The sequence below is a fragment of the uncultured Psychroserpens sp. genome (genome assembly GCF_947492715.1).
Classification (GTDB): Bacteria; Bacteroidota; Bacteroidia; order Flavobacteriales; family Flavobacteriaceae; genus Psychroserpens.
In genome coordinates this window covers 288,358-337,081 of record NZ_CANLNS010000004.1, presented here as the reverse complement: position 1 = coordinate 337,081, position 48,724 = coordinate 288,358, and the positions used below count along the sequence as shown (strand labels likewise).

Annotated in this window: 39 protein-coding genes and 2 tRNA genes (1 of these 41 cut by a window edge); 26 read left to right on the top strand and 15 right to left on the bottom strand. The window is 34.5% G+C overall.

The genetic code is table 11. The annotated features are described in order from the left end of the window. The 6 genes from Q0787_RS12505 to Q0787_RS12480 form a co-directional block, all read left to right on the top strand. Positions 1-4,746 (top strand): LamG-like jellyroll fold domain-containing protein (locus Q0787_RS12505; RefSeq protein ID WP_298903081.1); only part of this gene is annotated, 4,746 nt, incomplete at its 5' end. A 131-nt stretch (positions 4,747-4,877) separates the two neighbouring features. Then, complete coding sequence (locus Q0787_RS12500) at positions 4,878-5,693, top strand: T9SS type A sorting domain-containing protein (RefSeq protein WP_298903080.1); 816 nt, start codon at positions 4,878-4,880, stop codon at positions 5,691-5,693. 70 nt (positions 5,694-5,763) lie between these two features. Then, complete coding sequence (locus Q0787_RS12495) at positions 5,764-6,930, top strand: PLP-dependent aspartate aminotransferase family protein (RefSeq protein ID WP_298903079.1); 1,167 nt, start codon at positions 5,764-5,766, stop codon at positions 6,928-6,930. Then, the gene (rlmF, locus tag Q0787_RS12490; protein ID WP_298903078.1) at positions 6,923-7,813 is read left to right on the top strand and encodes a 23S rRNA (adenine(1618)-N(6))-methyltransferase RlmF; all 891 of its coding nucleotides are present in this window, start codon (positions 6,923-6,925) and stop codon (positions 7,811-7,813) included. Before Q0787_RS12495 ends, rlmF begins: the two co-directional genes overlap by 8 nt. 43 nt (positions 7,814-7,856) lie before the next feature. Further along, positions 7,857-8,573 carry a bacillithiol biosynthesis deacetylase BshB1 gene (gene bshB1, locus Q0787_RS12485; RefSeq protein WP_298903076.1) on the top strand — a complete coding sequence of 239 codons (717 nt, stop codon included), beginning with the start codon at positions 7,857-7,859 and terminating at the stop codon, positions 8,571-8,573. Positions 8,574-8,704: 131 nt separating this feature from the next. Then, positions 8,705-8,780 (top strand) — tRNA-His (locus Q0787_RS12480). 54 nt (positions 8,781-8,834) lie between these two features. Here the strand turns inward: Q0787_RS12480 and Q0787_RS12475 are convergent. The 5 genes from Q0787_RS12475 to Q0787_RS12455 all read right to left on the bottom strand — a co-directional run bounded on the left by Q0787_RS12475 (position 8,835) and on the right by Q0787_RS12455 (position 14,041). Further along, complete coding sequence (locus Q0787_RS12475) at positions 8,835-9,965, bottom strand: sterol desaturase family protein (protein WP_298903075.1); 1,131 nt, start codon at positions 9,963-9,965, stop codon at positions 8,835-8,837. 163 nt (positions 9,966-10,128) lie between these two features. Continuing rightward, complete coding sequence (locus Q0787_RS12470; RefSeq protein ID WP_298903074.1) at positions 10,129-11,703, bottom strand: M28 family peptidase; 1,575 nt, start codon at positions 11,701-11,703, stop codon at positions 10,129-10,131. Positions 11,704-11,798: 95 nt separating this feature from the next. Further along, positions 11,799-12,836 (bottom strand): M28 family metallopeptidase, encoded by a 1,038-nt coding sequence (locus Q0787_RS12465; protein ID WP_298903073.1) that lies wholly within the window; start codon positions 12,834-12,836, stop codon positions 11,799-11,801. Positions 12,837-12,915: 79 nt separating this feature from the next. Next, positions 12,916-13,257 (bottom strand): FUSC family protein, encoded by a 342-nt coding sequence (locus tag Q0787_RS12460; RefSeq protein ID WP_298903071.1) that lies wholly within the window; start codon positions 13,255-13,257, stop codon positions 12,916-12,918. 4 nt (positions 13,258-13,261) lie between these two features. Then, on the bottom strand, positions 13,262-14,041 hold the full coding sequence (locus Q0787_RS12455) for a DUF3108 domain-containing protein (protein WP_298903070.1): 780 nt from the start codon (positions 14,039-14,041) through the stop codon (positions 13,262-13,264). A 186-nt stretch (positions 14,042-14,227) separates the two neighbouring features. On the opposite strand from Q0787_RS12455, the gene Q0787_RS12450 reads away from it, so the two are divergent. The 14 genes from Q0787_RS12450 (at position 14,228) to Q0787_RS12385 (ending at position 31,040) form a co-directional block, all read left to right on the top strand. Further along, complete coding sequence (locus Q0787_RS12450) at positions 14,228-15,085, top strand: universal stress protein (RefSeq protein WP_298903068.1); 858 nt, start codon at positions 14,228-14,230, stop codon at positions 15,083-15,085. 92 nt (positions 15,086-15,177) lie between these two features. Continuing rightward, a complete protein-coding gene (locus Q0787_RS12445) occupies positions 15,178-15,495 on the top strand; it encodes a DUF6660 family protein (RefSeq protein ID WP_298903066.1) in 318 nt (105 codons plus the stop codon). Between the two features lie 49 nt (positions 15,496-15,544). Beyond that, complete coding sequence (locus tag Q0787_RS12440; RefSeq protein ID WP_298903065.1) at positions 15,545-17,731, top strand: TonB-dependent receptor; 2,187 nt, start codon at positions 15,545-15,547, stop codon at positions 17,729-17,731. 2 nt (positions 17,732-17,733) lie between these two features. Further along, positions 17,734-18,147 (top strand): Fur family transcriptional regulator, encoded by a 414-nt coding sequence (locus Q0787_RS12435; protein ID WP_298903063.1) that lies wholly within the window; start codon positions 17,734-17,736, stop codon positions 18,145-18,147. A gap of 60 nt (positions 18,148-18,207) precedes the next feature. Further along, entirely contained in the window at positions 18,208-20,160 is a 1,953-nt protein-coding gene (locus tag Q0787_RS12430; protein WP_298903062.1) for a heavy metal translocating P-type ATPase, read from the top strand. Positions 20,161-20,225: 65 nt separating this feature from the next. Continuing rightward, complete coding sequence (locus tag Q0787_RS12425; protein ID WP_298903060.1) at positions 20,226-20,639, top strand: hypothetical protein; 414 nt, start codon at positions 20,226-20,228, stop codon at positions 20,637-20,639. Positions 20,640-20,747: 108 nt separating this feature from the next. After that, positions 20,748-24,455 carry an efflux RND transporter permease subunit gene (locus Q0787_RS12420; protein WP_298903059.1) on the top strand — a complete coding sequence of 1,236 codons (3,708 nt, stop codon included), beginning with the start codon at positions 20,748-20,750 and terminating at the stop codon, positions 24,453-24,455. Further along, a complete protein-coding gene (locus Q0787_RS12415; protein ID WP_298903058.1) occupies positions 24,452-25,690 on the top strand; it encodes a TolC family protein in 1,239 nt (412 codons plus the stop codon). Before Q0787_RS12420 ends, Q0787_RS12415 begins: the two co-directional genes overlap by 4 nt. Continuing rightward, positions 25,690-26,427: a heavy-metal-associated domain-containing protein gene (locus tag Q0787_RS12410; protein WP_298903057.1), complete on the top strand. Its 738-nt coding sequence runs from the start codon at positions 25,690-25,692 to the stop codon at positions 26,425-26,427. Before Q0787_RS12415 ends, Q0787_RS12410 begins: the two co-directional genes overlap by 1 nt. 2 nt (positions 26,428-26,429) lie before the next feature. Continuing rightward, a complete protein-coding gene (locus tag Q0787_RS12405) occupies positions 26,430-27,014 on the top strand; it encodes a DUF2911 domain-containing protein (RefSeq protein WP_298903055.1) in 585 nt (194 codons plus the stop codon). 1 nt (position 27,015) lies between these two features. After that, positions 27,016-27,726 carry a PepSY domain-containing protein gene (locus tag Q0787_RS12400; protein WP_298903054.1) on the top strand — a complete coding sequence of 237 codons (711 nt, stop codon included), beginning with the start codon at positions 27,016-27,018 and terminating at the stop codon, positions 27,724-27,726. Positions 27,727-27,732: 6 nt separating this feature from the next. Next, a complete protein-coding gene (locus Q0787_RS12395) occupies positions 27,733-29,505 on the top strand; it encodes an efflux RND transporter periplasmic adaptor subunit (RefSeq protein WP_298903053.1) in 1,773 nt (590 codons plus the stop codon). 40 nt (positions 29,506-29,545) lie between these two features. Further along, positions 29,546-30,520, top strand: a complete 975-nt coding sequence (locus Q0787_RS12390) for a hypothetical protein (RefSeq protein WP_298903052.1) — start codon at positions 29,546-29,548, stop codon at positions 30,518-30,520. 79 nt (positions 30,521-30,599) lie between these two features. After that, entirely contained in the window at positions 30,600-31,040 is a 441-nt protein-coding gene (locus Q0787_RS12385; RefSeq protein WP_298903050.1) for a heavy-metal-associated domain-containing protein, read from the top strand. A 96-nt stretch (positions 31,041-31,136) separates the two neighbouring features. Here the strand turns inward: Q0787_RS12385 and Q0787_RS12380 are convergent. Further along, positions 31,137-31,221, bottom strand: a tRNA-Ser gene (locus Q0787_RS12380). 178 nt (positions 31,222-31,399) lie between these two features. Between Q0787_RS12380 and Q0787_RS12375 the strand changes: the two genes are divergently transcribed. The 4 genes from Q0787_RS12375 (at position 31,400) to Q0787_RS12360 (ending at position 35,424) form a co-directional block, all read left to right on the top strand. Beyond that, complete coding sequence (locus Q0787_RS12375) at positions 31,400-32,029, top strand: NAD(P)H-dependent oxidoreductase (protein ID WP_298903048.1); 630 nt, start codon at positions 31,400-31,402, stop codon at positions 32,027-32,029. Between the two features lie 84 nt (positions 32,030-32,113). Beyond that, positions 32,114-32,533: a thioredoxin family protein gene (locus tag Q0787_RS12370; RefSeq protein ID WP_298903047.1), complete on the top strand. Its 420-nt coding sequence runs from the start codon at positions 32,114-32,116 to the stop codon at positions 32,531-32,533. Positions 32,534-32,540: 7 nt separating this feature from the next. After that, entirely contained in the window at positions 32,541-33,740 is a 1,200-nt protein-coding gene (locus Q0787_RS12365) for a DegT/DnrJ/EryC1/StrS aminotransferase family protein (RefSeq protein ID WP_298903045.1), read from the top strand. A 121-nt stretch (positions 33,741-33,861) separates the two neighbouring features. Further along, complete coding sequence (locus Q0787_RS12360) at positions 33,862-35,424, top strand: family 16 glycosylhydrolase (protein WP_298903044.1); 1,563 nt, start codon at positions 33,862-33,864, stop codon at positions 35,422-35,424. Here the strand turns inward: Q0787_RS12360 and ribB are convergent. From ribB to Q0787_RS12340, 4 genes are read right to left on the bottom strand one after another with little or no spacing between them, the layout of a single operon-like run. Further along, positions 35,421-36,575, bottom strand: a complete 1,155-nt coding sequence (gene ribB, locus Q0787_RS12355; protein ID WP_298903042.1) for a 3,4-dihydroxy-2-butanone-4-phosphate synthase — start codon at positions 36,573-36,575, stop codon at positions 35,421-35,423. The genes Q0787_RS12360 and ribB overlap by 4 nt on opposite strands. 41 nt (positions 36,576-36,616) lie before the next feature. After that, positions 36,617-38,971, bottom strand: coding sequence for an LptF/LptG family permease (locus tag Q0787_RS12350; RefSeq protein ID WP_298903040.1), 2,355 nt, complete (start codon positions 38,969-38,971; stop codon positions 36,617-36,619). A 15-nt stretch (positions 38,972-38,986) separates the two neighbouring features. Then, positions 38,987-39,628 carry an outer membrane lipoprotein carrier protein LolA gene (locus tag Q0787_RS12345; RefSeq protein ID WP_298903038.1) on the bottom strand — a complete coding sequence of 214 codons (642 nt, stop codon included), beginning with the start codon at positions 39,626-39,628 and terminating at the stop codon, positions 38,987-38,989. A 40-nt stretch (positions 39,629-39,668) separates the two neighbouring features. Then, positions 39,669-42,071 carry a DNA translocase FtsK gene (locus Q0787_RS12340; RefSeq protein WP_298903037.1) on the bottom strand — a complete coding sequence of 801 codons (2,403 nt, stop codon included), beginning with the start codon at positions 42,069-42,071 and terminating at the stop codon, positions 39,669-39,671. 119 nt (positions 42,072-42,190) lie between these two features. Here Q0787_RS12340 and Q0787_RS12335 point away from each other — a divergent pair, with 119 nt between their 5' ends. Beyond that, entirely contained in the window at positions 42,191-42,643 is a 453-nt protein-coding gene (locus Q0787_RS12335) for a hypothetical protein (RefSeq protein WP_298903036.1), read from the top strand. Here the strand turns inward: Q0787_RS12335 and Q0787_RS12330 are convergent. From Q0787_RS12330 to pheT, 4 genes are all read right to left on the bottom strand, one after another. Beyond that, positions 42,640-43,008, bottom strand: a complete 369-nt coding sequence (locus tag Q0787_RS12330) for a diacylglycerol kinase (protein ID WP_298903034.1) — start codon at positions 43,006-43,008, stop codon at positions 42,640-42,642. The genes Q0787_RS12335 and Q0787_RS12330 overlap by 4 nt on opposite strands. After that, positions 43,008-43,508, bottom strand: a complete 501-nt coding sequence (gene tpx / locus Q0787_RS12325; RefSeq protein ID WP_298903032.1) for a thiol peroxidase — start codon at positions 43,506-43,508, stop codon at positions 43,008-43,010. Before tpx ends, Q0787_RS12330 begins: the two co-directional genes overlap by 1 nt. A gap of 110 nt (positions 43,509-43,618) precedes the next feature. After that, on the bottom strand, positions 43,619-44,431 hold the full coding sequence (locus tag Q0787_RS12320; protein ID WP_298903031.1) for a phosphatase PAP2 family protein: 813 nt from the start codon (positions 44,429-44,431) through the stop codon (positions 43,619-43,621). 45 nt (positions 44,432-44,476) lie between these two features. Beyond that, positions 44,477-46,903, bottom strand: coding sequence for a phenylalanine--tRNA ligase subunit beta (pheT, locus tag Q0787_RS12315; protein ID WP_298903030.1), 2,427 nt, complete (start codon positions 46,901-46,903; stop codon positions 44,477-44,479). Between the two features lie 201 nt (positions 46,904-47,104). Between pheT and Q0787_RS12310 the strand changes: the two genes are divergently transcribed. Next, a complete protein-coding gene (locus Q0787_RS12310; protein ID WP_298903029.1) occupies positions 47,105-48,319 on the top strand; it encodes a peroxiredoxin in 1,215 nt (404 codons plus the stop codon). A 17-nt stretch (positions 48,320-48,336) separates the two neighbouring features. Here the strand turns inward: Q0787_RS12310 and Q0787_RS12305 are convergent, their stop codons facing one another. Then, positions 48,337-48,724 carry the 3' portion of a peroxiredoxin gene (locus Q0787_RS12305; protein ID WP_298903027.1) on the bottom strand. The gene runs 194 nt beyond the window's last position, so only the last 388 of its 582 coding nucleotides appear in the window; its start codon lies off the right edge, out of view — the gene reads right to left on this strand; its stop codon occupies positions 48,337-48,339.

Genomic DNA, 48,724 nt, shown 5'->3' with positions numbered 1-48,724 from the left:
GTGACAAGTTTAACAGCACCAACAGCTACAGATAACTGTGGAGGCACAGTAACTGTAAGTCATAATGCAACACTTCCAATTTCAGGCGAAGGGACAACAACGATAGTAACTTGGACTTATGACGATGGCAATGGAAACACAAGCACGCAAGATCAGAATGTGATTATCGATGATACAACTGGACCAGTTGCTCCTAGTTTACCAACGATTACTGGTGAATGTAGTGCGACCGTTTCGGTACCAACAACAACAGATGGTTGTTCGGGAACTATTACAGGAACCACAGGCAATCCTTTAGTATATAACACTCAAGGATCTTTTGCAATCACATGGAATTTTGATGATGGCAATGGTAATGCAATTGATGTGGTTCAAAATGTAGTCATCAATGATACTACAGATCCAGTGCCTGTTTGTCAGGATTTAACTGTTCAATTAGATAATACGACTGGAACCGCTACGATTACAGGAGCACAAATTGATGATGGGTCAACAGATAACTGTGGTACAGTTAATTTCACATTATCTCAAAGTGTATTTGATTGTACAGATATAGGAACTAATGTCATTGTACTTACTGTTGATGACGGAAATGGGAATTCTGCTATTTGTACATCTACAGTGACTGTGGTTAGTCCAACAATAACAGGAGGGACTGTATTAGGTTACTTAAATAATACAGAAACTATAGCTGACGCCGATAATTTGGTAGAAGTAACGGCATGTCCAGATGAACCACAAAATGCAACGTTTAATTTGTCAGGTCACACAGGAAATGTGGCGTATTGGCAAGCATCAACTAATGGTGGTCTTATTTGGACTAACATCGCAAATACAACAACATCTTATTATTTCGCTGATATTTTAGAAACAACATTGATAAGAGCTGTTGTACAGATAGGATCTTGTCAGGCGACATCTTCTATAGTTAGAGTCGTTGTGATACCACCAGACATTCCGCCAACAATTGTTGGTCCAGATACATTTGATACATGTTTAGGAGCAGATATTACGGTTGTAGCCCAAAGCTCATTTGCTACTAATCCAGAATTAAATGATGGTGGTGAATTTAACCAAGCTAATTTACCAGGTTGGTTAGTTGATGGAAATGACGGTGTCTCTGGGTGGAGTGCTTCAGGCAGTAATACATCACCGACCCCTTGGAGAGGTATTAGTAATGGTAATGCGAATAATTCTAGTAATATTACTGAAGGCGTAAGGTATAAAAATCAAGGAGGAGGTAAGTTTGCCATAACTTATGGTGATTTTAACGGAGCCGATCCGTCACCACCTGTAACAACACTTGAGACTGCCGTATTTAATACGTTAGGTTTGTCTTCTGCTAGTATTGATTTTCAATCGGCATATTACCTACAGTCTGGTGCCATTGGAATGGTTGAGTTATCAGTTGATGGAGGCGCAACATATCCAATAAGTTTAATGAGCTTTAGTGGACCTGGTGATTCAGGTGGATTTGTGAATTTAGGAGGAGGAGCTAATAATGTACCAACGATTGACCTTCAAGATGCAGGCAATGCTGTGTCTTTTGATTTAACAAACTATATAGGACTAACTAACCTTAGAGTAAAGTTCACATTCACATCAACAGTTGGTAGTTCATGGGCTATTGACGGCATTACGATTCCTCAAGCTCCAGTTGATGAAGTTATTGAATGGGAAGATGGTACAGGAACTGTAGTAACAACAGGAGCAACAACAACGATTACACCTGTAACACCTGGAATTCAGACTTATGGTGTAACTTCTCTAATAAATGGATGTAGGGCCATAGGTTCAGAAGGAACCGAATTTATTGATGTTAATGCATCTCTGGCTTATGCTGGGGAGGATATTACCCAGATTATAGGAGAGTGTGGAGAGGACATCAACTTAAACGCCTATAATAATAACTTGACAGCAGCTCAAAATGTTTCCAATGGTGTGTCTAATCCAGCCGTGTTTACAACAGGAACTTATCCTGGAACAGGAGAAGCTGGCGTATGGTCTGCAACACAAACATCAGGTTGTGGTGGGAACTATACTTTCTCAGATGTTGGTAGTCCAACTTCTAAATTTTCGGCAGACCCAGGAACATATCAATTAACATGGACCGTTCCTACTATTGGCTGTTCAGATAGTATCGAAGTAATTATTCAGAGTTGCCCAACGATAGATTTCGACGGAACTAATGATTATATTACGTTCAAGGATAATTATAATCTAACAAATCAGTTTAGTATTGAAACTTGGATTAAGCCTGAATCTGTTACAGGAACACAAACGTTGTTTTCTAAACGTGATGCCAATAACTTATCTACGGGATATGATTTAAGGTTAGTAGGAACGACAGTACAGTTTAATTGGAATGGTGCTGGTTCAATTCAATCTTCTTATCCAATATCAACAAATAGATGGTATCATATAGCGGTTACTAATAATAGTGGTAGTTATAGATTATATATTGATGGTGTCGAAGTAAGTACACCAGTGGCAGGTTCTGCCCCTTCAACAAATACAATGAATAGTTTAGCAGGCGCAATGGATCAAGCTAATAACGCTCCAAATCGACCAGTGAATTATTTTAATGGATGGATGGATGAGCTCCGTATTTGGAATACAGCGTTGACAACAGCTCAAATTCGTCAGATGATGAATCAGGAGATTCAAGATAATACTGCAGTAAGAGGGACAGTAGTTCCTTTAGATATTGCTGGTTTATCTTGGGCAGATTTAGACGGATATTATAGAATGGATGTGAATTGTGGTACTCTAGTGGCTAATAAAGGGATTAGAGGGCTATTAAGAAATATGACTTCTGCACAACAAGAAACCGCTCCTTTACCATATACGTCTAGAGTAGATGGTCAAAATTGGGCTACAGATAATACATGGACAAACTTTAATGTTTGGGATGCACCTAACAGTTTAGGTATTGATAATGCCACACCAATTGATTGGAATATTGTTGAAATATCTCATGATATCAATTCTGGAAATAAAGATATTACTGTTTTAGGGTTGATTTCAGATACACCAAATAAAGTTCTTGATATTAAGGATCCTGGGTCAGCTCAGGATGAAACAAACGACGGACAGTCATTGCGAGTTACACATTACCTGAAGTTAGATGGAGATATTGACCTATTTGGTGAGTCTCAATTACTACAAGATGAAGGCAGTATTTTGGATGTTACTAGTGCTGGTAAGTTAGAACGAGATCAACAGGGTACAGCCAATCTATATAATTATAATTATTGGAGTTCTCCTGTAAGTACATTAAGCATTGCATCAAACAATAATCCATTTAATGTAAATGGTATTTTAAGGGATGGATCGAATTCAAATAGTCCTCAAACCTTACAATGGACTGGAGCTCATGACGCCAATGGAGCAACAACGCCTATTACCTTGAGTAGTTACTGGTTATTTGCTTATGAAAATTATCCTTTCGATAGTTATGCATCATGGAGAGGTTTAAGTGAGACCGACAATATTGCTACAGGTTTAAGTTTTACAATGAAAGGAAGTGGTGTAGGAAATCCTGTAAGCGCTGTTCAAAATTATGTGTTTATAGGAAAACCAAATAATGGAACAATTACAACACCAATAACTATTGGTAATCAAGCCTTAATTGGAAACCCGTACCCATCAGCAATAGATGCCAATGCTTTTATTCTTGATAATATTCCGGGAGGAAACCCAGGTACATCTCAAAGTACAGATGGAACTTTGTATTTCTGGGAGCACTACACATCAAACTTTACGCATATTTTAGAAGACTATGAAGGTGGTTATGCCACATATAATTTAACTGGTGGAAATCCAGCAGTATCGCCTCCATTAGTAAGCGGGAATGGAACACCAACCAAATTACCTGGACGATACGTACCAGTATCACAAGGGTTCTTTGTTACAGCGAGTAATGTTGGTGGTAATATTCAATTTAAAAATAGTCAGCGTACGTTTGTAAGAGAAACATCGGCAAGCTCAACGTTTATAAGATCCAGTAATCCAAATTTGTATTCAACAGATGAAGATCCTAATACAGATATTAAACGTGTACGTCTAGAATTTAAAACAACTGAAGGTGCCAAACGACCATTATTACTTGGTTTTGTTCCAAATAATCTAGCTACAGATGGTATAGATTATGCCTATGATGCAGAAAATTCTGATTCGGTATTTCCTAATGATATGTTCTTTAGAATTCAGGAAGGAGATTTTACAACTCAAGGTGTTGGTGATTTTGATGATACCAAGGAATATCCTTTGGTGGTCTATGTTGATACTCCTGGATTATATGAAATATCCCTTATAGGTTTAGAAAACTTCGAAGACGCTATTAACGTCTATATCTATGATGCTCTCTTAGATGACTATGCTGATATAAGCAGTACTGCTTTTCAAATTGCGCTAGATGCAAATACCTATGAGAATCGATTTTATGTAACATTTTCTTCGGAAACAGCCTTATCTATTCCAGAGGAAGACTTAAACAAACATCTCATTGCATTCTTTAATACTACTCAAGAAATTTATGTGAATATGGCTAACATTTCAGATGTTAAGACTATAAAACTTATAAACTTATTAGGCCAGGAAGTTCAAAATTGGGATAACACATCGACATTCGTGATTGATGGAGCCATTAGAATTCCGGTGAAGAATATAGCTGAAGGTTCATATATCATCAAAGTAAACACTAATGATGGTATTTATAACACTAAAGTTATTATTAAAGAATGATATAAATTCTTACAAATATAAATCTATTAAATGCATTTCATCGAATATTTATGCATTTAATGGATTTTTTTATATTTAATTACTACATTGGCGCTTAACTAAAACTAAATTTTCATTAAAGCCCTAATGTAATGAAAACGATTGCCTACATCTGTTTAGCAGTGCTGTTATGCACTACTTTAGAACCAGTACATGCTACTGCAAATCATAATGCACCCACTGTAAATTCTGAAATTCAACGTGTTCGAATTGATATTACAACACCACTAGGTTATACCCGACACTTACTTTTAGGGTTTACCCCTGATAATGCGGCGACAGATGGTTTTGATTTTGGCTATGATGCCCAAAACATAGACAATTATAATAACGATTGCAATTGGCTTATCAACGATAATCGTTACGTTATTCAAGGCGTTGGCTCGTTTCATGAAAGTAAAACATATCCCTTAGGTTTATTTTTGACAGATTCTGGCGATGTTGAATTTTCTCTGTTAGGATTAGAAAATTTTGATGATACTATAAATGTTTACATTTATGATGCTATGGATGATTCGGTGACTTCAATTTCCGATAGTAATTTGGTAGAAACCATTGCGCAAGGAAATCACTTAAATCGTTTTTTTATTGCATTTACAAATGATGTCAACTTAATGAGTTTTGCTAATAGTCAGTTATCGGTAAATGACTTCAATCAACAAACTACTGAAATTAGCTACATTTCATCTACTAAAGAGTTACGAATAAAAACCACTAATGCTTTAGAAATTCAAGACATCAGACTGTTTAGTATTTTAGGAAAAAAAGTGAAACATTGGAAAAACTTGAAATCGGATTCATCTGGAATGCTTAAGATCCCAGTATCTAATATTTCCGAAGGCACTTATCTTGTAAGCGTTAAAACGAAGGCTGGATTGTCTAATAAACGTCTTATTATCTCCCATTGATTAAAACTATAATGCATCCATAATTCTTTGGTCTTCTTTTTGTAAATTTAGTGTTCACAAATTAAAAGCTATGTCAAAGAAAAAACTAGGGATACATACCATTTGTACACATGTTGGCGAAATTAAAGATGAGCAATTTAAAGGTGCTATCTCTCCAATTTATATGTCTACATCTTATGAGTTTGATAATGTGGACATAAAGCGTTATCCACGTTATTTTAATACACCAAATCAAGAACATTTATCAAAAAAGATTGCAGCTTTGGAGCGCGCAGAATCTGCCATGATTTTTGGAAGCGGAATGGCAGCTATTAGTCATATGTTTTTAGCATTTCTTCAAAAAGGCGATCATCTTGTTGTGCAAAACACCCTGTATGGCGGGACGAGTAATTTTATTCGTGAAGAGTTTCATAAATATGGTATAGAATATACATTTACTAATAGTCATAAAGAAGCCGATTTTATTGCTGCGATAAGGCCTAATACAAAGGTGATTCATATTGAAACACCATCAAATCCTTTATTAACAATTACAGATATTAAAGCCATTGCCAGTTTGGCAAAATCAAAAGGGATTATTACTACTATTGATAATACCTTTGCGAGCCCTGTAAATCAAAACCCGTTAGACTTAGGGATTGATATAGTAATGCACTCGGCAACCAAATATTTAGGTGGTCATAGTGATATTCTGGCTGGAGCAGTAGCAGGTTCTAAAGACCATATTGATCGGATCTGGAATGTCTCTAAAAACTTGGGAGGAAGCCTAAGTGATATGACAGTTTGGCTCTTAGAACGAAGCATGAAAACATTAGCACTTCGGGTGAAGTCACAAACAAAGAATGCCAAGAAATTGGCTAAATTTTTAAATAAGCATTCAGATGTTACCAAGGTTTACTATCCTGGTTTAAAAAGCCACCCAGAACATGAACTTGCCAAATCGCAGATGCATGATTTTGGAGCAATGATTTCTTTTGAATTAGCCAATGGTATAGATGCTATGGCATTTCAAAAACAACTGCATTTAATTAAATCATCTATGAGTTTAGCAGGAGTAGAGAGCACCATGTTATTACCATCAGAAACGTCTCATGCTTTACTAACGCAAGAACAACGTGATGCTGTAGGTATAAGTGATCGACTCATACGTTTTTCGGTAGGTATAGAAAATTATAAGGACCTTAAAAAAGATATCGAACAAGCTATTACTAAAACTAAAGTCGCCGCATTTGCATAAACATAATAAACATTCAAAAGGCTATGATTTTGAAGTCTTAGTAGCTAATTCTCCAGAATTAGAAACATTTGTATTCACAAATTCGCATGGGAAATCAACCATAGATTTTGCTAATCCTAAGGCCGTTAAATCTTTAAATACAGCATTATTAACATTGTATTACGCCGTGTCGTATTGGGAATTTCCCGATGATCATTTATGTCCGCCAATTCCTGGACGCGTAGAGTATATTCATCTTTTAAATGATCTCTTGGTAGCCTCTGGGTTACGTGAGGATGTCACTGTTTTAGATATAGGAACAGGAGCAACATGTATATATCCACTCTTAGGACAAGCCGAGTACGGATGGCGTTTTATTGCTACGGAAATAGATAAAGGAGCTTATAAAAATGCTCAAAAAATTATAAATAAGAATGGGTTGGATGAGGTTATTACATTGCGATTTCAGAATAATCCACAGTGGATTTTAAATGACGAGATTTTACCTTCTGAACGCGTTGCCGCTAGTATGTGTAATCCGCCGTTTTATAAAAATGAAACAGAAGCATTAGAAGAAACCAAACGGAAATTGAAAGGTCTTGGGAAAAATACCGATACTATAGTTAGAAACTTTAGCGGAACAGCTCAAGAATTATGGTATCCAGGTGGAGAGAAGGCATTTTTACATAATTATTTGTACCAAAGTTCTCAATTAAAAAAGAATTGCTTTTGGTATACGAGTTTAGTGTCTAAAAAAGACCATGTTAAATCCATGGAGACATCGCTTAAAAAATTAGGAGCTACAAAAATTAAAAAATTAGAACTGTCACTTGGAAATAAAATAAGTAGAGTCATGGCGTGGACATTTTTATCGGATAAAGAACAACGCGATTGGAACTCATAAATTATGACAGAATTTGTAATTTGCATATTATTAAATTAAATAGATGAAATTAGATATATTGGCATTTGGCGCTCATCCTGATGATGTAGAATTGGGTTGTGGTGGAACAGTTGCGAAAGAAGTTGCTAACGGCAAAAAGGTTGGAATTATTGATTTAACACGTGGTGAGTTAGGAACGCGAGGTACGGCAGAAACTCGAGATCAAGAAGCAAGTGATGCTGCACATATTTTAGGTGTCACCGTTAGAGAAAATTTGGGTTTTGCTGATGGTTTTTTTATAAACGACAAAGAGCATCAATTGGAGGTTATTAAAATGCTTCGGAAATACCAGCCAGATATAGTATTATGTAATGCCTTTGACGACAGACACATTGATCATGGTAGAGGAAGTAAGTTGGTAAGTGATGCTTGTTTTTTAAGTGGTTTAATTAAAATAGAAACAACACTTGATGGTGTGAATCAAGATAAATGGCGGCCTAAACAGGTGTATCATTACATTCAATGGAAGAATTTAGAACCCGATTTGGCCGTAGATATATCTGGACATATTGATGTAAAAATGGCTTCTGTCTTAGCTTATAAAACACAGTTTTATGACCCAAAGAGCGATGAACCACAAACACCTATTTCGAGTAAAAACTTCACAGATAGCATTAAATATAGAGCTAGAGACCTTGGGAGACTCATTGGAACAGATTATGCCGAAGGATTTAATGTAGAAAGACATATTGCTGTAGATAGTTTGTTTGATTTGAAGTAATAATTTAAAAAAAGTCTTTGTAGAAACTACGAAATAATTTACATTTGCAGTCCAATTTAAATGGTGGCTCGGTTTCAGCTAATTTGAGCATTCCTTTTGGGAACTTTTAAAAGTTTAAATAAAATAAAAATGGTGGTTGTAGCTCAGCTGGTTAGAGCGTCGGTTTGTGGTACCGAAAGTCGCCGGTTCGAACCCGGTCTTCCACCCAAAATTACAAAGCCTTTCACTTGTGAAAGGCTTTTTTTGTAGTATTATTTTTCATTAGCGCTCACTGGCATCTTCTAAATCTTCTTGTGGGTTTTTTACAAAAGGATATATAAATTGTTTGCCGTAACCTTTTGGGTAGTGAACATCGCCTAAGCCTGTGCTTTCTGGCCAATCTTTACCTTTATCATAATAAGTGCCGAAAATCATATCTATAAACGGAAAATGAATTGCGAAATTTTTATCATACGCTTTGGGATCGTCAGAGTGATGCCAATGATGAAATTGTGGTGTTACAAATATATATTTTAAGAATCCAAAGTTAATTCTTGTATTGGCATGAGCTAAAACAGCTTGAAAGGAGACAATAACGATATATGTAAAAAAGACAGAACTATCGAAGCCACATACATATATTGGAATGAATGACATTGCTCTAACCACTACTAAATCGAAAAAATGAGTTCTAGAACCAGCGAGCCAATCTAAGTTTTTGGTAGAATGGTGTACCGCATGAAAGCGCCAGAGATAAGGTATTTTATGAAAGAAATAATGTGCTGTATATTGGAATAGATCTGACACCAATAACGCTACAAATAATTGTGGTAAAAAAGGTATGGATTGAATGGTGTTTTGAAAACCTTCCAAACCAATATTCTTAAACATTGTTGTTGCTGGATATTGTACAATGACACCAATAATTTGTATGAATAAATGACTTACGATAAAATAGACAAGATCAGTTCTCCACTCGCTATGAAATTTGGACTGTTCTGTACGTTTTGGTAAAAAGAGTTCTATGGGAACAAATACAATGGCAGAAACTAAGACGTCAATAAGTAACCAATCTAGACCTATGGTGAACGTTTTGTCTTGAATACCTGTGCCTTCTGGTAATGCCGATCCTAGTAAAATTGTAGCGGCAATGATAATTGTGGAAATAAAACCGTAACGTTTTTTCTTGCTTAAAATGAAACTCGTAAAGGCAAAAATGAATGAAAGTATTAGAACTACAAGAATAGACCATTTCACAATTTGTGGGTTGTAAATGTCTCTAAAATCTTTGGTAGTAAATACATCTGGAAAATAGGCACAAATAACAAAGCCTAAGGACACAATGGCCAAAAAAATAGAAAGATATCCGCTAATTTTCCCTTCACCAATTTTAAGTCTTTTGTTCTCACTCATAATATGTGTATTATATAAAGAAAGGTTCAAGATAATTAAAAATTTGTCTTGAACCTTTCGATTGCGTTAGCGATTGAGGTATTTGTTGAAGCTCCTCGCAGAGAGCGACTACCGAAAGCGCGACCCTAAGACGTTATAACGAAGTAGGGTAACGCCCACCTCGTTATTTGGTTTCGGCTTTATCGACTATAAGTCGGCCTTCGCGATTAGCAACCTCCCAAGCTGTATAAAATACTAATCGTGTTCTATTTTCTAGTAAGTCATATTCAATTTTGTCTGCTGTGTCTGATGGTCTATGATAGTCATCGTGAGTTCCATTAAAATAGAAAATAACTGGAATATTATTTTTTGCAAAGTTGTAATGATCACTTCTGTAATAAAAACGATTTGGATCATTATCATCGTTGTAGGTGTAATCTAACTCTATGTTTGTGTATTTTTTATTGGCCTCTTCTGATAGGTTATGCAGTTCGGTACTTAATTTATCACTTCCAATGAGATAAACATAGTTTCTGTCGCCTTTACGTTTTGGATCTACACGACCAATCATGTCAATATTTAAATCGGCTACCGTATTTTCTAATGGAAAAATAGGATCGTTATCTGTATAATGTCTAGACCCTAGAAGCCCTTTTTCTTCTCCAGTAACATGCAAAAATAGAATTGAACGTTTTGGTCCATTACCATCGTTGGCCGCTTTTTTAAATGCTTCGGCAATTTCTAAAAGTGCTATTGTTCCAGAGCCGTCATCATCTGCGCCATTATAGACTTGCCCATCTTTTACACCTTCATGATCTAAATGTGCGGAAATTACTAAAATTTCATCAGGTTTTTCTGTACCCTTAATAAGTGCTACAACATTTTCTGATGATACTTTATCTGACTGGCTCTTAATGTCTAGTTTTACAGAAGTTGGCGCTTTTTTAGATGTTTTATCTTCATTGATTTTTGGAAATAATTTAAAAGCCAGATTTTGGTTTATCATTATAAATGGGGCAGAAGGTGCATTCGATTTTAATGATATTCTACCAGCTTCACCAGACTGTGCAACGGCACGATAATAATTGTTGTACCTCTCGAAAAGTGCTGCATCTAAGTAAAATATAGCTTTAGCACCTTTTTCTCTTGCTGTACTACGTTTTGAAGATATTGAAGACCTACCAGAACTCCATTTTGTTTCTTCGGCTGTTCCTGTAGTCACGTAGTTTCCATTGGCATCCTTGGGTTCGCCAGATTTTGCCAATACAATTTTACCTTTTACATCAACACCTGTGTAGTCTGAGTAGTTTTCTGAGTCGATACCATATCCAACATATACTATGTTTGAAGCATCGATAGTTTGTGATTCAGAGGCACTAGTGACTATAAAATCTGTAAACTGCTCGAAGCTAGTTCCATTGACTTTTAATGCGGCTTCAGGTGATTTTCGTCTTTGAAGCGGAACCTCTTGGAAGTAGTCGTCTCCAGATAATGGAGAAGAAATTCCCATTTTCATATATTGTTCTTTGAGGTAGTTTACGGCTTTTTTCTGACCTGGTTCTCCAGTCTCGCGACCTTCAAATTCATCGGAAGCGTAAGTATAAAGCATTTCTTTTAATTCATCTGAAGTAATGCTGTTTCCGTATTCTGTTGGGTCAACAGGAGCCTTAGCATTTGCTTGCTTTGTTGCGTTTTGATTTGAACTACCGCAGCCTACAAGGAGTAAGGCGATAGCTAAAGTTTTTAGTGACGTCTTCATTATTTAAGTGTTACTTAGTTTTGTAGCACTAATATTACGAAATTTCTAGGTGACTTCTAGTATGGTAGCGTGGTCTTTAAATAAAATTTAACAGCTTAGATTACATCTTTGTCTACAACAATTCTGTTTTCAGAATTTGCTAAGTACCAGGCTGTGGCAAATATTAGCTTGGTTCTTTTTTCTAAAAGAGAATAGTTGATTTTGTCTGGTGTGTCTGTTGGTTCATGATAATCTTCATGTTCACCGTTAAAATAGAAAATTACAGGAACACCTTTTTGAGCAAAATTATAATGGTCTGATCGGTAATAATAACGATTAGGATCGTTGTCGCTATTAAGTCTATAATCCAACTCTAAGTTTGTGAATTCATTATTGGCTTCTTCTGAAATATAATGCAGTTCGGTACTTAAACGATCTGCTCCTATAATGTAGAGATAGTTCTCATTATCGATGTGAGCATCGTCTACACGTCCAATCATATCTATATTTAGGTTGGCTACTGTATTTGCCATTGAAAATACAGGGTATTGCGTGTAATATCGAGAGCCATTAAGACCTACTTCTTCACCCGTCAAATGCAAAAAAACAACACTACGTTTAGGTCTGTGTCCTTCCATAGCTGCTTTTTTGAATGCTTGCGCCATTTCTAAAACCGCTGCAGTGCCAGAACCATTGTCGTCTGCACCATTAAAAATTTCGGTGTCATTGTACCCTTCATGGTCAGAATGTGCCGATATAATAATAACTTCATCGGGATATGTACTACCTTCTATAAACGCAATAACATTTTGGGAATCTTTTATATCTCCTGAAAAATAAGATTCAGGAATCCGTTGATAATACTTTGAACCTAAAGGCGATTTAATCTCTTCACGGATATAATAATCTTTAATAAATTTTGAGGCTTTGTGATGTCCTGGTTCGCCAGCTCTTCGTCCTTGGAAATCATCGGATGAAAATGCATAAACATGTTCTTTTAGTTCATCTTCCGTAATGGTATTTAGGTAGGTTTGAACTGTTTCGGAATCGTCAAAGTAGATACTTTCTTTAAGTTGCTCTATCTTTTCTGTATGTCTAAGTGTTGCGCATGAACCAACAAGGGTAAGGGACAATGCAACAAGATGAACTTTCATTTGCGGACTAATAAATGGCTGATTATGATTCAAATAAAATAAAAAAAAAGGTAATATCGAAAGTATTACCTCATTTTATTTATTCGTTATCTATCTCGTCTAAATCTAGACCCTCGAGTTCATCAATGGATTCTTCTTCGAGTTGATCTTCTTTTTGTTCTAATTGTTCTGTATTTCCAACTTCAGATTCGGTAAACACTGCTTTGTATGTTGTTAGAGCCAGAGCAATAATTGTCATTAAAAATACAAGTTGAATAGCTCTTTTACCTGTTTGCTGCCCTTTTGATGTGACTAAGGCCGGAATACCAAATATAAGAGCCAATATTGAAGGGATGTACGCAATTTTAAATAAAGGTGTCACCGCTAACACTAGTGCTAGAATTGCTGCTATATATCCTAAAATTATAAGTAGCTTTTTCATGATATTAATGTTTTAGTCCTGTTGCGCTTTTTATTTTTAATTCACCATTTCCAACGGCAATTTTGAATTTTGCATAAACAGGTATTTTATTGGCATCTGCCGTTAACCAAAGTAGGTTGTCATTATTACCTTTAAGAACATTGCTATTGTTAATTGAAATAGACAATTTGTAGCATTCTTTTTTACCAATGGCAGTATTAATAGTTTCTTTGCTTAAATACTTTATGCTTACAACAGACTCTTTGTTGTCAAATAATACCGTAAAACTCTGGCTATCACCAATACTTGCTTTATGAATATCTAAATTTCTGATATGATATAACGTAGTAACTAGGTCTCGAGTAGAGCCTCCTATTTTTACCGATTTCTTTTCTTCCCACTCGGTACCATCACGTCTGGTTTTTCGTTTTAAACTTGCTACAGTTCTTGTTTTATGGTTAAACTTATATTTCATGAATTTCTTGTAACCACCTTCATAAATATCTCTATTATATAGAAAAGGGGTTAATGTCTTGGGACTTACATAGCTTTCATATAAATCACGAATCTTAAAGAAACTATCCCAATTACTGTAAGTTACCGCTGTGCACTTTAATTTTAGTAAGGTCGATTTTGATGTTTTGACTTCGCTAGTTTGCATTGTAACTTCGGCCAATTCATTGAGTATGCCATTCATATTATACGATGCGCTATAGGTTAGCTTTTCACCAGCAGCAATAGTTTTATTTTGAGCTAAAGAAAAAAATGAACTCAAAATAATAAGTGTAGATATCAAAAATTTCATTGTAATACGTTTAGTTGTAATAACGATTATACTAACATTTATTATGCCGAAAATACAATCCTTTATCATTTCTAACTAATATTTTTTCGAAGTTTTGACTTTGAATCTTTGTATAGCAGATGATATTTATCATGATTTTTTAGTCTTATGCTTTGTAATTTAGAGTAAGATCAAAATCATTGTATTATGAAAAATATATTGTTACCAACAGATTTCTCGGAAAACGCATTAAACGCTATTCATTACGCGATGTCATTTTATCAATATGAACCCTGTAAGTTCTATTTGCTGAATGTTCAAAAGGTGTCATCATTTGTAACAGACGATTTGATGGCGATGCGACCTTCCGATACATTATTTAATTCTTTAATAGATGCCTCTATGAAAAGACTGGAAATCTTAATTACGGAATTAGAAGAGCAATATGCAAATGTGCTACATGAATTTGAACCCAAAGTAGATTACGATAACTTTATTGATGCCATACAACAGGTAGTTAATAAGAATCAAATTGATATGATTGTTATGGGAACAAGAGGCGCTTCTATTATAGGTAAGAAACTGTTTGGGTCACATACAGTAAGTGTATTTCAGCGATGTTCGTGCCCTGTACTAGCCATTCCTAACGATTATAACTATAGAACTATAAAGACCGTTGCATTTACGTCTAACTACTATACGGCTTATAATTCTGAAGACTTATTACCTCTAATCAATTTGGTAGAGCATCATAATTACGACGTTCATATTATTCATGTTAAAGAAGCCGAACGCCTCAGTGAATATCAGGAGAATAACAGAGCGTTCTTAGACTCGTGCTTTTCAAATGTGAATCATTCATTTATTATGCTTGAAGAAGAGCGTTTGTTTGATGCCGTTACTAATTATATGACAGCTAATAATATTGATTTATTGGCAATGATGAGTCGAAAACATTCGTTTTTAGAGCGGCTGTTTATAACACATCCAGCAGAAAGTTTTGCTTTTAATTTGAAGGTTCCTTTACTAGTGATGGAAAATACGGGAGACTTTTATTTAAAGTAAGCGATTGGAAAAACTAAAAGTTCGTAACTCAGAATCCTTTAATATTAGTATTTGCACAACCATTGCATCTTTAAATTTTTATCTTTGCCTTAATGAAATTTGTAACAATCATATTGTCATTATTAATATTATCGCTTTCGGCAAAACCTTGTTCTGATGGTCAAAATAGTGAAGATCTGCACCAAGAAGATATAAGTGTTAATCATAACCATCAAGAAGATAGTGATGATTCTTGTCCTGCAACTTGTATTTGTAATTGTTGCGGTACGGCAATTACCTACGAACCTTTGGCAACTTACAACCTCATTGATTATTATAAAATTTCTACCAAAATAGCATCTTCATATCAATCTATATATAGATTTGATTTTCATTCGAATATTTGGCAACCACCACAAGTAATCAGCTAAAACAACGCGATTTTAAATCAATTAATTAGTTAATTACAATTATATTTCAATGAATAAATACACATTGAGCATAACGCTCATTATATTACTTTGCCTATCATTAAAGGCGCAAACATCAGACATACAAATAAAAATTATCGCAGAAACTGAGAATGAACCGTTAATAGGTGCTACAGTTTACTTTGAAGCATTAGAAAAAGGGGCTGTTACCAATTTTGATGGTATCGCTGAGTTTACCGAAATACCAAACGGTCAGCATCAAATAATAATCTCCTTTTTAGGATTTGAAACCATAGAAACTACAATCCAAGTCCCGAGTACTTCAGCATTAGTATTTAAACTAAAAGAAGGGGGTAATCAATTAGACGCGGTGGTACTACAATCTACAAGAAGTACGAGAACAGTTAGAAAAATACCAACGCGTATTGAGTTTATAGGTACAGAAGAATTAAGCGAAAAGGCCATAATGAATCCTACCAATATCTCCATGGTACTTCGTGAAAGCACAGGAATACAAATGCAACAAACATCTTTAAGTAGCGGAAGTACTAACATTCGTATTCAAGGTTTAGATGGTAGATATACCCAGCTATTAAGGGATGGATTCCCTCTATATGGGGGTTTTTCAAGCGGTTTAAGTATTTTGCAAATTCCTCCTTTAGATTTAAAACAATTTGAAATTATTAAGGGAAGCTCTTCAACACTTTATGGCGGTGGAGCTATAGCAGGCTTAGTAAATATGGTATCTAAAACACCAGACGAGGAACCTGAATTAGATATTATGCTTACCCAAACCCAAGCGCTGGGAAGTACCGCTAATATATTTTACAGTAAACGAAATGAGACATTTGGTTTTTCGCTTTACGGTTCTGGTCACTACCAAAAAGTATATGATCCCGAAGATGATGAATTTAGTAACCTTCCTAAAACGACATCCATTTCATTTAACCCTAAGTTGTTTTATTATCCATCGGAAAAAACAACGATTTGGCTTGGATTAAACGGGACATACGATGATAGAGTAGGCGGTGATATTAGCAAAATTGAGAATGGTGAAGAAGGGATACATCAATATACCGAAGAAAACAACTCAAAACGGTTAAGTAGTCAGTTTGTGTATCAAACACAGTTAGATGAGTTACGTTCATTACAATTTAAAAATAGTGTCTCTTTTTTCGATAGAAATTTATCAGTTCCAAATTTCAGCTTTGATGGTAAGCAAACGAATACATTTACTGAAATTACTTATAACAAGACATCGGAAAAAACCGATTGGATATTCGGAGCTAATCTATATACCTCGAATTTTGATGAAAATGACAATGCGACCCTTCAGCGCGATCAAAAAGATGTCACCTTTGGTGCTTTTGCGAATAATATTTATGACATTTCAGAACATTGGATTTTAGAAACAGGATTGAGGGCCGATTATAATTACGATTTTGGCTTCTTTCCTCTTCCCAGAGTGTCATTGCTTTATAAAAATGATAACGGGTTTTCAAGTCGAATCGGTGGTGGTTTAGGTTACAAAATCCCTGATATTTTCACTGAAGAAGCCGAATATATTAATTTTGAAAATGTGCTCGCCATTGATAAATCTAAAGTAGACGCAGAGCGTTCTTATGGTGTTAATTTCGATTTGAATTATCAAACACGTTTGTCTGATGCTATTGGTTTTTCTGTAAATCAATTATTCTATGTCACAGCAATAAAGGATGGATTGCTTTTAAATTCAACAGAAAACGGTTTATTTCAATTTGAAAATGCACCTGATGAAATCTTTAGTAAAGGAGCAGAAACCAATATTAAATTTACTTATAAAGATTTTAGATGGTTTTTAAACTATGCATTTATTGATACCAAACTAAATTATTTACCAGGTAACCCACAAAAGCCATTAACAGCAAAACACAATGCAGGTAGTGTATTAATGTACGAATCTGATAAGTGGCGCATCGGTTACGAAACCTATTACACAGGAAAGCAATTTCTTTCAAATGGTACTGAAACAACAGATTTTCTAACGATGGGCTTACTATTAATGCGTAACTTTAAATTGGGTAGCGTATTTGTGAATTTCGAAAACTTTACAGACAGAAGACAAAGTAGGTTTTCGCCTCTGGTTTTACCACCACACGAAAACCCTGTTTTTCCGGAAATATATGCTCCTACAGATGGTTTTATATTTAGTGTCGGACTCATAATTAAACCATTTGGAAACGAAGATCACGACTAGTTATGGAAACAATTGAACAAGTACTAGAATCTAAAAATATTCGCGTAACGGCAATGCGTTTATTGATTTATAAGTTCCTTGCAGAAAAGCAAGTAGCCGCAACTTTAAGTGATATAGAGAAAGCTTTTGAGAAAGCAGATAGAACAACACTCTATAGAACAGTTAAAACCTTTGTAGAGAAAGCTATAGTACATCAAATAGACGATGGTACAGGAATAACAAAATACGCATTGTGTGAACAGGACTGTAGCTGCGAAATTGAAACCGATTTGCATTTGCATTTTCATTGTAATAATTGCAACGAAACGATTTGTTTAACAGACCATAAAATACCTAAAATTAAAGTGCCAGATGGTTTTATTTCTGAACAAATAAACTTGGTCGTAAAAGGTTTATGCGATAAATGCAGTGCATAAAAATGCACTTCTATTGCATGGGTTTTTTGAGCACCTTTGTTTTATTAATATGAGTTACTAATGAAAAAAAAGAAGGTCAATTTACGGGATTTAAAACAAGACTCGAAAGCGGGACATAGCCACGATGATGGACATAATCACGGAGGTTCTCCCAGTGATTTTAAAACCTATATTCCTGCTATTGTAAGTTTCATTATGCTTATCGCTGGTATAGCATTAGACTATTTTGGTGTTACTTTTTTTAAGGACTGGATACGGATAATTTGGTACTGTATAGCGTACCTACCTGTAGGCTTACCCGTTGTAAAAGAAGGCTGGAAGAGCGTAAAAAAAGGTGATGTGTTTACAGAGTTCTTTTTGATGTCTATTGCTACTATTGGAGCGTTTATTATTGGTGAATATCCCGAAGGTGTGGCAGTAATGCTCTTTTACGCAGTTGGTGAGTTATTTCAAAATGCTGCTGTCAATAGAGCAAAAGGAAATATTAAAGCCTTGCTGGATGTTCGCCCAAAAGAAGCAAATGTTTATCGTAATGGTGCTTACACAAACGTTTCACCAAAGGATGTCAGCATTGGCGAGAAGATTCAAATTAGGGTTGGCGAAAAAGTGCCTTTAGATGGTGTGCTATTATCTGAAAAAGGCTCATTGAATACAGCGGCTTTAACAGGGGAGAGCAAACCTAATTCAGTTTTAAAAGAAGACAAGGTTTATGCAGGTAGTATTAACTTAGACAGTGTAATAGAAGTTGAGGTGACTAACAATTTTGAAGACAGTTCTATTGCTCGAATATTAGATTTAGTTCAAAACGCTACAGCTCGTAAATCGAAAACGGAATTATTCATTAGGAAGTTTGCTCGAATCTATACGCCTATTGTTGTGTTTTTAGCTATTGGAGTTACCTTTCTTCCTTATGTCTTTGTAGATGATTATGTCTTTAGAGACTGGCTGTATAGAGCCTTAATTTTCTTAGTAATTTCCTGCCCTTGTGCTTTAGTGATTTCTATTCCACTCGGGTATTTTGGTGGACTAGGAGCTGCTTCGAAAAATGGGATACTATTTAAGGGTGCTTCTTTTTTAGATGCAATGACCAAAATTAACACCTTAGTAATGGATAAAACGGGAACAGTTACCAAAGGTGTTTTCAAAATAAAGGAAATCAAGGTTATAGGTTGGGAAGAACACGAATTTATGAAATACCTAACAGCCATGGAAGAACAGTCTACCCATCCTATTGCAAAGGCTATCATGGAGTATAAAGGCAATGGAAGTAATTATAAAGCAGAAAACGTTTCTGAAATTGCAGGAAAAGGTCTAAAAGGAACGGTAAACGATAAAACTGTTTTAATAGGAAATAAAAGTTTAATGATAGCCAATAATATCGAGGTGCCAAATGAAACCGAATCTATTGTGGAGTCTATTGTGTTGGTCGCCATTAACAATGCCTTTGTGGGTTATGTTGTTATTGCCGATGAATTGAAGGAGGATGCCAAAGACACAATCACAGCATTACATGAAGTGGGCATAAAAGACATAATGATGCTTTCTGGAGATAAGAATTCGATAACACAGCAAGTGGCTAAATCGTTGCATATAAAAAATGCTAAGGGTGGTTTGTTGCCAGAGGAAAAACTAAATGAAGTAGAAATTCTAAAACAAAACCCTGAAAATAAAATTGCATTTATTGGTGATGGTATTAATGATGCGCCTGTTTTAGCCGCAAGTGATGTGGGTATTGCTATGGGCGGCTTAGGTAGCGATGTTGCTATCGAAACGGCAGATGTTATTATTCAAACCGATCAACCATCAAAGGTGGTTAGAGCTATTAAAATAGGCAGATCTACTCGAAAAATTGTATGGCAAAATATCATATTAGCTTTCGGAGTTAAAGCTATTGTTTTAATATTAGGAGCAGGCGGCTTAGCTACGATGTGGGAAGCCGTTTTTGCAGATGTAGGTGTGGCCTTATTAGCCATTCTAAATGCAGTAAGATTACAAAGAATGAGTTGGGATTGATGAATGTTTAAGTTTCTGTTAAACAAAAATGACATTAATTAAAATTTAATACCTTTGTAGTCGTTATGAAGCATATATCTCATAAAATAATGTCGTTTATAATGGCTTTTGTAGTGTTATTCTCTACTATGTCATTTACTGTAAACATGCATTATTGTGGAGATACTTTAGTGGAAACGGCTATTTTCCAAAAAGCTAAAGGTTGCGGTATGGAAATGGACAAGCCCTCAACAGAAGGTTGTTCTATTACGAAGAAAAACTGTTGTGATGATGAACAATTAGCATTTGAAGGTCAAGACGAATTACAATTACAAGTTGACAAAATTGCGTTTGAGCAACAAGTATTCATAGCTTCATTTGTTTACACCTATATTAACCTTTTTGAAGGTTTAGATAACAATGTGTCTTCTTACGAAGAATACAAACCACCACTCGTCGTCAGGCAAATCTTCAAGATCGACGAGACGTATTTAATTTGATTTTTAAACAATAGACTGTGTTGTCCTATGGCTTTATGTCATAAGGATAATTTGTTGTATTCGGTGTTTTCAGAACACCAATGTCTAACTGTTTAATAATCAAAATATATGCTTAATAAAGCAATTAAATTTCTTATTGAGAATAAACTCGTTGCAGTACTTCTACTCGCCCTTTTCATAGGATGGGGAACAGTAAATGCACCTTTCAATTGGGATACAGGATTTTTACCAAGTAATCCTGTCGCTGTAGATGCTATTCCAGATATAGGTGAAAACCAACAAATTGTATTTACCAAATGGGATGGTCGTTCACCTCAAGATATAGAAGACCAAATTACCTATCCATTAACAACATCCTTGTTAGGTATTCCTGGTGTAAAAACCATTCGTAGTTCGTCTATGTTTGGCTTTTCAAGTATCTATATCATTTTTGAAGAGGACATAGAATTTTATTGGAGTAGAAGTCGTATTCTCGAAAAACTAAACTCATTACCCAGTGGTTTATTACCTGATGGTGTTAATCCTGCGCTGGGTCCTGATGCAACAGGGTTAGGACAAATATTTTGGTACACGCTTGAAGGACGTGATGAAAACGGAAACGTTACTGGTGGTTGGGATTTACAAGAATTACGTAGTATTCAAGATTACTATGTAAAATATGCGCTATCCTCTGCGAGTGGCGTATCAGAAGTAGCATCTATTGGTGGTTATGTTCAAGAATACCAAGTAGATGTTAATCCAGAATTGATGCGTCAATACAATATAGGTTTGCATCATATTGTAAAAGCAGTTAAGGAAAGTAATAAAGACATTGGTGCACAAACTATTGAAATCAATAATGCAGAATATTTAGTTCGTGGCTTGGGTTATGTGAAATCTATCGCAGATATTGAAAATGCTGTCGTTACTTCCGAAGATTATACAGCAATACGAATTAAAGATATTGGAAAAGTTTCTTTAGGCCCTGCAACAAGACGTGGCTTATTAGATAAAGAAGGTGCAGAAGTTGTAGGTGGTGTTGTAGTAGCGCGTTATGGTGCAAACCCAATGGAAGTTATTAATAATGTAAAAGAGAAAATTAACGAATTAAGTGCAGGATTGCCTTCAAAAGTATTGGCAGATGGAAGAACATCACAAGTCACAATAGTACCATTTTATGATAGAACAGAATTAATTCAAGAAACACTTGGCACACTCAATGAAGCCTTAACTTTAGAAATTCTAATTACCATTTTGGTTATTATCATTATGGTGTTTAATCTTCGGGCATCGGTACTTATATCTGGACTGCTACCAGTTGCGGTTTTAATGGTTTTTATAGCTATGAAGTTCTTTGGTGTAGATGCAAACATTGTCGCATTATCTGGTATTGCAATTGCTATTGGTACAATGGTCGATGTTGGTGTCATTCTTTCAGAAAACATTATAAGACATTTAGATGAAGATGATGGAACACAATCCATTAATACAGTAGTTTATAATGCCACAGCAGAAGTATCTGGCGCAATCGTAACCGCAGTAATGACAACAATAATTAGTTTCATTCCTGTATTTACTATGATTGGTGCAGAAGGAAAATTATTTAGACCATTGGCATTTACAAAAACCTTTGCGTTAACTGCATCAATTATTGTCGCTTTATTTTTAATTCCACCGTTTGCTGCTTATTTATTCAGAAAGAAAAGCATTAAAAACACTTTTAAAACTATTTTAAATGGTGTTTTAATAGCTTCAGGAATCGTAGCAATAGTCTTTGGGTATTGGTTAGGATTGATTTTGATAGCTTTTGGAATTACAGCACTTCTAAATCTTCAAAATAAAATATCAGACAAACAAGCTAATCTTGTCAATATCATTATTTCAGCATCAGCAATCATATTTCTGTTAGCCGAATATTGGCGACCATTAGGCGTTGATAAAAGCATCTTTTGGAATCTCATTTTTGTAAGTGTAATTTGCTTTGGTTTATTAGGCCTTTTTACATTATTCATCAAATATTACACACATATTTTAAGGTGGTGTTTAGATCATAAATTGTTGTTTCTATCTGTTCCAACAGCTATTGTAATTGCAGGGTTTTTCATCATGAAGAACACAGGCAAAGAGTTTATGCCATCCTTAAATGAAGGCTCATTTCTACTAATGCCAACCTCAATGCCTCATTCTGGTGTGGAAGAAAACAAACGGGTTTTACAACAATTAGATATGGCTGTCGCCAGTATTCCAGAAATTGAAACAGTTGTTGGTAAAGCAGGTAGAACAGAATCAGCGTTAGACCCAGCACCTCTATCAATGTATGAGAACATCATTCAGTATAAATCAGAATATATGCTGAATGCATATGGAGAACGACAACGCTATAAAGTAAATAAGGATGGTTTGTTTGAATTGAAAGATGGTCGCTTTATTTCTAATCCTAATAATTCCGAAAATGTTGCTTATAGCACAGTTAAAAGGTCTCAACTAATCGAAGATGAGGATGGTGAATACTATCGTAATTGGCGACCAGAAATTGAATCACCAGACGATATTTGGAATGAAATTGTAAGAGTTACCAAATTGCCAGGTGTTACGTCAGCACCAAAACTACAACCCATTGAAACAAGATTGGTAATGCTTCAAACAGGAATGCGAGCACCTATGGGAATTAAGGTAAAAGGTCAAGACTTAAAGCAAATTGAAGCCTTTGGTGTTCAATTGGAAGATATACTCAAACAAGCTGAAGGTGTTAAAAAAGAAGCTGTTTTTGCAGACCGTATTGTAGGTAAACCCTATTTGTTAATTGATATTGATAGAGAGAAAATTGCACGTTATGGTATTTCTGTACATGATGTTCAAGAGGTATTAAAAGTCGCAGTAGGTGGTATGGTATTAACCCAAACGGTCGAAGGTCGTGAGCGATATGGTGTTCGTGTGCGATACCCAAGAGAATTAAGAGCAAATCCAACAGACTTACAACAGATTTATGTGCCAGTTGAAAAAGGCAGCCCTGTTCCGTTAAGCGAATTGGCAACCATTCGTTATGAGCAAGGTCCACAGGTCATTAAAAGTGAAGACACCTTTTTAGTAGGTTATGTGTTGTTTGATAAATTGGATGGTTTTGCAGAAGTAAGCGTTGTTGAAAATGCACAAGCACTGATTCAAGAAAAGATAGATTCTGGTGAATTAATAGTTCCAAAAGGTATCAACTACGAATTCACAGGAACGTATGAAAATCAGTTACGAGCAGAAAAAACGCTTTCTGTTGTAGTGCCATTAGCATTGGCAATTATCTTTTTAATACTGTATTTCCAATTCCGTTCTGTGGCAACCTCATTAATGGTGTTTACAGGTATCGCAGTAGCGTTTTCAGGCGGGTTCATAATGATATGGCTCTATGGTCAAGATTGGTTTTTAAACTTCAATTTCTTGGGCGAAAATATGCGAGACTTATTTCAGATGCATCCCATTAATTTAAGTGTAGCGGTTTGGGTTGGGTTTATTGCACTCTTTGGCATTGCAACAGATGATGGTGTAGTAATGGCAACCTATTTAACGCAAACTTTTGATAGAAATATACCAGAGAACAAAAAGGAAATTAGAGCATCCATAGTAGAAGCAGGAGAAAAACGAATCAGACCCTGTTTAATGACAACTGCGACTACAATTTTGGCATTGTTACCAGTACTAACCTCAACAGGACGAGGAAGCGATATTATGATTCCAATGGCAATACCAAGTTTTGGTGGAATGCTCATAGCCTTAATAACCTTATTTGTAGTTCCAGTATTATACAGCTGGAAATCCGAAGTTCAACTTAAAAGAGTAACAAAATGAAACACATAAAAATGAATATAAGAACGGTCTTTGTTCTTTGTCCTTTATGCTTTGTTCTTTCTGTGCAAAGTCAAGAGTTAGAAACGCTTATTGATGTTGCATTAAATAACAATCCAGAAATTCAAAAATTTGAGTTGCAATACAAAAGAGCTTCCGAAAAGGTAAACGAAGTCAATACCATTCCTAATACCGCATTTGGTGTAGGTTACTTTGTGAGCGAACCAGAAACACGAACAGGAGCGCAACGATTTAAAGTATCGGCTAAACAAATGTTACCGTGGTTTGGTACAATTACTTCACGAGAAAACTATATCAGTTCATTAGCTGATGCAAAATATGAAGACATTGTTATTGCAAAGCGAAAATTGATGGCTTCTGTATCACAATCCTATTATAATTTATACGCCAACAAAGCGAAACAGGAGGTTTTAAACGAGAATATTAATCTTTTGGAAACCTACGAAACGTTGGCTTTAACATCGCTTGAAGTTGGTAAAGCATCAGCTGTAGATGTGTTGCGATTACAAATGCGTCAAAATGAAATGCAACAATTAAAAGATGTTTTAAGTCAACAGTTTTTAGCAGAACAAACGAATCTTAATAATCTTTTGAATAGAGAAAATAATGTTGCTGTTACTGTGGTAGATAGTTTAATGATGCCTTCGGAAGACTTTGAAATCATTACTGAAAATTTAGCATTACATCCTGAATTGTTGAAGTATGATAAACTATATCAATCCATAGAACAATCAGAATTATTAAACCAAAAAGAAAGCAGTCCAATGATTGGTTTTGGTTTGGACTATATCAATGTTTCCGAAAGACCAGATATGAATTTCTCGGATAACGGAAAAGATATTGTGATGCCTATGGTTTCGGTGTCAATCCCGATTTTTAATAAAAAATATAAATCTCAAACCAAGCAAAATGAGTTGCAACAGCAGGAAATTACAGTTCAAAAACAGGAACGATTAAATATGCTGGAAACGCTTTTAAGTAAAGCGATCAATGAACGTATTTCAGCAAGAATAAGTTATACCACGCAAACCAAGAACTTAAAACAAGCCAAAGATGCAGAGGACATCTTAATCAAAAGCTACGAAACAGGAACGATTGATTTTAATGATGTTTTGGATATTCAAGAACTACAATTAAAGTTTCAAATGAACCAAATAGAGTCAGTCAGAACTTATTATGTGCAATCAGCGATTATTAATTATTTAACACAGCAATAATGAAACATACCTATAATATAACAGGAATGACCTGCAATAACTGTAAGGCTTCCGTAGAAAAATATTTAAGAGAAATAGACCAAGTATCAGAGGTGTCTGTTAATCTTGAAAAAGGTGAGGCAGAAGTGAAAATGAATACTCATATTTCAACTGAAATATTACAAAATGCATTACCAGAAAAGTATACCTTATCTGAAAAGAAAGAGAAGAATGTGTTTGCATCTTCAGGTATGTCGACAATGCCAATGAAAGAAGAAAAAAGCAAGTTACAACAATTAAAACCTCTACTGCTTATTATTTTTTATATCGCTTCAGCGAGCATTTTACTTCACTATAAAAATTGGTCTTGGAATGATTTTATGCTCGATTTTATGGGTTTATTCTATATTGTTTTTAGTTTCTTCAAGATGTTGGACTTAAAAGGCTTTCCAGAGTCATTTAAAATGTATGACCCATTAGCAAAACGTGTTCCTGCTTATGGTTGGTTTTATCCATTTATTGAAACCGCTTTAGGATTAATGTTTTTAATGCGATTTGAAGTTAATCTTGCTTTAATCATCACTCTAGTTGTATTAGGCATTACAACCGTTGGAGTTACAAAAACACTATTAGATAAGAAGTCAATCAGATGTGCTTGTCTAGGTACTGCTTTAAAGTTACCTATGACAGAAGCTACTTTTATTGAGAATGCCATAATGATTGTAATGGCAATATTAATGTTATTAAATATCTTTTAAGAATGAAAAAAATACTACAAATATCCGTGATAATTACACTTCTTTTCGCCTGTAAAAACGAATCCAAAAAAGAGGTAAAAGATGAGTATCAACACCACAAAGTTGAAAAGAAAGAAACACCAAAGAAGAAACCATTAAGCCCACATACATCTACAATGGCAATGATTGGAGATGCACATATTCATATAGACTATTCATCGCCAGGAGTTAGAGGGCGAATCATCTTTGGTGGATTAGTTGGTTATGATAATGTCTGGCAAGCTGGAGCACATATGGCAACGTGGATTGAAACCAATAAAGATTTAATTATAAATGGTGAGGTGCTTCCAAAAGGAAAATATGGGTTTTTCACGATTCCTTCAAAAGAGGATTGGACTATAATGATTAATAAAAACTGGAATCAACACGGTAAAGACGATTATAATGTAAATGATGATGTGATACGATTTAAAGTGACACCAAGTATTTCAGACAAAATTACAGAGCATTTAGAATATAAAGTAAATAAGATTAGTGAAACAGAGGGAAGTATTTCTCTTGCTTGGGAAAAGGTGACAATTAGCTTTCCATTCAAAATAAATCAATAAAATGGTAAACAGGCATACAGCATTAAAAATTAGAAAAACCCATAGATATTTAGGCTTGTTTTTGGGTATTCAATTTTTGTTTTGGACAATTAGTGGATTGTATTTCAGTTGGACAAATATCGATGATATTCACGGCGACCATTTCAAGAATTTAGATTATCAACCACAAGCTTTCAATAATTTAATTAGTCCATCACAACTCAATGTTACTAATGGCATCAATACTATTGAATTGAGAGACATTAACAATACACCTTACTATTGGGTAAATAAAAAACAATTATATAGTGCTATTGATGGAAGTCCAAAGAATAGCATCACAAAAGATGAAGCACTTTATATAGCAAAAAACTATATGAAAAGCGATTTGGTAGTTGAAAATGTAGAGCAAATTAATGAGACTGGAAAGCACCACGAGTATAGAGAAAAGTTATTGCCAGCTTATGTGATTTCTTATAAATCTGACGAAGCATTAAGAGCTTATGTGTCCGTAAAAGATGGAAAATTTCAAACTGTAAGACATCGTAGTTGGCGTTGGTTCGATTTTTTATGGATGACGCACACAATGGATTATGAAGGTAGAGATAACTTTAATACATTAGTTTTAAGAGCATTCTCGTTGTTAGGCTTAATAACGGTTTTGAGTGGCTTTTTACTATGGTACACATCGTCACCATCAATCAGAAAAATATTAAAAAAGAAGAAAAAATAATTAGTGATGAAAAAATATATCATTTATATAGGAATATTAGCTGTAGGGCTACTTTTAGGGTGGATACTTTTTGGTAACTCATCAAATAAAGAAACAGAGCACAATCATACGGAAACAATAGAAACCAATCAAATGTGGACGTGTTCTATGCATCCACAAATTATGCAACCAGAACCAGGTGATTGCCCAATTTGTGGGATGGATTTAATTCCTGCCGAAAGTGGAAGTGATGGTTTATTAGTAGACCAATTCAAATTAACTGAAAATGCGATGGCATTAGCCAATATTCAAACATCCATAGTAGGCAAAGGAAATGTTGATGGCAACACGATTAAATTATCAGGTAAAATTGCTGAAAATGAAGAAGCAAACGCAGTACAAGTCAGTTACTTTTCGGGTAGAATAGAACGATTGAATGTCGGTTTTACAGGCGAAGAAGTTCGTAAAGGTCAATTATTAGCAACCATTTACTCGCCAGAATTGTATGCAGCACAACAAGAATTGATTACAGCAGCATCTTTAAAGGAATCGCAACCCGCATTATACAAAGCGGTTCGCAATAAATTGAAATTATGGAAGCTCTCTGACAATCAAATCAATCAGATTGAAGAAACAAAAAAAGTGAAAGAAAACTTTCCAGTATATGCAACCGTTTCAGGTACAGTTACGGAAAAATTAGTAGAACAAGGCGACTACATCAAACAAGGTCAACCATTGCTTAAAATTGCAAATCTTAATACAGTTTGGGCAAACTTTGATGTCTATGAAAATCAAATTAATTTATTTAAAAAGGGACAAGAAGTTTTAGTGACTACAAACGCTTATGCTAATAAGGAGTTTAAAGGGAAAGTAGATTTTATTGACCCAATTTTAGATACCAAAACAAGAACGGTAACATTACGTGTGATACTTATTAATAAAAACGATGTATTTAAACCAGGAATGTTTGTAACAGCAAATATTGAGCGAGTTACAAGTAGTAATAATGAGGTAATAACAATTCCAGCGTCTGCCGTACTTTGGACAGGTGAGCGTTCTATTGTCTATTTAAAAACCAATCCAGGCCAAACTATTTTTGAAATGCGTGAAGTTGTTTTAGGCAATCAAATTGGTAATGAATATGAAGTTTTAGAAGGATTATTTGTTGGCAATGAAATCGTAACTAACGGAACATTTACGGTTGATGCAGCAGCTCAATTACAAGGCAAAAAATCAATGATGAATAAGGAAGGTGGTAAAGCAATGACAGGTCACGAAGGACATTTAGGAGTGGATAATATTGGATCAGAAAAAGAAAGTGATCATACTAATATGAACGAAAGATTGACAGTGTCAGAGAAATTTCAAGAACAATTAAAAGTTGTTTACAATGATTATATCAATTTAAAAGATGCTTTAGTTAAAGAAGATTCAAAAAAAACTTCAGTTAATGCAACAAGTTTTTTAAACAATTTAAGTAAAGTGGATATGAAATTATTATCAGAGAATAATGCTCATATACATTGGATGTCATTAGTAAAAGAAATACAATCTTCGGCAACATCTATTTCTAAAACGTCAGATATAAAAGAACAAAGGGATCATTTCAAACATCTATCATCACACCTAGTAAATGCTGTGCAACTTTTCGGTGTTAAGGAAAAAGTGTATGTAGAATATTGTCCAATGGCAGATAATAATAACGGTGCATATTGGCTAAGCAAAGAGGAAAAAGTGTTAAATCCATACTTTGGAAAAGCTATGTTGAATTGTGGCAGTGTAAAAGAAGTTATTGAGTAAATACGATTAAAATTAGCGAGTTAACAAACAAATAAATATCATGAAAACAATAAATTTATTATGGGGATTTATAAGAGGGAAAGCAAGATTGTTATATAAATTATTATTGACCAATTCTTCAGTAGCCAGAAGGTTGCTTAGAAAAGATAATGTTGCAGGTAGTAGTAGTTTATACTGCTATAGAATTTGGATGAAACATCTAAAGAATTGGTCTAGACTTAGCAACGAAACACCAAAATTTGTTGTAGAAATTGGACCAGGAGATTCTTTAGGTGTAGGGTTAGCAGCATTAATATCTGGCTCACATAAGTATTATGCATTAGAGAAAACTCAATTTTGGAATATAGAAACTAACATTAGGGTTTTTGATGAATTGGTGATTTTTTTTAAAAATAGAGATAAGACTCAGGCAATTCAGATAAATGAAGACGAAAACAACGATTTGATGCAAATGGATTTTCCTTCGAATATTCTAACCGAAGAATATTTGTCAGAGTGTTTAACAGAGGAAAGACTTAATGCGATTCGCATGGAATTATTAGACCCCGAAAACTTGAACAATATATATATTCATTCTATAATCCCTTGGAATAGTAGAGATATTATTGAAAACAATACAATAGATTATATTTTTTCTCATACTGTTTTGCAGCATTTGCACGATTTACCTTATGATTACAAAACTATGAACCTGTGGTTAAAAAGTGGTGGTTGTATGTCGCATACCATTGATTTGACATGTTTGAATAGAACTAAATTATGGAATGGACATTGGACACTCAGTAAATTGGAATGGAAAATAATTACTGGTGGAGTGAACTTAATAAATCGAGAACCCTTGTCCACGCATTTACAGCTATTAGAAGCAAATGATTTTGAAATCAAATACCAAAAATCAGTTCTAAGTGACAATATGCTTAAGGTAGAAGATTTGTCTGATGAATTTAAACATTTAGATATCAAAGATTTAACTACAAGTGGATATTACTATTTTGCTCAGTTGAGAAACAAATAAGAGTAATTAATCGTGTATGAATGATGTAACACTTACCTATGAAGAATTAAACTCAATATATTAATTAAATTTTAAAACAATGAAGAAAGTAATTTTAAGTGTAGCTATAGTAGCAGCATTAGGTTTAACAAGTTGTAAAAACGATACCAAAAAAGAAACTGAATCATCAATTACTGAAATGTCCAAAGAAATGGCAATGACAGACCTATCTTTTGGCGTAAGAGGTAACTGTGGAATGTGTAAAAGTACCATTGAAAAAGCTGCAAACAGTGTAAATGGTGTTGCAAGTGCTAATTGGGATGTTGATAAAAAGAAAATTGATGTCTCTTTTGATGATACCAAAACAGATGCAATGTCAATTCATAAGGCAATAGCGGCATCAGGCTATGATACAGAAAAAGTTGTTGGTGATTTAGAAGCTTATGATGGTTTACCAGGTTGTTGTAAATATGATCACGAAATGGCAATGAACCAAACTGGTGATGAGAAAGATAATGACCATTCTAATCATGACCATTAATCTTTAGTGACTATTGATTAAATCGATTGTATTGTCAACAATACTGTCAACTCAAAAACAAAACCCTTGTAAATTCTATATTTACAAGGGTTTTTGCGGAGAAAGAGGGATTCGAACCCCCGGAGGTGTGACCCTCAACAGTTTTCAAGACTGCCGCATTCGACCACTCTGCCATTTCTCCTGAGTGCCTCATTGGGTATTTCCCAAATGCGAGTGCAAATATAGAACCCTTTTTTATTTCTTTCAAATAAAAAATGCCTTTTTTTAAAGTTATTAATGCAACTATTGATATATTTTATTGAACAAAGGCTGTTTAATGATTCTTCTCGTCTTATTTTTGCAGTAAATATTAAAACGAAATGACAACCATAGATAAATTAAAATGGCGTTATGCCACAAAGAAGTTTGATGCAACGAAGCAGCTTACTGAAGAGAAACTTAATATTCTCAAAGAAGCTTTTAATTTAACAGCCACATCGTATGGTTTACAGACCATTAGTTTGCTTGTGGTTGAAGATAAGGCGATTAGAGCAGATTTGGTGGCTCATGCTTATAATCAAAAGCAGGTTGTTGATGCTTCTCATTTATTAGTGATTTGTATTCAGGATAATATTACAGCAGAGGATGTAGATGAGCATTTTGACAATGTGAAGTCTATAAGATCAACTCCAGAAACCATTTTGGAGCCTTATCGTAAAGATTTAAAACATATGATAACTGGAATGACCTTAGAAGAACGTCAGGAATGGTCATCAAAACAAGCGTATATAGCGTTAGGAAATCTTATGACGGTTTGCGCGATGGAGAACATAGATTCTTGTCCAATGGAAGGTTTTAGTCCAATAGAATATGACAAAGTTTTAAACTTGAAAGAGCGAAACCTTAAATCTGTTTTACTTTTACCAGTAGGTTATAGGGCTAATGATGATAGCTTCGCAGTTTTTAAAAAAGTTAGGAAACAAGTTGATAAAGCTGTTATAGAAATGTAATTAAAACCTTTCAATGTGTTTTTGATTATGTTATATTTGTTTCAACCTTAATTGCGATTGGAGTCGCATGTATTAAAAATTGCTATGAAAAAAATACTATTTATCTTACTATTCGCTTTCACAGTTCAAGTGTTTGCTCAGGATCAATCTAATTGGATTACGGATAATACCGTTGCTTTAAAACAAGCAGAAACTCAAAACAAACCTATTTTAGTTTTTGTAACTAATAATCAAAAGACAGAGGCTTCCGAAGAATTGAAGACTAACTTTTTTAATGCTGATACCTTCAAAAAATTTGCTGCAAAGTCTATTTTGCTGAAATTAGATGTTTCAGATAAAAATTCTACAAATGCACGTTTAGGGATTCATTATACGAAACAGTATGGAGCACCAGGAGTGGCATTAATTAATAGCAAAGGAAAAGCGATTATAGATCCACTTGCCTCAAACTTTTCTACAGAAAAAGTGATGAAGTTTTTAGCCTTGTGGAACGAAACTTTATAATTAGCTAATGCCTGGATTTGAATTATTTGGTGACCTCGAGCGCAAAGAGGTCAATGAAGTGTTAGATAATGGTGTGCTTATGCGCTATGGTTTTGATGGTATGCGAAATGGTCATTGGAAAGCCAAAGCACTAGAGGCCGAACTCACAAAAACTTTTGAAACTAAGCATGTTCAGTTAGTATCTAGCGGAACTGCAGCAGTTTCTGTCGCTCTTGCATCTGCTGGAGTTGGAGCAGGAGATGAGGTTATTATGCCAACATTTACATTTGTTGCGAGCTTTGAAGCTATAATGATGCTTGGCGCTATTCCTGTCTTAGTCGATATAGACGATACGCTTGCTATAGATCCAAAAGCAGTTGAAGCTGCCATTACACCAAAAACAAAAGCCGTTATGATGGTGCAAATGTGTGGTAGTATGGGCGATTTAAATACAGTCCAATCTATCTGCGAAAAGTACGATCTTATCTTTGTTGAAGATGCTTGTCAGGCTATTGGCGGAACTTATGATGGTAAACCTTTAGGAAGTATTGGAGACCTAGGTTGTTTTTCGTTCGATTTTGTAAAAACAATTACCTGCGGAGAAGGCGGAGCTGTTATTACCAATAATTCAGATTATTATCTCAATGCAGATCATTACAGTGACCATGGGCATGATCATGAAGGAAATGATCGCGGCGCAGAGACACATCCTTTTTTAGGCTATAACTTTAGAATTTCAGAATTGAATGCAGCCGTTGGTTTGGCACAGGTAAAACGCTTACCTGAATTTATAGGTATTCAAAAAAAACATTATACCATTATTCGTAATGCTATATCCCAAATTCCTGAGGTGACGTTTAGAACCGTTCCGGCTGGAGGAGAGGAAAGTTATGCGTTTTTAAATTTCTTTCTACCAGATTTAGAGATCGCAAGGAAAGTATCCAAAGGGTTTAAGGATAATGGCATTGATGTATGTTTCCATTATTATGATAACAACTGGCATTATATCAGAAAATGGGAGCATCTTAAAAATAAAAAGTCACTATTTCCTTTATCTGCGGAAATAAAGCAAGGCCTTGAAAACTTAAAGCACCAAACATTTGAGCAGTCTGATCATTTTATAGGTCGAAATATCTCATGTTTGATAAAAATGTCTTGGACAGAAAATGAAGTCGCTAAACGAGCAGAAAACATGGTGTCTATAATTAAGGACGCACTCAAGTCATAGTTACTGGCGAATTACATTTTTATCTTATTTAACATATTCATAGGGCGTTGTAGTGCTTTTGTATAGGTTAAATATTAGTCTGCGGTAACAACATTTTATAAATTTCGGAAAATCTTAATTTATGAAGTTTTATTACCTTATTTGCTGTTCGCTTTTATGTATGTCTCAGTTGGCGTTTTCGCAACAATTACCTCTTGATTTTTCAGATTCAAATGATAATTTTATAGCTTTCGGTAACAGTGGTTATGCTTTTAATGTAAATCCGCAAGATGGTAATGATGCCGTTGGTCAATTTTTTAATGATGGTTCAGAACTTTCTCAAGGATTCTATTTGGACTTAGTTCAACCTATAAATTTGGATACGAATCAATCCATTACCTTATCCTTTTATTCGTTTGATCCTAACCAACATAACATCCTCTTAAAATTAGAAAATGGCATGCAACCAGATGTTCAGGTTAAAGAGATCTTTGGTGTGCCATCGCCATCAAACTGGATAACTGTTACGTTCGATTTTTCGAATGCGCAATACAGCTCAGATGGTACAGCGGTTAATGCAACAGGTTCTTATAATAGACTAACACTATTCATTGATGAAGGTACGTTAACACCTGGAACTTATTTAATAGATGATATTGATGATGGTACCGAACCAGGAGATCCTAATGCTTTGGATGTTATTTATGAAGACTTAGTTTGGGCAGATGAATTTGATACTGATGGAGCAATAGATGCTAGTAAATGGTTTCATCAAACACAGCTGCCAGCAGGAGGGAGTTGGTTTAATGGAGAAGAGCAGCATTATACGAACCGAATAGAAAATTCATTTGTAAGTAATGGGTTTTTAAATATTGTAGCGATTAAAGAAAATTTCTCCGATCAAGGCGAAACAAAAGCCTATACTTCTGCACGACTTAATTCTAAATTTGCCTTTACTTACGGACGTATTGATGTTAGAGCAAAATTACCCTTAGGTGATGGAACTTGGCCTGCAATATGGACACTTGGAAAGAATATCAATGAAGATGGCGCCTATTGGGATAATCAATATGGTAATGTGACCTGGCCAGCATGTGGCGAAATTGATATTATGGAGCATGGTTTAGGCGCTGTAAATCATGTGTCGAGCGCATTACATACACCTTGTGCTGGATGTTTTGGTAATACGATGAATACAAACTCTATGGCCATTAGTGATGTTGCAAATAATTTTCATCTTTATTCTGTGAATTGGTCGCCAAACCAAATCACATTTTTAATTGATAATGTAGCCTACTATACTTACAATCCAGCTATAAAAGATGATACGACTTGGCCTTTTTATGAAGACCAATACATGTTATTAAATATTGCTATGGGAGGTATTGCAGGAAGTATTGATCCAAATTTCACTCAAAGCAGTATGGTTATTGATTATGTTAGAGTCTATCAGAATAATTTGAGCGTTAGCGACGCATTAGCTCAAGAATTCGTTGTGTCTCCAAATCCTGCCTCAGATTATATTAACATCACTTCAAATACCAAAATAGATGCGGTTGAAATGTATGACGCTCTAGGGAAACTAATTTTTAAGAAAAAGGGAGACATAAAACAGTGTCCTATTTCCCACGTTGAATCTGGAGTATATATATTAAAAATTTATGCAGGAAAGCGTATGACTTCAAAAAAGATAATTGTCAATTAATACGACACATAATCCACAATTTCCAACCCATAACCAATCATTCCAACACGTTTAGTTTGTTGTGTATTTGAAATAAGTTTAAGTTTATGGATATTTAAATCATGCAATATTTGTGCGCCAATGCCAAAGTCTTTAGCATCCATTTCTATTCTTGGAGCTTTAACAATTTTACCGTCAACCTGTGTGTCTTTTAAGATGCTGAGACGTTTTAAAAGATTCATAGACTGCGATTGCTGGTTGATAAAAATAATAGCACCTTTACCTTCAGTATTAATCACTTTAAACATGTCGTCTAACTTCTCATCTGCGTTGTTGGTCAATGTTCCTAGAATGTCATTGTTAACTAGCGTTGCATTTACTCGTGTAAGCACTGGATCATCTTTTGTCCAAGTTCCTTTTGTTAAAGCAATATGAATTTGATCGTTAGTAGTTTGTTGGTAAGCTCGTAATCTAAACTTGCCAAAACGTGTTTCAATATTAAAGTCTTCTTTTTTAACAATGAGAGAATCATGTTCCATACGATAGGCTACTAAATCCTCGATAGAAATTAATTTTAAATCGAATTTCTTGGCAACATCTATTAATTGAGGAAGTCTTGCCATCGTACCATCTTCATTTAAAATTTCAACTAAAATACCTGCAGGTTGAAATCCCGCAAGACGAGCTAAATCAACAGCGGCTTCGGTATGCCCAGTACGTCTTAATACGCCTCCGTTTTTAGCTTTCAAAGGAAAAATATGCCCTGGTCTACCTAAATCATGTGGTTTAGTGGTATCATCTACTAAAGCCTTTATGGTTTTTGCTCTATCCTGAACAGAAATACCAGTTGTACAGCCATGACCAATAAGATCAACGGATACAGTAAACTGCGTATGATGTAATACTGTATTATTTTGTACCATCATTGTGAGATCCAATTTTTCACAACGATCTTCTGTTAAAGGCGCACAAATTAGCCCACGACCATGCATTGCCATAAAGTTGATCATTTCAGGCGTTACGGCTTCCGCGGCAGCTATAAAATCTCCCTCATTTTCTCTGTTTTCGTCATCAACAACAATAATCACCTTTCCTTTCTTAATATCTTGGATAGCTTCTTCAATGGTGTTTAATTGAATGTTTGTTGTACGTTGTGCAGTATTGGTAGTCATTATATTCTGTTTATAAAATGCAAAGATATGGCTTATTTTTTCTATGCTGAAAAGTCTTTGGCGATTTTATTCCGTCTTAAAACATAGACATAAGGATATGCTATGAAACTAATTATCGTCCACTGCATATTTTGAGAATTATCTAAGTGATGCGCTTCATGGTATAGCCTATTAAAACTTAGGCTTGAAGCAATGGCGTAGATTATAAATAAAAGTGTCGAAATCATGAATAACTCTAACGCAGCTGCAGTTACAGCAGATAAATCACTTGATTTAAATCCGAAATAGGTTAGAAGTAAAACCAGTGCAACACAGAAGAAAATTAAAGCAAATCGCGAATATGTATCATAGTCCTTGCGTTTAGATATACTGTGTTGGCTATTAGCCACATTATGTTTAGAGGTGTTTGTGCTTTCTTTTACCGTATTGACTTTAAGGTCTTCATTTATTTTTTTCTTCTGAAGAAAGTAAAAAAGTGTATATAATGGTAAACCTAAAAATAAGAACATTACAGCGTTCGAAATACTCTTTTTGCCAAGCTGTTTGTTTAGGTTAGAATAGTCTATAAACGATTTTATTAAAGCAAACAAATAAAATATTCCAACGATAATACCTGTAACAAGAATTGCCTGCCCTATAACAGGATATCCGTTATTTCTTAGTATGGCTCCAGGGAGCGTTAGAACAAGTGCAATTAAATAAAGAACAAATGCAAGTTTAGAGTTTTCCTCATAAGAATATTTAAGTCTTAAAGATTCTTCATAACTGTGATCGGTTAGGTTGCCACCAAATTTTAATTCTTGTTCTGTAATACCTCTAGAGTTTAAAATTTCTAGTGATGAGTTTTTATATTCAATACCATAGTCATATTGACGATAATGCTTTACAACGTCTATAAGTTTTTTATCATCAAGGGCGCTTAATGTTGTATACGCCTCAGAACCAGTATCTAAAAGAGCGGTATTATAGGTAAGTGTTTTTCGCTTAATACCAAAGAGTTTCTTTAACTGTTCTAGAATGCCTTCAGATTCAAATAACGGTCTGTCTTTTGTTGCTCTATTGGTGAGATATATGCTTAAAGGGAACATAATTGCAGTAGATAACCAAGTAGCCAATACAGGATTTAATGAATCATCTAATGAACTATTACGTGCAAAAATTCCGATAAAGTGATAGGTTAAAAACAACAAAATAGCAACAACTAAAGGTAAACCAATACCGCCTTTTCTAATTAAAGCGCCTAACGGGGCTCCAACGAAAAACAAAATGATACAGGCTAATCCAAGAACATATTTCTCATGAAGTGATTGTACATGCTTATTACGCCACTTGGTATTTATTAAGAAATTTTGCTTGTTGGTATCTATAATTTGCTTGGTACTATTAATGGTGTTTTTCGATAAATTGAGTATTTGATTTTTGGTCTTATCACTAAACAAACTTAAAATATCTCCACTAAAAATAGAATCTTTTTTAGGTGACATATTGTTGTTTAATGTAGGTATTGATGTTCTGTTATAGAGCGCATTTGCGAAGTTTTTTCGCGTTTCGTCTCTTTTGTCATAAAGGCTATCAATGGTATGGTTTAGTTCGGCAACGTCAAGCATGTTATATCTACTTTCGTAGCTCTTGTCATTAATATCAACATCATTTAAGCCTTCTAAATCTACATTTATTGTATACTCTTCAAAATAACTTTTTGCGTGAGGTCTTTTTTGAGATTGCCTTGGATTCCTTGTGAAAATCTCTTCGTAATAATTTCCATTATATAGAACCAGTTGTAAAATATTTGAACCTTCACTGCTTCTAAGCTCTCCGCTTTCAGAAACGATAACGGTTTTGTTTTTTCCGTTTTTATTTTTCTTATGTATAACGACATTTGTTAAAAACTGGTCGTTATCACCACTTTTATCCTGAACTTTGATATTATAATTTCCGATGTCATTAAACTGTCCTTTAGTAATGGCTAACGCTGGTTTTACCTGAGCGATGTTCTTTCTAAGATTATATACTCTATAATTGGCCCATGGAATAACATTATTAGAGAAAATAAAGGTTGTAACACCTAGAAGCACTATAAAGATGCTTAAACTTCGCATAGCACGCTGCAAGGAGATGCCAGTAGATTTCATAGCCGCAAACTCATAATTTTCTGCAAACTGCCCAAAAACCATTATAGATACCAATAAAATGGTAAGTGGTAAAATTAACGGAATAAGCGTTGGCGTAATGTAGAGTAGGAGCTTAAGAATAATAAAAGTGTCAAGATCCTTACCTGCTAAATCTCCAATATATAACCAGATAGCCTGTAAAACAAAAATGAACATGAGTATAATAAACACGCTCAAAAATGTCTTTAGGTATGTCGTTAGTATATACCTATCTAGTATTTTCATAAGTGGATGGTTAACCTAATCTAGCTTATTGATATAATAATCTTTGTACTTGGTTTTGTCAAAAGTAAATAAGGTTTTCGAAATCGGTTCGTTCGTTTTAAAAGAATTAACAGTTAAAGTGGTTTTTGTTCCATTTTTCCCAATTTCAATAAGTCTGTAAATATGCTTTGTTTTAGCATCGATACCTAAGAATACATCTTTTATTTCAGAATTAGTATCAATAGGATTTAGTTTTACAAACTGTATTTTTCTTCCGTTCACGTCTTGAATTATATCCATGGCGTAGGTATATCCGTCTTTATAAAAAGACATCATCTTACTTGGTGTTATAGTGTTTTCGTCTTCTGAATTATCTGAAGAAATCGTTACTTCTTCATCTTCTGGACTTATAGTATATAAATTTTTGCCATCAAATAAACGTGTTACACCAAGTATGTTTAACAAGTACTTTTCGCCTTGCATAGCAACATCACCTCGCGTTTCTTGTTTGATGTTTTCACTCGTGTTTTCTAAAACGTATTTAAAATCAATTGAAATATTCTCGTATGTATTTACTTTGTTGTAGACTTCATTGAGTAAGGCTTCTGCTTTTTTTGAATCTTGGGAAAATCCAAAAGCTCCAATTAAAAATGCTAATACTACAATTATCTGTTTCATGGTCTCTATTATTTTTTTTCGCTTTCGCGGAATATTATATTTAAGTTTCGTTTGATAATAATTCGTCTAGGGCCACTAAATCAGGAACTAAAACCTGTCTGGCTTTGCTTCCTTCAAAACCACCAACAATTCCGGCAGCTTCAAGTTGGTCTATTAATCGTCCAGCTCTATTATAACCTAATTTTAGTTTTCGTTGTAATAAAGAGGCAGAACCTTGTTGTGCTATTACAATAATTTCGGCCGCTTCTCTAAACAACTTATCTCTATCCTCAATGTTATTATCAAGACTTGTGCCACTTTCTTCACCAACGTATTCAGGAAGTAAATGGGCTTCAGGATAAGCCTTTTGACCACCAATAAATTCGGTTACTCTTTCAACTTCGGGTGTGTCAACAAAAGCACATTGTATTCTTGTAATATCATTTCCAGAAGTGTATAACATATCACCACGACCAATTAATTGATCTGCGCCAGAACCATCTAAAATAGTACGTGAGTCAATTTTTGATGTTACTCTAAAAGCAATACGCGCTGGGAAATTAGCTTTAATAATACCAGTAATAACATTTACAGAAGGACGTTGGGTTGCTATAATTAAATGAATCCCAATAGCACGTGCAAGTTGCGCCAAGCGAGCAATTGGTGTTTCTACTTCTTTTCCAGCTGTCATAATTAAATCTGCAAACTCATCAACAACTAATACTATATATGGTAAGAATTGATGACCATCATTTGGATTCAATTTACGAGCTTTAAACTTCGTATTATATTCTTTGATGTTACGACACATTGCATTTTTAAGCATCTCGTAACGGTTGTCCATTTCAATACAAAGCGAATTTAAGGTGTTAATAACCTTTGTATTATCTGTAATAATCGCATCTTCACTGTCTGGTAATTTAGCCAAATAGTGACGTTCAATTTTGTTAAATAATGTAAGTTCTACTTTTTTAGGATCTACTAAAACAAATTTTACTTCGGCAGGATGTTTTTTATAAAGCAAGGATGTTAGAACTGCGTTTAAACCAACCGACTTACCTTGCCCTGTGGCACCAGCCATTAGCATATGTGGCATTCTGGCTAAATCTACAACAAAGGTTTCGTTGCTAATTGTTTTTCCAAAAGCGATAGGCAATTCCATTTCAGATTTTTGAAATTTTTGAGAAGCAATCACAGAACGCATCGATACGATCGTTGCATTTTTATTTGGAACTTCTATTCCAATGGTTCCTTTTCCAGGTATAGGAGCAATAATTCTAATTCCTAATGCCGAAAGAGATAACGCAATGTCATCTTCCAAGTTCTTGATTTTTGAAATCCGAACACCAGCTTCAGGAACAATTTCATATAACGTTACTGTAGGTCCAATCGTGGCCTTAATACTTGCAATACCAATTTTATAGTTGCTAAGTGTTTCTACAATACGGTTTTTGTTTTCTTCTAACTCGTCTTGATTGATAGTAATCCCTTCGGTATCGTATTTTTTTAATAAGTCTAATGGAGGAAACTGAAACTTGCTGAGTTCTAATGTTGGATCGAACTGACCAAAATCCTCAACGAGTTTATCTGAAAGATTGTCGGTTTCAGATACTTCCTCTTCAACAGCTTCTATTTGAATGTCGAGTTCAGACTCTTGTTTAATGGCCGCCTTAGTTTCAACTTTTAATTGAGGTTCAAGTTCTTTCTTTAAATCAGATTCTGGTTTTACAGATTCTTCCTTTGGTTTAGACTCTTCGATATTGAGTTCAAAGGCAGATTTAATATCTTCAGCTTCAGCAGATAAGTCATTGTCTACTGTGAAATTATGGTCTTCATCTACGGTATTAATTTCATTTTTAATATCACTCTTTGCACGTTTAAATAGTTTCACAAACGATTCGCCATTAACGCCAAACCGAATGGCTAAATACGAGATAAGAACAAAAACGAGTAGTAAAACAGTACCTATTTTGCCTATGTAATCTTGAAAAAAAGAATTCATTTCAAAACCAATTGTACCACCTAGAGAATCATATTTATGTGAGAAAAAACCAAAAAAGATAGACAGCCAAATAACAATGAGTGTTCCCCATATCCAATGACGTCGTAAGCGTGCTTTATTAATATCTAAGGTGATATAAATACCCGATAAAAAAAACAGTCCAGAAAATATAAATGAAGCGATACCAAACCCTTTATTAATAAATAAATCGCTTGCCCATGCCCCAAGTTTATTTAACCAATTTTTTGCTTCAACATTGCGCGAGGTAATTTCTGTAAGTGTACTTTGATCTGCTTTTCCAGTGAAGAAAAAAGACAAAAAAGCAATAAACATTAAAACCCCAAGAATAATTAATAAGCTACCAAAAATCAATTTCTGCTGACTTGATAATTTAAAGTTTGGTTTTTTTAATTTAGGTACGGTCTTAGTTTTTCTTTTAGTCTTGGTTTTTTTCTTGGCCATTAAAGGGTAATTAATATAAAACAAAAATACAAATAACTAACGTTAATCCTAGAGAGATGTTTTAAATTTGACGCAACCTTTTATAGATTTTTGCATCTAGTAAGTATATCGATCAAATTATGAGAAAATTTATAGTTGTTATTTTATCGTTTGTTTTAGTTAGTTCTTGCTCAGATGATGACCAGTGCTCACCAGTAGTTCTTGATATTACTAGCCTAGAAAATGAATATGGGTGTATTAATACACCATATCAAATGGATATTGATTTAACAGAAGAGTTCATTATTATTAGGTCTCAAGAGGTTTTTGACGACTTAGTTACTGGAAACTGCATGCCTCAAATTGATTTTACAGCTTATGATTTACTTATTGGTAAAAAGGGGCTTACAAATGGATTTGACAGTATTGTTTATGATGGTCTTGTGAAGAATTGTGAAAACGGACAACTCTCTTTAGCCGTAACGTTCACTTTAAATGCAACGGCTGAAGCTCCAAATGTTACTTATCATGCATTAGTACCTAAGTTAGGTGTCAATGATATTATTAATGTCAGTCTTGTAACGATAAATTAGAAAATTTTCGGGATATAAATGACTAAAGCGGCAATAGCAGCCGAAACAGCAGCTATAAATACAGCTCCTGCTGCAATGTCCTTAATTTTTCCAATAGTTTCATGCCTGTCTGGATGAATAAAGTCGGCTATATATTCGATAGCAGTGTTAATACCTTCAAGACTCATAACTAATCCTATAAAGGCAATTTGAAAGAGCCATTCGGTTTTTGAAATGTCATAGTAGAATCCAGCGATAGTAACAGCGATAGCGCAAAAAACTTGGATTTTTATACTTGCTTCGGTACGAACTAAATAAACAGCACCTTTAAAGGCATATCCAACACTTTTAACTCTATTTACTAAAAAGGATTCTTTTTTCGACATTACTTTAAAGATTCTAAAGCGGCCTCATAGTTTGGCTCATCGGCAATTTCTGGAACTTGCTCTGTATAGATTATTTTTCCTTCAGAATTAACAACAATAACACATCTTGATAATAAGGAAGCAAACGCTCCATCTGTAAAATCTAATCCATAAGATTTTCCAAAATCACCAGTTCTAAAATCTGATAAACTCACTACATTATCTAAGCCCTCGGCACCGCAAAAACGAGCCATAGCAAAAGGTAAATCTTTAGAAACACAAAGTACTTTAGTGTTTTCTAGATTGCTAGCCTCTTTATTAAAGGCTCTAATAGATTGAGCACAAGTACCTGTATCTACGCTTGGGAAAATATTTAGCACCAGATTATGATTCGCATAATCGCTCAAGGATTTTGAAGATAAATCTGTTGCTGTTAATTTAAAATCTGGAGCTAATGATCCAATTGCAGGTAAAGTTCCCGATGTATGTACTGTATTTCCGCCTAATGTAACTGTAGCCATAATGTTGTTGTTTTTGAATGTTAAAATTAAGGATTATTTAAGTCCTAAAGGCAAGGTTGTAATAATATTTTACAATAGTTTAACAGAACATATAGCCTCTAAAAAATCGTTTAAAACGATCCAACAATTCCAATTTGATTAGGACTAAATCTAAGATTCCATGAAATTTGTTTCTTTTTCTTTGGGTAATCATAGGCCTCTTCGTTGTATAAAAATTTGTCGATACAATCTACAACTATAATACTAACAGCTGCACTAAAGACGATATCGGTTACCCAGTGTGCGTTATCTAACATTCTCGAAATTGGAGGAATAGATCCAATGGTGTAAATACCTGCTTTTACCCAAGGGTTATCAAATTGTTTTGCAATGGCATGAGCCATAGTAATTGATAAAATCGTGTGACCAGAAGGGAATGATCGAAACTCTGCGTCATTTGCATAGGGTCTAAATTCTAGGTGATCTTCACCAGAACTTGGTCGCGCTCTACCAAAGGCATTTTTGCTAAACGTTTGGATAAGCCCAGTTGTAATAGATGATGAAATGATTAGAACACTGGTTTTTCTTACTTTTTCATTTTTGGTAAGTAGACCAAATCCGTATAGCCCTGCATTAGCCATAAAATAGTTTTGCGGACTGCCGAAGTACCATCCGAAGTCTCTAATAACCTTAGGGAAGTCTTCTCTTTGGTTTTGAAAAAAATCACGTGTTGGGTTATCGGCAAGTGTTAAGGTCGCTGTACCAGCAACAAGAATACCTAATTTGGCAAAGTCTTTGCCTTTCCAATGAAGTGGTCTCGTTAAAGAATGTCCAACACCTTTTAATGTATATCTAAAGTCGTGTTTGGCCAATTGCCAAACGGTTAAAGAGTCTTGATGTTGAGGATTATCTAAAGATTGCGCCGTTGTTAATTGAACGCTCATTAGTGTTATTATTCCGAAAATTAAAACTCTTATTTTCAATAGATTTTATCTTAATTCTGCTCCAAGTTGCTTTTCAAAGTTGGCTTGTAGCTTATTCATAATTTTATCAATTTGTTTGTCTGTTAGCGTTTTGTTTTCATCTTGAATCATAAAACTAACAGCATAACTTTTCTTTCCTTTTGGAAGATTTTTACCTTGATATACATCAAACAAATCTACATCTTTAAGCAGATGTTTTTCGGTTTGCATGGCAATTTTATCAATCTCTTCAAATGTAATATGATCATCTAAAAGTAAAGCAAAATCGCGACGTACTTCAGGATATTTTGGGATACTTTTAAATTTAATTGAATTATGCTTAGACATATCCAACACATTATCCCAATTAAAATCAGCGAACAATACTTCCTGAGAAATACCAAAATGCTTTAATATCTTTTTATTGACGATACCAAACTCTACTAATTTTATTTTTCCTAAAGATAAACTAATACCTTCACTAAACACATCATTTTTTATAGGAGACACCTTAAATCTAGAAATCCCTAAACGTTGGAGTGTACTATTTATAATACCTTTCATATAGAAAAAGTCACTTTTCTGTACTGGTGTATTCCAACGTAAACTATTCTTGTTTCCAGTTAAGAAAACAGATAAATGCTTGTGTTCTTGACGACCATCGTTATAATTGTGGTATGTTTTGCCAAACTCAAAAAGTTTTAGATTATCTCGCTTTCTGTTAATATTATGACTTACAGCTTCTAGGCCAGAGAACAATAAACTTTGACGCATAACACTTAAGTCGTTACTAAGTGGATTAAGCATTTCTACGTTATGATCTTCATTTAATTGAGCACTAAGCTCTACATATTGTGGCGTAGTTAATGAATTTGATAGAATTTCGAAAAACCCTTGTGCGGCTAATTGATTTCCAATAACATTTTGAAGTTTATAATCTTCAAATTTAGAAGTGTTAGAAATAGAAGCGTTTAATTTTTCAGTAGTATTAATATTGTTGTATCCGTATACCCGTAATACTTCTTCAATAACATCGGCTTCACGCTGTACATCATTTCTATAGGCAGGAACCGTAAGTCCAAGACCCGCTTCTGTAACATTATTAACTTTAATGTCAAGAGACGTCAAAATGCTTTTTATAGTTTCTCTAGGAATTTCTTCACCTATTAATTTCTTAGCATTATCAAAACTTAGACGTACCTGAAAATCCTCAATCTTTTTTGGGTAAAAATCAAGTACATCGCTAGAAATTTCACCACCTGCAATATCTACTATAAGTAAGGCTGCGCGCTTTAAGGCATAATCGGTAATGTTTGGATCGATTCCACGTTCAAATCTAAAAGAAGCATCTGTGTTTAAACCATGGCGCTTAGCTGTTTTTCTAATGCTCACAGGATTAAAATAGGCGCTTTCCAAGAAAATACTTGTAGTACCTTCGGTAGCTCCAGAATGAGACCCACCAAATACGCCTGCGATACACATTGGCTTTTCGGCATCACAAATCATCAAATCTTCAGCGCTTAATTCGCGCTCTATGTCGTCGAGAGTTGTGAATTTTGTGCCTTCTGGAAGTGTTTTAACAACGACTTTGTTTCCTGAAATTTTAGCGGCATCAAAGGCATGAAGCGGTTGTCCCAATTCATGCAACACATAATTTGTTATATCTACGATGTTGTTTTTTGGTGTTATACCAATAGCTTTTAACCTGTGTTGTATCCAATTTGGTGAATCTTCAACTTTAAGTCCTGTAATTGTTAATCCGCAATAGCGAGGTGCTAAATCATAGTCTTCAATGTCGATATCAATTTTTAATGTACGACTATCAACATGAAATGAACTTACAGATGGTGTTATTAATTCGGTATTAATATCCTTTTGAAGTAAACCTGCCTTTAAATCTCTGGCTGTTCCAAAATGACTCATGGCGTCAGCTCTATTTGGTGTTAATCCAATTTCAAAAACCTGATCATTTTCAATATCAAAGATATCGGCTGCTAAAGTGCCTACTTTAATTTTCTCGTCTAAAACCATGATTCCGTCATGTGATTTTCCAAGACCTAATTCGTCTTCTGCGCAAATCATTCCATGACTTTCCTCACCTCTTATTTTACCTTTCTTTATTTTCCAAGCTTCACCTTCTTCTGTATATAGAGTTGTTCCAATGGTGGCAACGGGTACTTTTTGTCCTGCCGCTACGTTGGGGGCACCACATACAATCTGAAGAGGAGCATCGGTTCCAATATTAACGGTTGTTACTTTTAATCGATCTGCATTTGGGTGTTGTTCGCAGGTTAATACTTCACCTATAACAATACCCTCTAAGCCTCCTTTTACAGATTGGTAGCTTTCTATACCTTCAATTTCTAATCCTAAATCGGTAAGTAATTCACCCGTTTCTTCTGCCGACCAGTCCGTTTTTAAAAATTGTTTTAACCAGTTATATGATATCTTCATTATCTTATTTTATCAATGGCCAAAGATAATAATACTAATAATTTCAACGCTTCGATTTACATAAAAATTAAACGAATCCTTGTTTTTTTTACTGAAATATAACTTTTATCAAAGTCTTAACGATTGTCAATCAATATTTCCATCATCTTTGTAAGAATTATATCTTTGTTAAGACTACATTATTTTAAATCGAAAATCGGCATGAGAAAATTACTTATTGTACCTGTTCTATTACTTTGTTTAGCTTGTAACATGGATCGATCAGAAGCTCTTAAAGAAGGTGTTTGGAGAGCAGAATTAAAACTAACAGATACAGAAGTATTACCATTTAATTTTGAAGTGACGTCTCGAGACGCTCTTAAAATTTTTAATGGTGACGAAGTTATCCTGGTCACAGATGTTAATTATTCTAACGATACTATTGTTTTTAAAACTCCCGTTTTTGAAGGTTATATACAAGCTGTAGCAAAAGATAGCAGCTTGGAGGGGTTTTATATTAAAGAAAGTTTAGATCGTGTGGTGCCATTTTCTGCTAAATATGGTTTAAAAAATCGTTTCGATTTAAATACAGAAAAGACAATAGTAAATGTCTCTGGAAATTGGGAAACCGTATTTAGCCCAGATGCTGAGGACGATGCCTATATTGCAAAAGGTATTTTTAAACAAGAAGGTACTAAAGTCACAGGAACTTTCAGAACAACTACTGGCGACTATAGATATTTAGAAGGCGTTATGGATGGTACAACGATGAAGTTATCTACATTTGATGGAGCACACGCTTTTTTGTTTACTGCAGAAGTTAACGATAGTACCATGAACGGTATGTTTTATTCTGGAAATCATTGGAAAGAGCCCTTTGTTGCAAAACGAAATGATCTTTATGAATTACCTGATGCTAATGATCTGACTTATTTAAATGAAGGTTATGACGCCTTAGAATTTACATTTCCTGATGCTGAAGGCGAACAAATATCGCTATCAGATGATCGTTTTAAGAATAAAGTAGTGGTTGTTCAAATTATGGGAACCTGGTGTCCTAATTGCTTAGACGAAAGTAAATACTACACTGAATTTTATGATAATAATGCTGAAAAGGATATTGAATTTGTTGCTTTAGCATTTGAATACGCTAAAACCAAAGAAAAGGCCTTTGAGAGTATAAAACGTTTAAAAGATGATATTGGGATTAGCTACCCAATTCTATTGGCGCAATACGGAACTTCAAGTAAGTCTAAAGCACAAGAAAAATTGCCAATGCTCAATCATGTGTTATCATATCCTACGTCGATATTCATTGACAAAAAAGGGAAAGTACGTAAGATACATACAGGGTTTAATGGACCGGCGACAGGCTATAAATTTATCGAATTCAAAACAGAGTTTTCCGAATTTATAGATGAGTTGTTAGAGGAGTAATAGAGGTGTATTTTGTTTTAATTTTTTAATAATCCATTAATTTTTCGTTTTAAGCGATTTATGATATTGAAACTTAGCACATCGCTTACATACTCCAGTCGACCTTCTTTACTAAGAATAACATTATAAGGGTAATGCGGGATTCTAAATTGTCTCGCTAAGGAGCCTCCGCTGGGGATAATATTAAAATCAAAAGTAGTATTTTTTAAAAACTTATCTAGCGACTTTTTGTTGTCTAAAGCGATAGCAAAAAATAAAACATCTTTATCTTTAAATTGGGCTTTCAATGTGTTTAAATCAGGAATTTCGGCAACACAGGGTTTACAATTGATAAACCAAAAATTCATGACCACCACTTTTCCTTTCATACTGTCTAAAGTATAGGTGTTACCATTAATGTCTTTT

Bases quoted from the DNA above. Each gene is read 5' to 3' on its own strand.
- Q0787_RS12500 (WP_298903080.1), top strand. From the start codon at position 4,878: ATGAAAACGATTGCCTACATCTGTTTAGCAGTGCTGTTATGCACTACT.
- Q0787_RS12495 (WP_298903079.1), top strand. From the start codon at position 5,764: ATGTCAAAGAAAAAACTAGGGATACATACCATTTGTACACATGTTGGC.
- bshB1 (WP_298903076.1), top strand. From the start codon at position 7,857: ATGAAATTAGATATATTGGCATTTGGCGCTCATCCTGATGATGTAGAA.
- Q0787_RS12475 (WP_298903075.1), bottom strand. From the start codon at position 9,965: ATGAGTGAGAACAAAAGACTTAAAATTGGTGAAGGGAAAATTAGCGGA.
- Q0787_RS12470 (WP_298903074.1), bottom strand. From the start codon at position 11,703: ATGAAGACGTCACTAAAAACTTTAGCTATCGCCTTACTCCTTGTAGGC.
- Q0787_RS12465 (WP_298903073.1), bottom strand. From the start codon at position 12,836: ATGAAAGTTCATCTTGTTGCATTGTCCCTTACCCTTGTTGGTTCATGC.
- Q0787_RS12460 (WP_298903071.1), bottom strand. From the start codon at position 13,257: ATGAAAAAGCTACTTATAATTTTAGGATATATAGCAGCAATTCTAGCA.
- Q0787_RS12455 (WP_298903070.1), bottom strand. From the start codon at position 14,041: ATGAAATTTTTGATATCTACACTTATTATTTTGAGTTCATTTTTTTCT.
- Q0787_RS12450 (WP_298903068.1), top strand. From the start codon at position 14,228: ATGAAAAATATATTGTTACCAACAGATTTCTCGGAAAACGCATTAAAC.
- Q0787_RS12445 (WP_298903066.1), top strand. From the start codon at position 15,178: ATGAAATTTGTAACAATCATATTGTCATTATTAATATTATCGCTTTCG.
- Q0787_RS12440 (WP_298903065.1), top strand. From the start codon at position 15,545: ATGAATAAATACACATTGAGCATAACGCTCATTATATTACTTTGCCTA.
- Q0787_RS12435 (WP_298903063.1), top strand. From the start codon at position 17,734: ATGGAAACAATTGAACAAGTACTAGAATCTAAAAATATTCGCGTAACG.
- Q0787_RS12430 (WP_298903062.1), top strand. From the start codon at position 18,208: ATGAAAAAAAAGAAGGTCAATTTACGGGATTTAAAACAAGACTCGAAA.
- Q0787_RS12425 (WP_298903060.1), top strand. From the start codon at position 20,226: ATGAAGCATATATCTCATAAAATAATGTCGTTTATAATGGCTTTTGTA.
- Q0787_RS12420 (WP_298903059.1), top strand. From the start codon at position 20,748: ATGCTTAATAAAGCAATTAAATTTCTTATTGAGAATAAACTCGTTGCA.
- Q0787_RS12415 (WP_298903058.1), top strand. From the start codon at position 24,452: ATGAAACACATAAAAATGAATATAAGAACGGTCTTTGTTCTTTGTCCT.
- Q0787_RS12410 (WP_298903057.1), top strand. From the start codon at position 25,690: ATGAAACATACCTATAATATAACAGGAATGACCTGCAATAACTGTAAG.
- Q0787_RS12405 (WP_298903055.1), top strand. From the start codon at position 26,430: ATGAAAAAAATACTACAAATATCCGTGATAATTACACTTCTTTTCGCC.
- Q0787_RS12400 (WP_298903054.1), top strand. From the start codon at position 27,016: ATGGTAAACAGGCATACAGCATTAAAAATTAGAAAAACCCATAGATAT.
- Q0787_RS12395 (WP_298903053.1), top strand. From the start codon at position 27,733: ATGAAAAAATATATCATTTATATAGGAATATTAGCTGTAGGGCTACTT.
- Q0787_RS12390 (WP_298903052.1), top strand. From the start codon at position 29,546: ATGAAAACAATAAATTTATTATGGGGATTTATAAGAGGGAAAGCAAGA.
- Q0787_RS12385 (WP_298903050.1), top strand. From the start codon at position 30,600: ATGAAGAAAGTAATTTTAAGTGTAGCTATAGTAGCAGCATTAGGTTTA.
- Q0787_RS12375 (WP_298903048.1), top strand. From the start codon at position 31,400: ATGACAACCATAGATAAATTAAAATGGCGTTATGCCACAAAGAAGTTT.
- Q0787_RS12370 (WP_298903047.1), top strand. From the start codon at position 32,114: ATGAAAAAAATACTATTTATCTTACTATTCGCTTTCACAGTTCAAGTG.
- Q0787_RS12365 (WP_298903045.1), top strand. From the start codon at position 32,541: ATGCCTGGATTTGAATTATTTGGTGACCTCGAGCGCAAAGAGGTCAAT.
- Q0787_RS12360 (WP_298903044.1), top strand. From the start codon at position 33,862: ATGAAGTTTTATTACCTTATTTGCTGTTCGCTTTTATGTATGTCTCAG.
- ribB (WP_298903042.1), bottom strand. From the start codon at position 36,575: ATGACTACCAATACTGCACAACGTACAACAAACATTCAATTAAACACC.
- Q0787_RS12350 (WP_298903040.1), bottom strand. From the start codon at position 38,971: ATGAAAATACTAGATAGGTATATACTAACGACATACCTAAAGACATTT.
- Q0787_RS12345 (WP_298903038.1), bottom strand. From the start codon at position 39,628: ATGAAACAGATAATTGTAGTATTAGCATTTTTAATTGGAGCTTTTGGA.
- Q0787_RS12340 (WP_298903037.1), bottom strand. From the start codon at position 42,071: ATGGCCAAGAAAAAAACCAAGACTAAAAGAAAAACTAAGACCGTACCT.
- Q0787_RS12335 (WP_298903036.1), top strand. From the start codon at position 42,191: ATGAGAAAATTTATAGTTGTTATTTTATCGTTTGTTTTAGTTAGTTCT.
- Q0787_RS12330 (WP_298903034.1), bottom strand. From the start codon at position 43,008: ATGTCGAAAAAAGAATCCTTTTTAGTAAATAGAGTTAAAAGTGTTGGA.
- tpx (WP_298903032.1), bottom strand. From the start codon at position 43,508: ATGGCTACAGTTACATTAGGCGGAAATACAGTACATACATCGGGAACT.
- Q0787_RS12320 (WP_298903031.1), bottom strand. From the start codon at position 44,431: ATGAGCGTTCAATTAACAACGGCGCAATCTTTAGATAATCCTCAACAT.
- pheT (WP_298903030.1), bottom strand. From the start codon at position 46,903: ATGAAGATATCATATAACTGGTTAAAACAATTTTTAAAAACGGACTGG.
- Q0787_RS12310 (WP_298903029.1), top strand. From the start codon at position 47,105: ATGAGAAAATTACTTATTGTACCTGTTCTATTACTTTGTTTAGCTTGT.